Source organism: Acidovorax sp. LjRoot38 (assembly GCF_964252975.1).
GTDB classification, from domain to species: Bacteria; Pseudomonadota; Gammaproteobacteria; order Burkholderiales; family Burkholderiaceae_C; genus Acidovorax; species Acidovorax facilis.
In genome coordinates this window covers 55885-111688 of the sequence record NZ_CAXUPT020000004.1, presented here as the reverse complement: position 1 = coordinate 111688, position 55804 = coordinate 55885, and the positions used below count along the sequence as shown (strand labels likewise).

At 65.2% G+C, this 55804-nt stretch carries 52 protein-coding genes and 1 tRNA gene (2 of these 53 running past the window's edge); 22 read left to right on the top strand and 31 right to left on the bottom strand.

From position 1 onward, the window contains the following. From ACSQ22_RS08270 to ACSQ22_RS08260, 3 genes are all read right to left on the bottom strand, one after another. A protein-coding gene (locus ACSQ22_RS08270; RefSeq protein WP_436130011.1) for a PQQ-dependent sugar dehydrogenase crosses the window boundary here: on the bottom strand, positions 1 to 439 show its 5' portion. Its footprint begins 899 nt before the window's first position; the window shows 439 of its 1338 coding nt (coding positions 1-439); its start codon is at positions 437 to 439; the stop codon falls past the left edge of the window. Between the two features lie 587 nt (positions 440 to 1026). Continuing rightward, positions 1027 to 1395 carry a hypothetical protein gene (locus ACSQ22_RS08265; protein WP_436130010.1) on the bottom strand — a complete coding sequence of 123 codons (369 nt, stop codon included), beginning with the start codon at positions 1393 to 1395 and terminating at the stop codon, positions 1027 to 1029. Between the two features lie 180 nt (positions 1396 to 1575). Beyond that, entirely contained in the window at positions 1576 to 2574 is a 999-nt protein-coding gene (locus ACSQ22_RS08260; RefSeq protein WP_436130009.1) for a DMT family transporter, read from the bottom strand. 132 nt (positions 2575 to 2706) lie between these two features. On the opposite strand from ACSQ22_RS08260, the gene ACSQ22_RS08255 reads away from it, so the two are divergent. Beyond that, a complete protein-coding gene (locus ACSQ22_RS08255) occupies positions 2707 to 3597 on the top strand; it encodes a LysR family transcriptional regulator (protein ID WP_228894824.1) in 891 nt (296 codons plus the stop codon). Between the two features lie 305 nt (positions 3598 to 3902). On the opposite strand, the gene ACSQ22_RS08250 is transcribed toward ACSQ22_RS08255, so the two are convergent. Genes ACSQ22_RS08250 through ACSQ22_RS08240 form a run of 3 tightly spaced genes read right to left on the bottom strand, consistent with a single transcriptional unit; the run spans position 3903 to position 5739 of the window. Next, positions 3903 to 4547, bottom strand: coding sequence for a DsbA family protein (locus ACSQ22_RS08250; protein ID WP_228894823.1), 645 nt, complete (start codon positions 4545 to 4547; stop codon positions 3903 to 3905). 3 nt (positions 4548 to 4550) lie between these two features. Then, a complete protein-coding gene (locus tag ACSQ22_RS08245; RefSeq protein WP_233559301.1) occupies positions 4551 to 4823 on the bottom strand; it encodes a hypothetical protein in 273 nt (90 codons plus the stop codon). Positions 4824 to 4872: 49 nt separating this feature from the next. Further along, positions 4873 to 5739: an MBL fold metallo-hydrolase gene (locus ACSQ22_RS08240; protein ID WP_436130008.1), complete on the bottom strand. Its 867-nt coding sequence runs from the start codon at positions 5737 to 5739 to the stop codon at positions 4873 to 4875. A gap of 123 nt (positions 5740 to 5862) precedes the next feature. Between ACSQ22_RS08240 and ACSQ22_RS08235 the strand changes: the two genes are divergently transcribed. Continuing rightward, a complete protein-coding gene (locus ACSQ22_RS08235) occupies positions 5863 to 6756 on the top strand; it encodes a LysR family transcriptional regulator (protein ID WP_436130007.1) in 894 nt (297 codons plus the stop codon). A gap of 240 nt (positions 6757 to 6996) precedes the next feature. Here the strand turns inward: ACSQ22_RS08235 and ACSQ22_RS08230 are convergent, their stop codons facing one another. The 4 genes from ACSQ22_RS08230 to ACSQ22_RS08215 form a co-directional block, all read right to left on the bottom strand. After that, positions 6997 to 9117, bottom strand: a complete 2121-nt coding sequence (locus tag ACSQ22_RS08230; protein WP_436130006.1) for an alpha/beta hydrolase domain-containing protein — start codon at positions 9115 to 9117, stop codon at positions 6997 to 6999. 164 nt (positions 9118 to 9281) lie between these two features. Beyond that, positions 9282 to 10274: a Bug family tripartite tricarboxylate transporter substrate binding protein gene (locus ACSQ22_RS08225; RefSeq protein ID WP_436130005.1), complete on the bottom strand. Its 993-nt coding sequence runs from the start codon at positions 10272 to 10274 to the stop codon at positions 9282 to 9284. Between the two features lie 45 nt (positions 10275 to 10319). After that, positions 10320 to 10682 (bottom strand): AtuA-related protein, encoded by a 363-nt coding sequence (locus ACSQ22_RS08220; protein WP_228894813.1) that lies wholly within the window; start codon positions 10680 to 10682, stop codon positions 10320 to 10322. Positions 10683 to 10858: 176 nt separating this feature from the next. After that, entirely contained in the window at positions 10859 to 12223 is a 1365-nt protein-coding gene (locus ACSQ22_RS08215) for an acyclic terpene utilization AtuA family protein (RefSeq protein WP_436130004.1), read from the bottom strand. A gap of 106 nt (positions 12224 to 12329) precedes the next feature. On the opposite strand from ACSQ22_RS08215, the gene ACSQ22_RS08210 reads away from it, so the two are divergent. Next, the gene (locus tag ACSQ22_RS08210) at positions 12330 to 13223 is read left to right on the top strand and encodes a LysR family transcriptional regulator (protein WP_436130003.1); all 894 of its coding nucleotides are present in this window, start codon (positions 12330 to 12332) and stop codon (positions 13221 to 13223) included. Positions 13224 to 13305: 82 nt separating this feature from the next. Here the strand turns inward: ACSQ22_RS08210 and ACSQ22_RS08205 are convergent, their stop codons facing one another. Further along, positions 13306 to 13839 carry a 2'-5' RNA ligase family protein gene (locus tag ACSQ22_RS08205; RefSeq protein WP_436130002.1) on the bottom strand — a complete coding sequence of 178 codons (534 nt, stop codon included), beginning with the start codon at positions 13837 to 13839 and terminating at the stop codon, positions 13306 to 13308. A 197-nt stretch (positions 13840 to 14036) separates the two neighbouring features. Here ACSQ22_RS08205 and ACSQ22_RS08200 point away from each other — a divergent pair, with 197 nt between their 5' ends. Further along, a complete protein-coding gene (locus ACSQ22_RS08200) occupies positions 14037 to 15029 on the top strand; it encodes an NAD(P)-dependent alcohol dehydrogenase (RefSeq protein WP_436130001.1) in 993 nt (330 codons plus the stop codon). An 80-nt stretch (positions 15030 to 15109) separates the two neighbouring features. Here ACSQ22_RS08200 and ACSQ22_RS08195 read toward each other — a convergent pair whose 3' ends face one another. From ACSQ22_RS08195 to ACSQ22_RS08180, 4 genes are all read right to left on the bottom strand, one after another. Continuing rightward, positions 15110 to 17326, bottom strand: coding sequence for an ATP-binding protein (locus ACSQ22_RS08195; RefSeq protein ID WP_436130000.1), 2217 nt, complete (start codon positions 17324 to 17326; stop codon positions 15110 to 15112). Next, complete coding sequence (locus ACSQ22_RS08190) at positions 17311 to 18582, bottom strand: hypothetical protein (protein ID WP_436129999.1); 1272 nt, start codon at positions 18580 to 18582, stop codon at positions 17311 to 17313. Before ACSQ22_RS08190 ends, ACSQ22_RS08195 begins: the two co-directional genes overlap by 16 nt. Before the next feature lie 126 nt (positions 18583 to 18708). Next, a complete protein-coding gene (locus tag ACSQ22_RS08185) occupies positions 18709 to 19170 on the bottom strand; it encodes a hypothetical protein (RefSeq protein WP_436129998.1) in 462 nt (153 codons plus the stop codon). 23 nt (positions 19171 to 19193) lie between these two features. Then, a complete protein-coding gene (locus ACSQ22_RS08180) occupies positions 19194 to 20066 on the bottom strand; it encodes a hypothetical protein (protein ID WP_436129997.1) in 873 nt (290 codons plus the stop codon). A 221-nt stretch (positions 20067 to 20287) separates the two neighbouring features. Between ACSQ22_RS08180 and ACSQ22_RS08175 the strand changes: the two genes are divergently transcribed. Then, positions 20288 to 21271 carry a PhnD/SsuA/transferrin family substrate-binding protein gene (locus tag ACSQ22_RS08175; RefSeq protein WP_255577578.1) on the top strand — a complete coding sequence of 328 codons (984 nt, stop codon included), beginning with the start codon at positions 20288 to 20290 and terminating at the stop codon, positions 21269 to 21271. Between the two features lie 590 nt (positions 21272 to 21861). Beyond that, positions 21862 to 22458: a lipocalin family protein gene (locus tag ACSQ22_RS08170; RefSeq protein WP_436129996.1), complete on the top strand. Its 597-nt coding sequence runs from the start codon at positions 21862 to 21864 to the stop codon at positions 22456 to 22458. A gap of 257 nt (positions 22459 to 22715) precedes the next feature. Here the strand turns inward: ACSQ22_RS08170 and ACSQ22_RS08165 are convergent, their stop codons facing one another. Genes ACSQ22_RS08165 through ACSQ22_RS08145 form a run of 5 tightly spaced genes read right to left on the bottom strand, consistent with a single transcriptional unit; the run spans position 22716 to position 29168 of the window. Beyond that, complete coding sequence (locus ACSQ22_RS08165; RefSeq protein WP_121419725.1) at positions 22716 to 24335, bottom strand: ABC transporter ATP-binding protein; 1620 nt, start codon at positions 24333 to 24335, stop codon at positions 22716 to 22718. 11 nt (positions 24336 to 24346) lie between these two features. After that, complete coding sequence (locus tag ACSQ22_RS08160; protein WP_436129995.1) at positions 24347 to 25417, bottom strand: ABC transporter permease; 1071 nt, start codon at positions 25415 to 25417, stop codon at positions 24347 to 24349. Continuing rightward, entirely contained in the window at positions 25414 to 26268 is an 855-nt protein-coding gene (locus ACSQ22_RS08155; RefSeq protein WP_436129994.1) for a hypothetical protein, read from the bottom strand. The genes ACSQ22_RS08160 and ACSQ22_RS08155 overlap by 4 nt, the downstream gene beginning before the upstream one ends. Positions 26269 to 26291: 23 nt before the next feature. Continuing rightward, a complete protein-coding gene (locus ACSQ22_RS08150) occupies positions 26292 to 27323 on the bottom strand; it encodes a microcin C ABC transporter permease YejB (RefSeq protein ID WP_055401810.1) in 1032 nt (343 codons plus the stop codon). An 18-nt stretch (positions 27324 to 27341) separates the two neighbouring features. Then, complete coding sequence (locus tag ACSQ22_RS08145; protein WP_431152673.1) at positions 27342 to 29168, bottom strand: extracellular solute-binding protein; 1827 nt, start codon at positions 29166 to 29168, stop codon at positions 27342 to 27344. A 104-nt stretch (positions 29169 to 29272) separates the two neighbouring features. Here ACSQ22_RS08145 and fabI point away from each other — a divergent pair, with 104 nt between their 5' ends. Then, a complete protein-coding gene (gene fabI, locus ACSQ22_RS08140) occupies positions 29273 to 30073 on the top strand; it encodes an enoyl-ACP reductase FabI (protein WP_055401808.1) in 801 nt (266 codons plus the stop codon). Between the two features lie 77 nt (positions 30074 to 30150). Next, entirely contained in the window at positions 30151 to 30996 is an 846-nt protein-coding gene (locus tag ACSQ22_RS08135) for a DNA ligase (protein WP_436129993.1), read from the top strand. Positions 30997 to 31085: 89 nt separating this feature from the next. On the opposite strand, the gene ACSQ22_RS08130 is transcribed toward ACSQ22_RS08135, so the two are convergent. Then, complete coding sequence (locus tag ACSQ22_RS08130) at positions 31086 to 31646, bottom strand: fasciclin domain-containing protein (RefSeq protein ID WP_436129992.1); 561 nt, start codon at positions 31644 to 31646, stop codon at positions 31086 to 31088. A gap of 180 nt (positions 31647 to 31826) precedes the next feature. After that, positions 31827 to 34196 (bottom strand): arginine/lysine/ornithine decarboxylase, encoded by a 2370-nt coding sequence (locus ACSQ22_RS08125; protein ID WP_176885630.1) that lies wholly within the window; start codon positions 34194 to 34196, stop codon positions 31827 to 31829. A 158-nt stretch (positions 34197 to 34354) separates the two neighbouring features. Between ACSQ22_RS08125 and ACSQ22_RS08120 the strand changes: the two genes are divergently transcribed. The 6 genes from ACSQ22_RS08120 to ACSQ22_RS08095 all read left to right on the top strand — a co-directional run bounded on the left by ACSQ22_RS08120 (position 34355) and on the right by ACSQ22_RS08095 (position 37347). Then, entirely contained in the window at positions 34355 to 34780 is a 426-nt protein-coding gene (locus tag ACSQ22_RS08120) for an NfeD family protein (RefSeq protein WP_306555466.1), read from the top strand. Positions 34781 to 34832: 52 nt separating this feature from the next. Next, positions 34833 to 35750: an SPFH domain-containing protein gene (locus ACSQ22_RS08115; RefSeq protein WP_055401799.1), complete on the top strand. Its 918-nt coding sequence runs from the start codon at positions 34833 to 34835 to the stop codon at positions 35748 to 35750. An 80-nt stretch (positions 35751 to 35830) separates the two neighbouring features. After that, a tRNA-Ser gene (locus tag ACSQ22_RS08110) sits at positions 35831 to 35920 on the top strand. 203 nt (positions 35921 to 36123) lie between these two features. Further along, a complete protein-coding gene (locus ACSQ22_RS08105) occupies positions 36124 to 36450 on the top strand; it encodes a hypothetical protein (RefSeq protein WP_218299496.1) in 327 nt (108 codons plus the stop codon). A 210-nt stretch (positions 36451 to 36660) separates the two neighbouring features. Continuing rightward, the gene (locus ACSQ22_RS08100) at positions 36661 to 36843 is read left to right on the top strand and encodes a hypothetical protein (protein WP_055393434.1); all 183 of its coding nucleotides are present in this window, start codon (positions 36661 to 36663) and stop codon (positions 36841 to 36843) included. Positions 36844 to 36969: 126 nt separating this feature from the next. Beyond that, the gene (locus tag ACSQ22_RS08095) at positions 36970 to 37347 is read left to right on the top strand and encodes a hypothetical protein (RefSeq protein ID WP_228894763.1); all 378 of its coding nucleotides are present in this window, start codon (positions 36970 to 36972) and stop codon (positions 37345 to 37347) included. A gap of 11 nt (positions 37348 to 37358) precedes the next feature. Here the strand turns inward: ACSQ22_RS08095 and ACSQ22_RS08090 are convergent, their stop codons facing one another. From ACSQ22_RS08090 to ACSQ22_RS08075, 4 genes are all read right to left on the bottom strand, one after another. Next, positions 37359 to 38039: a hypothetical protein gene (locus ACSQ22_RS08090; protein WP_436129991.1), complete on the bottom strand. Its 681-nt coding sequence runs from the start codon at positions 38037 to 38039 to the stop codon at positions 37359 to 37361. Positions 38040 to 38074: 35 nt separating this feature from the next. Next, on the bottom strand, positions 38075 to 39112 hold the full coding sequence (locus ACSQ22_RS08085) for an MlaD family protein (protein WP_436129990.1): 1038 nt from the start codon (positions 39110 to 39112) through the stop codon (positions 38075 to 38077). Between the two features lie 59 nt (positions 39113 to 39171). After that, positions 39172 to 39972 carry an MlaE family ABC transporter permease gene (locus ACSQ22_RS08080; RefSeq protein WP_121506797.1) on the bottom strand — a complete coding sequence of 267 codons (801 nt, stop codon included), beginning with the start codon at positions 39970 to 39972 and terminating at the stop codon, positions 39172 to 39174. A gap of 195 nt (positions 39973 to 40167) precedes the next feature. Further along, positions 40168 to 40629, bottom strand: a complete 462-nt coding sequence (locus ACSQ22_RS08075; RefSeq protein ID WP_055393445.1) for a Cd(II)/Pb(II)-responsive transcriptional regulator — start codon at positions 40627 to 40629, stop codon at positions 40168 to 40170. Positions 40630 to 40699: 70 nt separating this feature from the next. On the opposite strand from ACSQ22_RS08075, the gene ACSQ22_RS08070 reads away from it, so the two are divergent. Continuing rightward, positions 40700 to 41347, top strand: a complete 648-nt coding sequence (locus ACSQ22_RS08070; RefSeq protein ID WP_121419714.1) for a cation transporter — start codon at positions 40700 to 40702, stop codon at positions 41345 to 41347. Between the two features lie 3 nt (positions 41348 to 41350). After that, complete coding sequence (locus ACSQ22_RS08065) at positions 41351 to 42226, top strand: DUF3703 domain-containing protein (protein WP_436129989.1); 876 nt, start codon at positions 41351 to 41353, stop codon at positions 42224 to 42226. A gap of 39 nt (positions 42227 to 42265) precedes the next feature. On the opposite strand, the gene ACSQ22_RS08060 is transcribed toward ACSQ22_RS08065, so the two are convergent. The 4 genes from ACSQ22_RS08060 to ACSQ22_RS08045 are packed head-to-tail and all read right to left on the bottom strand — an operon-like array spanning position 42266 to position 47013. Then, positions 42266 to 42859: a DUF2894 domain-containing protein gene (locus ACSQ22_RS08060; RefSeq protein WP_121419713.1), complete on the bottom strand. Its 594-nt coding sequence runs from the start codon at positions 42857 to 42859 to the stop codon at positions 42266 to 42268. Next, complete coding sequence (locus tag ACSQ22_RS08055; protein WP_055393450.1) at positions 42852 to 43511, bottom strand: OmpA family protein; 660 nt, start codon at positions 43509 to 43511, stop codon at positions 42852 to 42854. Before ACSQ22_RS08055 ends, ACSQ22_RS08060 begins: the two co-directional genes overlap by 8 nt. Continuing rightward, complete coding sequence (locus ACSQ22_RS08050) at positions 43508 to 46186, bottom strand: DUF802 domain-containing protein (protein ID WP_436129988.1); 2679 nt, start codon at positions 46184 to 46186, stop codon at positions 43508 to 43510. The genes ACSQ22_RS08055 and ACSQ22_RS08050 overlap by 4 nt, the downstream gene beginning before the upstream one ends. Next, a complete protein-coding gene (locus ACSQ22_RS08045) occupies positions 46183 to 47013 on the bottom strand; it encodes a DUF3348 family protein (RefSeq protein ID WP_436129987.1) in 831 nt (276 codons plus the stop codon). Before ACSQ22_RS08045 ends, ACSQ22_RS08050 begins: the two co-directional genes overlap by 4 nt. 323 nt (positions 47014 to 47336) lie before the next feature. Here ACSQ22_RS08045 and ACSQ22_RS08040 point away from each other — a divergent pair, with 323 nt between their 5' ends. Beyond that, positions 47337 to 47996 carry a YitT family protein gene (locus ACSQ22_RS08040; protein WP_121419710.1) on the top strand — a complete coding sequence of 220 codons (660 nt, stop codon included), beginning with the start codon at positions 47337 to 47339 and terminating at the stop codon, positions 47994 to 47996. A 27-nt stretch (positions 47997 to 48023) separates the two neighbouring features. On the opposite strand, the gene ACSQ22_RS08035 is transcribed toward ACSQ22_RS08040, so the two are convergent. Further along, positions 48024 to 51572, bottom strand: coding sequence for an EAL domain-containing protein (locus ACSQ22_RS08035; protein ID WP_436129986.1), 3549 nt, complete (start codon positions 51570 to 51572; stop codon positions 48024 to 48026). 198 nt (positions 51573 to 51770) lie between these two features. Here ACSQ22_RS08035 and ACSQ22_RS08030 point away from each other — a divergent pair, with 198 nt between their 5' ends. The 5 genes from ACSQ22_RS08030 to ACSQ22_RS08010 form a co-directional block, all read left to right on the top strand. Next, the gene (locus ACSQ22_RS08030) at positions 51771 to 52253 is read left to right on the top strand and encodes a hypothetical protein (protein ID WP_228894749.1); all 483 of its coding nucleotides are present in this window, start codon (positions 51771 to 51773) and stop codon (positions 52251 to 52253) included. Positions 52254 to 52356: 103 nt separating this feature from the next. Beyond that, a complete protein-coding gene (locus ACSQ22_RS08025; protein WP_436129985.1) occupies positions 52357 to 52815 on the top strand; it encodes a hypothetical protein in 459 nt (152 codons plus the stop codon). Positions 52816 to 52829: 14 nt separating this feature from the next. Next, a complete protein-coding gene (locus ACSQ22_RS08020) occupies positions 52830 to 54281 on the top strand; it encodes a TolC family protein (protein WP_436130210.1) in 1452 nt (483 codons plus the stop codon). 1 nt (position 54282) lies between these two features. Continuing rightward, positions 54283 to 55665, top strand: coding sequence for a multicopper oxidase family protein (locus ACSQ22_RS08015; protein WP_436129984.1), 1383 nt, complete (start codon positions 54283 to 54285; stop codon positions 55663 to 55665). A gap of 21 nt (positions 55666 to 55686) precedes the next feature. Then, positions 55687 to 55804, top strand: partial view of a cupredoxin domain-containing protein gene (locus ACSQ22_RS08010; RefSeq protein WP_436129983.1) — the 5' portion only. The gene runs 380 nt beyond the window's last position; only the first 118 of its 498 coding nucleotides appear in the window; the start codon lies at positions 55687 to 55689; the stop codon falls past the right edge of the window.

Below are 55804 nucleotides of genomic sequence, written 5' to 3'. Positions count from 1 at the left end.
CCGTATCGCGCAGCAGCGTGATGCGGTTGGCGCTGGGCGTACCGGCACCAGCGCGTTTCATCACCAGGCCCATGGCCAGGCCACGCAGGCCGTCGGAGTGCACGTTTTTGGCGCCCTCTGCAGGCGGCGGCTTGTTGCTTTCAGCGACCAGCACATCGCCATTGGGGAGGGTGTAGACCCAGCGCGGATGGTCCAGCCCACGCGCCAGCGCTGTGACCTTGAACCCCGCAGGGGCCTGCGGCTGGGTGCCCTGCGGCCAACCCTGTGCAGGTGCGATGTTGAAGGTGGGCACCAGGCCACTCTTTTCCGGTGCGGGCAATTGCGGGTTCGGACCCAGGCCGGGGCCAGGGGTGGCCGGCTGGGCCAGGGCCAGAGCCATGGACCCTGCAAGGGCCAACGCCAGCGACCCCTGGGTGAAGCGGTGGGAGCAGAGGTGCATTTTCATCAACGCAGTATGGGCGGCCCGATTTGCGGGCAGCTGTAGGCCAGTGCCGTCAGTTCCGCATGTGATGGGGGCGTGAGATGGCGGCGTGCGCACCGTGCACCCACATAGAGGCAGCGGGCACACAATGCCGCGTCGATTTTTGTCTTTGTAGCCTTGGATGCCCCCTGCGCCGCGCCAAGGGCATGGTGGCCAACTGGCCTAGCGCGCGGGGAAGGTTGTCGGTGCTGCCGCTGGGCCCTGTGCTGGCTTCAATGGGCTGGCGGGAGGTGCGTTTTGACCTCGGGCCGGACTTGGGTTCGGATCATCGGTCGGTGGTGGTGCAACTGACGGAATCGCCGTAGCGCACACGACCCGAATACTACTGATTTGATAGCTTGAAGCGCTTATCCATCAAGCGCTGGATACCTTTTTCGGCATAATTTCTGCGGAGGCGTTCCTCTACGGCCTGCGAGCACAACGGGCCGTTCACGCTGAGCCTTCCCAATCACCTGGTGGGCCATTGACAGGCGCAGCCCGAACGGATTTGCGCCATCTACCCCCATCCAGCACGATGTTCCCGGCGGGGGTAAGTTGTGGCGCCCTCAACAGCCGTTCGCGTGCACGGCAGTGCCTGGGTTGAGCTTCTGGCACGCTTTGACCTGGTTGGATTTGACCCGGTTATCCACCCAAATAGTGATGTGCGGATCCGTGGCCTGATGGCAGCCTTTTTCGACCTCGACCACACCACACGAGTCCAGAATCTGGCTGGCCAGGGGTGCGCCGGAACGGCGATTCTTCGCATTGTTGAGGAACGCCTCAATCTGAGTCTGGGTGTAGGGCTGCCCGGTGGCGCCGTTGTTCACATCGTTGTTGTTGGGTTGATTCCACTGAGGCTGGAATACATAGGCCGGCCTCGCAAAGGCTGTGCCGCACAGCAGCAACATGCAGACCGCAGTCATGATTTTTTTCATTGCCAAGTTCCCCTTCATGCCTACTCTGTGACGATTTTCGGCGCCCTCGGCTTCATCACGTGTTGATGAAGTGAGCGCATGGTGGCGCCACCAAAGCGGTTTGGCGATTACAGGAAATTACAGCGAAGCTACTCCCAACGTTTGGCGCATTTCACACATTGAGCGTGGGGGCGGGCCTGATCAGCGGCTTGCGGTGGTGGGGCCCGGAGTACCCACCCCCATCGAACGGGGCCGCCGAATCGTCCACAACGCCACAGCCATCAGCCCCACGCCGCCCAGTTGGATGGGGCTGAGCGTGCGGCCATACACCACCCAGTCCACCAGCACCGCCGTGAGCGGGTACACAAACTGCAGCACCGCAATGCGCCCCAACCCCAGGCGCGACATGCCGGCAAACAGCACCACATACGCCAGGCCGGTGTGCAGCACGCCCAGGCCCAGCAGCCAGCCCCACGCGGCGCCCTGCTGCGGCCAGCCCAGCACAAAGGGCGCCCACACCAGCGCCACCGCGCCCACCAGGCACTGCCACAGCGCCATGGCAAAGGGGCTGATGGTTTTCTGCGTGTTGGCGAGCAGCGTCACGCCCGCATAGCAGAGTGAGCCGCCCAGGCACATCAGTACGCCAGCCACATAGCTGCCGCCGCCGGTGCTGCTGGCCGCTGCTACACCTGCGGTGCCGTCGAGCAAGCCCGTGGTCAGCACCAGCCCGCCCAGCGCGGCCAGTGTGGCCAGCCACTGCGTGGGCGACACGGCCTCGCGCAAGAACAACGCGCCAAAAACGATGACCCAGATGGGCTGGATGTGAAAGATCACGGTGGCCACGGCAATCGATGTGCGTGGGATGGCTGCAAAGAACAGCGCCCAGTTGAGCACCATGAGTACGCCCGTAGCGCAGGCCACCCAGCGGGCGCGGCCGTGCAGAAAAAGTTGCTGTCCCCGCCCCGTGGCCAGGCACCAGGCCAGCAGCGCCAGTGCACCGAATGCGCAGCGGAACCACACCGTGACCAGAGGGTGCTGGCCCGCCTCTTCCACAAACACGCCGATGGTGCCCAGCAGCACGCCACCGGCGATGAGCAGCCACTGGCCGTCGCGCTCGCGGGTGATGGCATTGGCATTGACGGGCAGCGGTGTGGTGGCCAGGGAAGGCGATGCGACGGTGCTGGCTTTGGAGTGGTTCATGCCGCCGATGCTCACGCTTTACAGGCATCCTGTAAAACGGATAAATCGAACAGCTACCATTCGATAATCGAATTTACCAACCCACCGATAGCCCCACCACTGTCGTCACTGGTCCGACCGATAAAGGCCCCCATGAACTACCCAGACTTTCAAATCGACTGGCTGCGTGCCTTTGTGGCCGTGGTGGATGCAGGCTCGCTCTCGGGCGCGGCGCCGCTGGTGCACCGCTCACAGTCGGCCGTGAGCATGCAGATCAAGAAGCTGGAGGCCGCGCTGGGCCGCCCGGTGCTGCTGCGCGGGCCGCGCCACCTGGAGGTGACGCCAGCGGGCGCCGAACTGCTGTCGTATGCGCGCCGCGTGCTCGATTTGCAGGCTGAGGCACATGCCGCATTGTTTGGCCCCAAGCTGGCGGGCCGGGTGCGGCTAGGGGTGCCCGACGACTATGCGTCGGCCTACCTCACGCCAGTGCTGCGCAGCTTTTCGCACCGCTACCAGGGGGTGGAGATTGAGCTGACGTGCGAGCAGTCCACGTCGCTGATCCCGCGTGTGGTGAAGGGCGAACTGGACCTGGCGCTGGTCTCGCAAGACAAGCCGCAACGCGGGCGCTTCTTGTTCGACGAGCCGCTGGTGTGGGTGGGGGCCGCCCAGTTCGAGGCCTGGCGGCGCGACCCGCTGCCGATTGCGGTGTATGAATCGGCCAGCATGGCCCGGCAGGCCACCCTGGCCGCGCTGGGCACGCGGCGGCGGACCTACCGCATCGTGTACCACAGCTCCAGCCTGGCGGGCCAGCTGGCTGCTGTGGAGAGCGGTTTGGCGGTGGCGGTGCTCACGCGGTGCAGCGCCCCGGCCCATTTGCAAATCCTGCAGAACCTGCCGGCGGAGTTTGACCTGCCGCCGCTGGCTTCGATGAACGTGGCGGTGCTGCGCAGCAAGGTGTCGCTGCGCTCACCGGCCGTGGATGCGATGTATGAGCAGATGGTGCGGACCTTGGGCCGACGGGGCGAACTCCTGCCCAAGGCCTGAGAACCTGTTCAAAATCTTTTCGGGGATTGCATTGGAGTGCAATCGGGAGGAGTGGATGCTTCGGATGCACCGCATGGGCTCATGCCCATGCAAGCAGCCTGGGCGCCAAAGCACAGAATTCATCGGCCCGATTTCACTCCAACCCATCGGGCAAGTGCCTTGCCGGGCGGTCTGCGGCGTTGCAGCGCTTGTGGATAGCCGGGCTATCCACTGCGCACCGCGCCTTGCATCCCATCCCGGCAAGGACCTTGTGCGACCCCGAAAAGCTCTTGAACAGGTTCTGAGCCCTCCTTGCGTTCAGGGCCTCAGGCCGCCAGGATGTGCTCTACCAGTTTCTCGCGCGGCCCCAGCAGCGCATCGCCTCCGATCAACCGCAGCGCCCCCCCCTGCCCCGCCACCACCAATTGCGGCACACCCCGGGCACCCACGGCACGCAGCATGGCCTGGGCGCGGGCTACGCGCTCGGCCACCACGCTGTGCAGTGCGGCGTCGGGTGCCAGCGTCAATGCGGCGGCATCGGCCAGGCCTAAAGCCCGCAACAGGTCTGCCAGCACCTCGGGTTCTGCGGTGTCGCGGCCTTCCACATAGCGTGCGTGCTGCAGCGCGTGCAAGGCTTCCAGTTCATGCGCAGGCGCGGTCTGCGCCACGGCAGTCAGCGCGAGGGTGGCAGGGCCTGAATCAAAGCGACCGGATACAGCACCCAGAATTTGATCGCGGTAGGCCTGCGTGAAGGGCTGGCCTGTGAGCTGCTGGATGCGCTGGTCGTTGGACCAGGCATAGGCGGCAAACTGCGCGTCCATGGGCCGCGCGCCTGCGCCCGCAAACAGGCCGGAGGGGGCCAGCACCACCTCGACACCCTTCTGCGCTTGCAGGAACTTGAGCGCGGGCGCGGCGGCATAGCACCAGCCGCACAAGGGGTCAAACAAGTAGGTCACGGTGACGTTGGGCATGGGTTAGGTTCTTTCTTGAGGGTCTGATGTTTCGGACGCAATCAGTGCGGCTTCAAAAGCCGCAATCTCTTCGGCCAGCGTGCCCCGGCTGCGGAAATGGCGGGCGGCGCGGTCGTACCAGTTTTCGGCGTCTTCCAGGTCGCCCTCTTGCAGGTGCAGGATGCCGTGCAGCCACGCGCCGAGCATGGAGCCGTCGTGTTGCACCAGATCGTGCGCCGCATTCCAGCGCCCGGCGTGCAGGTGCTGCAGGACTTGTTGGAGCGGGTGCGTAGTCACGATCTGGTTCCTTTCAACAACTTGCTTTGACAGCTTTCAGCACGTCATCTCACCACTTCATCTCGCCCTTGTTGACCTTGGCGCCGATGTCCAGCGACAGGCCCATGGGCGCTGCGGGGTAGGCCTTTTTCATCGCGTCGATGAGTTCGGCACTCGTCTTGGTGGAGGCGGCGTTCTTTTCAAACGCTTGCAGGTAGCCCTTGGTGTAGCTGATGTTGGCAGCGTCCAGCGTGCCACCCGCGGGCATGTGGCCGGGCACCACCACGGTGGGCTGCAGGGCGGCCATTTCGTCGAGCTGGGCCACCCAGGCGCTGCGCTCGGCCACCGTTTGCGTGTCGGCCGTCCACACATGGGTGTTGGTGCCAAACACGCCGATGGTGCCCACCACGGCCTTGATGGATGGAATCCACGCATACGGGCGGTGCGCCAACAGGCCGGTGGTGCCACGGATCTCGACCGCCTGGCCGTCCACGCTCAGCGTGTTGCCAGCAATCGCCTTGGGCAGCACGGGCGTGCGCGGTGCGTTGGCGCCCATCTTGGGGCCCCAGAAGGCGAGCTTGCCAGCCAGCTTGGCGTTGATCTTCTCCAGCACGGCGGGCGTCGTCACCACGTCGGCCTTGGGGAAGATTTCTTTCAGCGTCTCGACGCCAAAGTAGTAGTCGGGGTCGGCCTGGCTCACGTAGATGGTCTTCAGCTCTTTGCCCGTGTCGAGCACGTTGGCAGCAATGCGCAGCGCGTCGGCACGGGTAAAGCCTGCGTCGATGACCATGACCTCTTTCTCGCCATAGACCAGCGTGGAGTTGACGTTGAAGCTGTTGCCGTCGGCGTTGTAGACCTTGACCTGCAGCGGCTGGGCGGCCTGGGCGCCGGTGAAGGCAATGGCGAGGGTGGCGGCAATGAGGGTGGTGCGGAACATGGTGGTTTCTCCAGGGTTTTGAGAGGTTTGCAGATGACGGAATGAAGTTTATTTGCGTCAATCGATCCAATAAACCCGATAATTCGCGCATATTTGTTTCACCAATCGATCAAATAACCCCTTATGGACCGCCTGACCGCCATGCATGTGTTTGCCGAAGTCGCCACCAGCGGCAGCTTCAGCGCCACGGCCGACAAACTGGAGATGTCGCGGGCCATGGTCACGCGCTACGTGGGCGAGATGGAGCATTGGCTGCAGGCGCGGCTGCTGCAGCGCACCACCCGCAGCGTGACGCTGACCGACGCGGGCGAACACGCGCTGCGCCGCTGCCAGCAGATGCTGGCGCTGTCGCAAGACCTGGAAGAAGAAACCGCCACCACCACCGAGGGCGCATTGCGCGGCCAGCTGCGGCTGACCTGCAGCGTGTCGTTTGCGTTTGCGCAGATGGGTGCGGCGATTGCGGACTTTCTGGCGCAACACCCGCAGCTCAAGATCGACCTGGACGCGAGCGAAGGATCACTGAACCTGGTGGAAAAGCGCATCGACCTGGCCATCCGCATCAGCGCCGAGCCCGACTCGCTGCTCATCGGCCGGCCGCTGGCGCGGTGCGATTCGGCCCTGGTGGCATCCCCCGCCTACTTGGCCGCCCACGGCGTGCCGCAGCAACCTGCCGACCTGGCGCAGCACCGGTGCCTGAGCTACGCCAACTTTGGCAAAAGCGTGTGGCAGCTGACGCGCGGCGAGGCGGTGGAGCGTGTGGGCGTGAGCGGCCATTTCAGCGCCAACGAGGCCACGACGCTGATGCGCGCAGCGCTGGCGGGCGGCGGCATTGCGATGCAGCCGACATATCTAGTCAACCCGTATTTGCCCAGCGGCGCGCTGCAGGCCGTGCTGCCAGGGTGGGACTTGCCGGTGATGACGATTTATGCGCTGTACCCGTCACGCAGGCACTTGTCGCCTGCAGTGCGGGCGCTGCTGGATTTTTTGGTGGAGCGGTTTGCGGGGGTGCCGTGGTGAGGGGCGGTCGCCTCAGCTGAAGGACTACTAATTTGATAGCTACTAGCGCTTATCCATCAGGCGGTGGAGGTCAATTTGTCTTGATTTTTCACAGGCCTTTAAAGCGCTGGCACGCCCTCTCCCCCGGTGGGAGAGGGTTGGGGAGAGGGGGGAGGATGGAGCGCGGCGCCCCGAAGAAGTGCCCCCTCTCCCCCGCCCTCTCCCGCGGGGGGGAGGGAGTGGAAACGAGCCCCCCGCCGCTCAGGGCAACACCGCAGCGGCTTTGGCGCGCGCAATCTGCAGGTCCGCATCGCGCGGCAGCAGCAGGCGCTGTGCCACCAGGTCATTGGCGGCCTGCGTCACCGCAGCGACGTAGCCCTCCTGCGTGCCATACAGTTCCTCCAGCGACGGCCGTGCATCGCCCGCCGCCAGCCGCGCGGCGCGCGTCTTCTGGAAGGGGATGAAGCTGCCCGTGAGGTTGGCCAGGTCGGTGATGCCGGGTGTGGCCACGTAGTTGAACTCGATGCTGGTGCCCAGCGGCGCGCGCGCCTCCACGCTGCGAATGCCGGCGCGGGTGAGGCCCGTGGATGCATCGACCTGCGGGACGAGGATGGCGTAGTCGCGGCCCAGGTTGCGCGGAGGCAGCACGGTGGCAATGCCGGCCTCGTCCTGCGGGATGTACTGCGGGCCAAAGTCGAACAGCGGGAAGTTGTTGTACAGGCCCCGGTAGCTGAAGTCCGGGATCGCCGTCTGCACGCCGCCCACCGCCCAGGTCAGCCCCTTCATGGCCGGGAAGGCCAATGCCTCGGGCCGCACCAGCGTGCCGTCGGCCAGCTTGGGCACCTGGCTGGCGGGCGGTTGCGTGCCGCGCACCACCCAGTCTTCGAGGTTGAGGAACAGCGCGCGGAAGGTGTCGTTGAACTGCACCACCGTGCCCGTGGGGTACGTGGCGCGCGTGGGTGCATAGGCAATGCTGGCCGTGCCCCCTGCCCCGCCGTGCTGGGTGCTGGAGTAGTAGTAGATGCGGGCGTTGTCGGGCTGCGCCAGGTCTTTGGTGCCATGGGCGTCGGTCAGCACGGGCGAGCCCTGCAGCTGCCAGAACTCGGTGCCCGACAGGCCCAGGAAGAACTTGGGACAGGTGCTGGTGGCAGCGCAGCGCTTCATCACGCCACCCTGGCGGCCGCTGATGTCGTCCTGGTAGTCCTTGTCCAGCCCGCGCGGTGCCGTCTGGCCGAAGGCGGTGTGGTCGGTACGCAGGCCACCGCCGCCACCGGGCACGGCAAAGCGGGTGTTGATGTTGGTCTGGCGCGCCGCCACGTGGGCGTACATGCCGTCGAACACCTTGCCACCGTCCAGCGCCTGGTTGAAGCCCAGATGCAGAAAGGTCTTCATGGCGTTGCCCGACTGCGAGGTGCCCTGCCCCAGCGTGTGTGTGATGCGGCCTGCGAGCGGGTTGGGGGTGCCGGTGGAATCGGCCGCCTTGCTGCGGAAGAAGCTCACGGTGTCGCGCAGCGCAGCCAGGCCCACGCCCATGATCTTGGGGTCTTTGGCGACATAGACCAGCTCGTACAGATAGGCCGGGTCAAACCCGCCCTTCAGGCACACGCTGGTGGGGCTGGGCGTGCCCGGGAAGGCGTTGGTGCCCGTGTCGCAGGTGGCGAACTTCCAGTCACTTGCGGGCACAGGCACGCGCGCATCCGTCTCGTTGGCACGGCGGGTGAGCGAGTAGCCGGGCTGGGTATTGTCCAGGCTGGCGGGTTCGTACGGAATCATGGTGCCGTTGAACACGCCGCCGGGCAATGTCATCGCGGGGCTGGCGGCCGTGGGCACCAGCTCGGCGCGGTAGGGGCCGGTGATGCTGCTGCCGTCCTTGTTCTTGGCCACAGGCACCCTCACCGTCAGGCGCGCGGCGGTGCTCTTGGGCACATCGCCCTGCCAGGCCGAATACAGCATCACATAGCCGCGCTCCAGGTACACCGCATCGCTGGGCGTGGCCGTGGGGTTGAGCATCGTGAGGATGTTGCCTCGGTTGGGTGCGTCGTAGCGCAGCACGCCGCTGGCCTTGGCCATGTTCTTGGGCTTGAGCATGACGAAGTCGGCACGGTACTCGACCATGCCGTTGGCGTTGGTGGGCGCCAGGGCCAGATCCTGGATGACGGCGTTCTTGGGGTCCTTGGGGTCGACCTCGCCGCTGATGGTGCCGGTCACGCGCTCGTATTCACCCACGTCGCCATAGGTGCCCGGAAAGGCCTCGGTGGCGGTGATGGCCAGCTTGAGGGATGGACCCTTGGGCGCGTCGCTGCTGCTGCCCCCGCAGGCAGCGATGACTGCAGCGGCGGCAGCTGTCAGCGCGAGTTTTCCGAATGCATGAATGGGTCTCATGTTGTCTCCTTGGGGGGTTGAAATGACCGCTTGAGCGGCTCTGAGAAAAAAGCGGCAGCGTCTGTTGCGCTGCGCGCGGGCAAGGCTTCGCCCAGACCTGCGAGCAAAGGCAGGCTGAGAGAAGGAAAAAAGGAATGAAACGGCCCGGTGGGTGGGCCGGTGGCTTATTCGGCCTCGATACCTGCCGCCTTGATCACCTTGCCCCACTTCTGCGTCTCTGCAGCCTGGAACTTGGCCAGTTCATCGGGCGTGGTGGTCCAGGCTTCGGAGCCCGCATTGTCAAAGAAGCTCTTGGCCGCTGCGCTCTTGGTGGCGGCGATCAGCAGCTCGTTGAGGCGCGCCACCACCGGCGCGGGCGTGCCTGCGGGCACGTAGGCCGCAAACCAGTAACCCATGTCGTAGCCCTTCACGCCCGCTTCGTCCAGCGTGGGCACATCGGGCAATTGCGCGCTGCGCTTTTGCGTGGAATAGCCCAGCGCACGCAGCTTGCCCGCCTTGACCTGCGGCACGCCGGTGGAGGTGTCGGTAATCATCAAATCGATCTGCCCGCCCAGCAGGTCGGTGATGGCCAGCGGGTTGCTCTTGTAAGGCACGTGGAGGATGTCCACGCTGGCCAGTTGCTTGAGCATCTCGCCCGCCATGCGGCTCGATGAGCTGCCGCTGCCGAAGCTGAGCTTGCCGGGGTTCTTCTTGGCAAAGGCCAGCAGCTCGCCCACGTTCTTGTAAGGCGCGCTGGCGTTGACCACCAGCACCTGCCCCCCCTTGCCCAGGCCAGTGACGGGGGCGAAGTCCTTCACCGGGTCGTAGGAGAGCTTTTTGTACAGGTGCTCGTTGGCGGCGTGTGTGGTGTTGGTGGTGATGAGCACGCTGTAACCATCGGCCGCCGACTTGGCCACGGCCGACGCGGCGATCATGCCGCTGGCGCCCGCCTTGTTGTCGATGACCATGGGCTGCTTGGTGTCGTTGGTGATGGACTGGCCCAGCGCGCGTGCCAGTTGGTCGGTGGCGCTGCCTGCGGCAAAGGGCACGACAAAGGTGATGGCCTTGGCGGGGTAGGCACCAGCAGCCTGGGCCAAAGCTGCTGGGGCATGCAGTGTTCCGAGCGCCAGTACGGCAGCAGTGGCGAGCAGAGCGCGGCGGGGGGATGAATGGGTCATGTTGTCTCCTGGTGTTGGTATGGATGAAAAAGCGAAACTGGAGGTCTAGGCCGTGGGACCGCCAAAGTGCTGCGCCAGGTGCGCGGGCACGGTGACGGGCATATCGAGCAGCAGATAGCTCAGTGCCTTGCCGTGGCTGTCGAGGTTGAGCGAGTCGTTCACGCCGCCGTCGAGCACGTCGTCCAGCACGATGTTCATGGCCTGCAGTTGCGGCAGCAGGTAGCGCGTGACCTGGCGCGGGCGGCGCTGCGCGAACTGGCGTGCCACGGCGGCCTCGGTGACCTGATCGACCAGCACATCCCACAGCGCGGGGTGCCAGGCGATGACGCTGATGTTGGAGCGGTTGCCTTTGTCGCCTGTGCGGCTGTGGGCCAGGCGGTAGAGGGGAACGGTGAGGGTCGTCGTCATGGTGTGTGTACTCCTCAGAAGCTGTGAATGAATCCGGCGTGGCCGAGCGGGCAGCACAAACGTGCGCCATCAAGGTGCAAAGCACAGCCATAGCTCGGGCTATGGCGAGTATTTGCAACGCCGAGGGCGTGCGTTTTTGCGGCACGAGCGGGCATGAGGGATTCGTTCACAGCTTCTTAGCCCACCATCTCAAAACGCACGGCCACTGCATCGCGCGGCACCAGGCACGACACCGTGCCCAGGCGCGGGCGCATGGCGGTGCGCACGCCGCCTCCGCCTGCAGGCCCGCAGGTGTAGAGCGCGGTTACCTCGCGCACCAGGCGCTGGGCGCTGGCGTGGTCGCGGTGCTGCAGGGCCACGCGCAGGCGCACATCGCGGGCTTCGTCGTTGCTGTGGGCGGATGCATCCAGCCAGCGGCTGGTGTCGTCGCCAAAGATGCTGGTCACGCCAATCAGGTCGATGCGCAGCGGGCCCAGGCCGCTCAATCGCTCGCGCAGCACCTCGCCCGCCAGCCGGGCACGAGCCTCGGCGCGCGGGCCGGCGTAGGAGATTTCGCCCTCGGCAAACCAGCCCGATTCAAAGCACACGTTGACCTTGAGCGTGTCGGGCCGCGCGTGGCCCTGCACGCCTTCCAGCCGCACCGCGTCGGCGCCCACCGTGGTCACGCGGGCGGCGGTGATGTCGGCCACCACATCAGGCGTCAGGTACGCCGCCGGGTCGTGCAGCTCGTACAGCAGTTGTTCTTTCACCGTGCGTTCGGTGATGCAGCCGCCCGTGCCCGGGGGCTTGGTGATGACGCAGTGGCCGTCGGCGTCGATCTCGGCAATCGGGTAGCCCAGCTGGGCGAGGCCCGCCACATCCTTATAGCCAGGGTCTGCAAAGTAGCCGCCTGTGACCTGTGCGCCGCATTCCAGCAGATGCCCGGCCATGGTGGCGCGCGCCAGGCGGTCCCAGTCGTCCAGCGCCCAGCCGTAGTGCGCGAGCGCCGGGCCCAGCACCAGCGATGGATCGGCCACGCGGCCGCAGACCACGATGTCAGCGCCTGCGCGCAGCGCATCGGCAACGGCCTGCGCGCCGATGTAGGCGTTGGCGCTGACGATGGGCTCGGTAGGCATCGCGCCGCCCAGCGCGCCCTGCAGCAGCGCACGGTGGTCGGGGCCGCTCAGGTCGTCGCCCTGCAGCACGGCAATGCGCGGGCGGGCCAAGCCCAGCTCGGCCGCCAGCGCGTGGATGCGGCGCGCCGCGCCGTGCGGGTTGGCCGCGCCGAAGTTGCTGACGATGCGCACACCGTGCGCCAGGCACTGCGCCAGCACGGGGCGCAGCAGGTCCACCAGCAGGGGTTCATAACCCGCATCGGGGTCGGTACGGCGTGCCAGCTGGGCCAGCGCCAGCGTGCGCTCGGCCAGCGTCTCGAAGATGAGCACCGCAGGCTGGCCGCTGGCGATGAGCGCCTGCACCACGGGCAGCGCCGCGTCGGTGCGGTCGCCCGAGAAGCCGGCGGCGCAGCCCACCAGCAGGTTGGTTTTTTGGTCGTTCGGCATCAATCCGTTGTCTCCTGACCGTGAATGTAGGAACATGGCTGTATTCTGTGAAATCGATTGTTACGATGAATCCATCTGAAAACCAGATGAATCACACCAGCCCCGCATGAGCGCCCCCCACCTCTCCAGCCGCCAGCTCGACGCCTTCCTCGCGCTGGCCGAGCAGCGCAGCTTCACGCGCGCCGCCACGTTGTGCCATTTGTCGCAGCCCGCGTTCAGCGCGCTCATCCGCGCGCTGGAGGACGACCTGGGTCTGCGGCTGTTCGACCGCAGCACGCGCCATGTGGACCTCACGCCCGAGGGGCATAACTTTCTGGAGTCGGCCCGCCGCATCCGCGCCGAAATCACCAGCGCCCTGGCCGCCGTGCGCAGTGCCGCCACACTGCAGCGCGGGCGTGTGGCGGTGGCGCTGCTGCCGTCACTGGCGGCAGGCTGGCTGCCGGTTGTGCTAGCGCAGTACCGCACGGCGCACCCGGGCATCGAGATCGACATTGCCGACGTGCTGTCCGAGCCTTGCATCGACCGCGTGGCCAGCGGCCATGCCGACTTTGCACTGGCCGCCATCCGCGCCGACACGCCCGCGCTGCAGGCCGAGCCGTTTTGCTGCGACGACTTCTACCTGGTGTGCCCGGCCGACCACCCGCTGGCCCGCCGCCGCAAGGCCATCACCGCGCAGGACCTGGCGGCCTGGCCCTTCATTCACCTGGCGCGCACCAGCAGCGTGCGGCAGTACCTGGAGGCCGCCCTGCACCCACAGGCCATGCACACGCTGATGGAGGTGGAGCAGCTCGCCACCGTGATGGGCATGGTGCGCGCGGGCCTGGGCATCAGCGTGGTGCCGGCGCTCACTCTGTTCCACTTCGAGCAGCCGGGCCTGGTCACACGGCCGTTGTCGCTGCCGGGGCTCACGCGGCAGATCTACCTGGTGCGGCGGCGGGACGAGAGCCTGTCGGTAGCGGCGCAGGCGCTGTATGCGCTGGTGATGGCGCAGCGGCCTTGAGGGGCGTAGCGATAAAACTACATATTTGATAGCTTAAAGCGCTCAATAGACGCGCGGTGAAGGCCGTTTTTGCTTCAAAAAACTATCCCATCAGATCGAACTGCCCCCGGTGTTCGAACCGCCCGTCCACCACTTGCCCCACCCACAGCGCAGCCACCTGGCCCGGCACCGACACGCCCGCCTGGTTGCGCGCGGCACACCACTGACGAGCTCGTGATGCCGAATCGAACGAGCCCACGGTGATGTGTGGGGTGTAGGGCAAATCCAGCCGCAACGCATCGGCCAGCGACCCGGTGTAGAGCGCGTCGTGCAGCAGTGACAACGCCGCATGGCCTTCGTCCGGCACCAGATAGGCATGGGCGCGCGGGCTGTGGGCGTCGGCACCCAGCATGGCATAGCGGCAGTGAAACGCGATGGGCGCGGTGCGTGCCGCCACCGCCGCCACATGGGCCAGGTAGGTGGCTTCGTCCACAGCGTTGCTGGCAAACACCAGCGTGAAGTGCGGGCGCACCAGCGCATGGCCGGTGGGGTCGTTGGCGGCGCGCCAGGTGTCGATGGCCAACATGTCCTCGGCGGCGCAGACGGGGTAGGCAACGGTGTAGAGCGTGGGGTGCACGGTGGGCCTTTGCAGCAATCAATCGGTCAATCCAGCAGGACCACAAGGGTAACGTGCAGCTGGGGCATGGCCACCACCGGCCGCCCTCCCAAGGTCGGGTTGTGTGCGCCCCACCCGGCCACCTAAGCTGCCTGCTGGCACTACCGTGCCGCTCACGCCCCTTCGATTGCGCCACCGGGCGCGCTGCCCTCCCGCCCATGCACACACTCACCCTGCCCACGTCCACCACCATGCTCGCCTGGGTCTGCACCCGCTATGGCGGCACCGATGTGCTGCGGCTGCGCACCCTGCCCCGCCCGGTGCCTGGCCCGCGCGATGTGCTGGTGCGGGTGCTGGCGGCCAGCGTGTCGTCGGCCGACATGCGCGTGCGCACCCAGAAGCTGCCGCGCGGGTTTGGCCTGCTGGGGCGGCTGGCGTTTGGCATCACGCGGCCGCGCCAGCCGGTGCTGGGCACCGATGTAGCAGGCGTGGTGGAGGCCGTGGGCCGTGCGGTGACCGGTTTTGCACCCGGCGATGCCGTGGTGGGTGTGGCGGGTGTGGCCATGGGCGGCCATGCCGAATACTGCCTGTTGCCCGGCACCCGGCCCCTGGTGCACAAGCCCGAGCGCCTGTCGTTTGTGGACGCGGCCTGCCTGCCGTTTGGTGGCTTGGCGGCACTGCACTTCTTGAACAAGGCAAACCTGCGCGCGGGCGAATCGCTGCTGGTGATTGGCGCAGCGGGCGCGGTAGGCAGCGCCATGGTGCAGTTGGCGCGGCACCGGGGCGCGCATGTCACGGCGGTGTGCAGCGGCGGCAATGTGGCGCTGGCCCGGGCGCTGGGCGCACAGGCCGTGATCGACTACACCGAAGAGGACTTCACCCAGGACCCGCAGCAGTGGGACGTGGTGGCCGACACCGTGGGGGCCAGCAGCTTTGCCGCCTGCCTGCCGCGCCTGCAGGAGCATGGTCGCTACCTGGCGGTGGCGGGCAGCCTGGCACAGGTGCTGGCCCGGCCGCGCGGCACGCGCCGCAGCATTGGCGGCCCGGCGGCCGAGCGGCCCGAAGACCTGCAGACCCTGATGGACCTGGCCCAGGCGGGCGCGCTGCGGCCGGTGCTGGACTGCGCCTACCCGTTTGCCGACCTGCCTGCGGCGCATGCGTATGTGGAGACAGGGCGCAAGCGCGGTGCGGTGGTGGTGGCGCTGCCGTGAACCCCAACGCCCAATGCCCTCCCACTATCAAATAGATAGCTAAAAGCGCTTATCCATAGCGCGGAGACGGCCTTTTTGGCTCATACCTTTGCATCGCTGCGCGCCAGCACGGCCAGCTCCTGGTGCAGCAGCAGTTCCACTTCCGCTGGTTCAAACTGGTCCTGCAGCAGCGGGATGGCAAAGCGGTATTCACCGCCTTCGTGCTTGCGCAGCACATAGGCCAGTTGCAGGCGTGCCAGCGACTGGCGCAGCGCCTGCGCGTCGCCCGCGATGCCGTGGCCTTGCAGCAGCTGGGCCAGGGCGACCAGGCTGGCCTGCCCGGCCTGGGCGGTGTAGTAGACCACGATGCGGTCGAGGCGGCAGGCCGCTTCGTCGTGGCTCAGGCGGCCCCAGCCCGCCAAGGCATCCTGCACGGCCTGCGAGGCCAGGGCTTGCGTGAGGTGGCGGGATTCGATCACGCGTTCGCCGGGCGCCAGCGCTTCCAGGCACTCCTGGCACAGGATGGCGACCAGGTTGGCGCGCTGGCCGCTGGCGTCCACCAGGCGGTCCACCAGGCGCTCGGTGTCAAAGCCCAGGCGCAGTTTGCGCAGCGGCTCGGTGGCCAGTTCGTGGCAGGCGCTGCGCTCCAGACCGCCAATAGCCAACACCTCGCCAAAGTTGCGCAGCGGGCTTTGGTAGTCCAGCACGGCCGTGGCATACAGGTCCCAGAAGCCCGCGAGCATGAACCAGCAGCGGCCCTCTTCGCTGAGCGCGCGCAGGGTGGAGAGCTGCACGTAGCCGTTGGCCGATTCGTCACGGAAGAACAGGTCGGCCTCGTCGATGAGCAGCACCAGGCGCTTGCCCTCGTACTGCGCCTGCAGGTGGTCCACGATGGCTTCGAGCGGGGTATCGGCCGCCAGGCCAAACTGCAGCGCCATGCGCGGTGCCAGGCGGTGGTCGCGCAGCGAGACGTAGTGGCACACGGTGTGCGGGTGGCCCGCCATGCGACGCTGCACGGCCTTGAGCAGGCTGCTTTTGCCCAACTGGCGCCCGCCCACCACCAGGTAGTTGGCGGGCTCGCGGTTGATGACACGGGCGAGCAGCTGGGCGCGGCCAAAAAAGCCACCCTCGCGCGTCACACCGCCGCGTGTCTGGTAGGGCGAGATGCGCGTGATGCGCAGTTGCGCGGCCAGCTGGCGCAGCAGCACCTGCAGGGCCTCGCCACCAATCAGCCACTCGGTCTGGTGGGCGCTGTCCAGCATCACATGCAGGTTGGCGCGGTCGTCGGCATGGGCGCGCAGCAGGGGCCAGGGCGTGTCCACGCTATGCTCGCACAGGATCAGCAGCACGTCGCTGCCGGTCTGCACGGCGCGCAGCTGGCGCAGTACGGTGGCTTCGTCGATGCCGGGCGTGGGCACAAACACCAGGCAGCGGTCCAGCGACACGGGCAGGTCGGGCGGGAACTGCCACTCAAACACTGCGCCGGGCAGCGCCCAGTCGGTGCTGGGCTGGCAGCGGGCCGACACGCGCTCGGCCAGCGCGCGGGCCAGGGCCGGGGCGCGCTCGCCGCCCGTGGCCTGGGCGCAGGCCACGGCGCGGCGCCAGTCCACCGTGCGGATGTCAGCGGCGAGCAGGGTGGCGTCCAGCCGCCGCAGCCAGCGCAGCAGGCGGTCGATCTGCGGCAGGCGCGCCAGCGGCGTGCGGCGCAGGCGTGCGGGGCGCAGCTGGCCCGCACCGATGAGCGGATGGCGCACCACCCACAGCACGGCGCCCACGGCAAAAATCACCGCGCACCATGCGATCAGCGAGCGCATCCAGCCAAACGGGTCGGCATCAGGCACTTGCGTGGGGCGCTCGAAATCGTCGGTGCTGCCCTCCAGGCAATTGATGGGCAGGTAGCCCAGGGGGATGGGCGGCTTGCCGGGGCGGCAGGACCAGGTGGTGGTGCCGGGTTTCAGCTCCACCACCACCTGCGTGCCAGCCAGCTTGCCCAGCTCGGGGTGGTGGGCGATGTCGGCCTGCAGCACATAGGGGCGCGGGGAGGTGACGCGCAACTGCGGCTGGGCCACCGGGGGCGCGTAGGCGTAAATGTCTTTGGGCCAGTGGCCAAGCTCGTTGTGCGCCTGCATCATCGCCACGCGCCACTGCACCAGCTCGCCCCACACCGGGCCCACGTTCATGGCCGCCATGAACCTGCCGCGTGTGGCCGGGTTGTGCTGGGGCGTGAACACCGCGCTGGCCACAAACAAAGTGACCAGCGCGATGACCACGGCGCGCACCACGGGTCTGGACAGCAGGGGCTTCAGTCCGCCGAGCATGAATCCAGCACCATGAAGCCCGCATCGCGGATGGTGGCGCAGCGCCAGTGCAGGCGCGCCGCATCACCTGTGCCGCGCACATGGATGAGGTTGCCCCAGAACAGGCTGCGCAGTTCATCGTCTTGCAGATAGGGCCGGGCGCGGCCCAGGTCGTCGGCCTTCAGCAGTTGCAGCAGCCGCGCGCGGGTGGCGGGCGCCTGGGCCAGGGGCAAAAAGGTTTGCCACAGGCGTGGGCTGCTGGCCAGATGGGTGTGCAGGGCGCTGGGTGGTGCATCGCCCTTGCCCACCCTCTGGTCCATTCCCTGGTCCACCAGCCACTGCAACCCCTCTTCAAACAACGCGGGGTGGCCGCCGCTGAGCGCTTGCAGATCGGCCACCACGGGCTCCGTCCAGGTGTGCTCGGGCCAGCGGTGCCGGGCCAGCTGCAGGAGGTCGTGCAGCGACGGGTCGGGCCAGTGGTTGACCTGCGCGATGTTGAGCAGCGAGAGGTCGCCACTGCGGTATTTGAGGTCGGCCAGCGCCTCGCCGCCACACAGCAGCAGGTGCAGGCGGCCGCTGTGCATCTCGCTCAGGCTGCGCAAAATGCCCGCCAGGGTCTCGCGCAGCGCGGGTGTGCCCTGCTCAAAGCGGCTGACCAGGCAGAAGATGCGTTCGCCTGCCAGCAGGCGGCGCTCCAGCGCAGATTCAAACTCGTAGTCTGACGCCACATCGCCCAGGCCACATTGGCGGCCGATGGCGGCGAAGTATTCGGCGGGCACGGTGCTCACGCTGTAGGGCGGCTGGATGTGCAGCACCGAGCCCTCGCCATACTGCGCGCGGGCGCGCTGCAGCAGCTCGTGCCGGAACGGCGGCTGCCCCCAGTGCGCGGGCGACAGCAGCAGCGAGATAGGGTATGGCACGGCCTGCGCAAGCTGGGCAAACAGCCGGTCCTGAAACGCCGCAAAGGGCTGCGCCGCACCTGGGGCCACGCCCGTGGCCCTGGCCTCGGCCCGCAGCGGGGCCTCGGCCTGCAGCGGAAACTCGGGCGCGAAACCTGCGGCGCTGAGCAGGCGGTTGGTCTCGCTCTCGGTCAGGCGCAGGTAGCGGGTGCAGGCCACCAGCTTGTCGCGCGAGCGCGGGTTGGGCACCGAAATGCCGTTGCGCCAGTTGTTCACCGCCTCGCGGCTTAGGCCGATTTCGGTGGCCACGCCGGAGGCGCTGGCGCGGATGCGCCGCATGTAGACCGACAGAAGATCGGCAAAGGAATCGGGGGACATGGAGTTGTGGACTAACGAAGGCTGGTACACCAAGCCAAAACCAAGGGCAGCGAAAAACATGGGGATGGTGGGCTGGCATTGTCAGCCTTGCCAGACCACCGCCATCCCACTGCGCAGTGCGGAGCACTACGCCAGGCGCTGCACCATGGGCCAGGCCTTGTAGCTGGCGAGGCCACAGGCCGTGAGCACCGGGCTGTACAGCACGATGGCGCCGACCACCGACATCAACCAGCCGGGCTCCTCATACTCTTCAGCCTCGGCTATCGCGCCCTCCTTCAAGGGCTCCTTACTGCGTCCCTTTTCTTTGCCCTCGCCCGAGTCGCCAGTCATCTCCTGCACCAGCATCACGGCCACCACCAGGAGCGAGACGGCCAGCAGCGCCAGGTAGCCGTATTGCAGCGCGGGCTGCGTGAGTGGATAGAAGTAGCCCGCCAGCAGCGCGGCCGGGGCCAGAAAGAACACGTGCATCATCAGCCGGTACCAGGGAAAACCGTCCGCCGGCCTTTCCAGCGCCCCCATGACCATGCGGTAGGTCAGAGCCCCCAGCACAAAGATCACCCCGCCCCACCATTCGATTTGCGTCAGCATGTTGTTGTTCTCCTGAGATTCTTTTACTGGGGGGCCATCACCGTGGCGGGGCCGTCGTCACCAGGCGGGTCGGCGTCATCGTCTCCGTCGTCCCCGCGCAGCTCCTTGTGTTCGGTGGCCATGTAGTACAGCGGCAGCGCCACGGCCAGCGCCAGCCCCAGGCCCATCCACAGCCAGAAGCCCTTGAACAGCAGCACGGTGACCACCGTGAACACTACTGCATGCACCAGCCCCTTGAGCCCGGCGCGCAACAGCAGCACGGCGATCAGCCCCTGCACGGGCGACTTGCCGCTTTTGCCCATGGCCCGCGCCATTTCGACAAACGCCTCGGCCGCCTCCTGGGCCTCGCGCTTGCGTTTTTCTTCCTGCTGGCGCAGCTTGGCAACGGCAAGGGGCTTGGTCGGGTCTTTGGAGCAGGCATAGGGGTCATCGGCCTCACCACCCTCCTCGCCGCCGTTGCCCTGGCCTTCGCCACCATGCAGCGCAGGCTCTACCACTGCGCGCCACTGCGGGTTGGCGTCCATGAATGCCTTGCGCGACACCCACTGGCCCCGGTCGAAGTGCATGCGCTCGGTTTCCCCCACCTGGTCGTAGAAGATCTCCAGCACTGCAGCCCGCAGGCCCTGGTCAAACAGGGCTTCGAGCTGGCGCAGCGGTGGTGGGTCGCTCGTACCCGTGTCGAACTGGAGCAGAAGGTGCGTGGAAGCGGCAGATGCCGACGCATTGAACCATTGCGCATCCCACAGGGACTCCAGACTGGAGGCCCCCAGCTTGTCCGCCCAGCGTTGGGCCTGTTCCGTGTTGTCTGAGCACAGGTATTGGTACGTGAGCTGTGCGAGCTTCAGCTTGATCGGGTCTTCGAAAAACAGTTGCAAGGTCAGGGTGTTTTGCGACATGGGAAACGCTGTTCACAGCGGTAGGCATTGCGATGGATTGGGATTGTGTGGACCAGGCCCGCGCATGTCCCCTGCGGGCTTGTCCATGCCGGGGCGGCGCGAGGTTGACAAAACGTCCACCCGCACGGGTCGCCAAGGCGCTGATTGTCACAAAACGTTCATGCATACTGGCCGACCCGCGCGCGGAGCGCGCTTTCACCACAATCGGAGGGAAAACAACGATGCGATTCGATACCCGCTTTTTTGCACTGCTGTCTGGCACCGCGCTGATGCTGGGCCCGGTAGCTGCGCAGACCGACCGGGCCGCGCCTGCCCGCGCCGCCGCAGCCACCCCGGCCGCCACGAGCTTCGCAGGCAGCCCACGCGAGAAACTGGTGGTGGCCATGCCCAAGACCTATGCCAAAAGCGAAACCATGCTGCTGTGGGGGGACTACTTCAACCACCTTGCGCGCTGCGGCAACATTGATCTGCAGAATCTGCAAGGCGAATCGCTGGAGAAGAGCACCAACATCGATGTGCTGGGCGAAAAGGAACTGATCGACAGCCTCCTCAGCGGCAAGGCACAGCTGGCGCAGGTCAACCCCGGCCTGGTGCCCCAGTTGGTGGGCGCTGGCCAGCCTGCCCCGTTTGGTGTGCCCGGCAACAAGGCCAGCGGCAAACGCAATTCCTACACGCTGATCCTGATCTCGCGCGTGGACAGCCCTTTCACCAAGCCGCAGGATCTGGTGGGCAAGAAGATTGCCCACTCCACACCCACCTCCAACTCAGGCAACCTGGCGCCGCGCGCGTTGTTCCCGGCGATCGGGCTGGTGCCGGACCAGAACTACGAGGTGGTGTTCTCCAACGGCCACGAGCGCTCGGTCACAGGGGTGATGCACGGCTTCTACCCCGCCGCAGCCGTGGCCAGCGATTTGTACCAACGCATGGTGGTCAAGGGCGATGTGAAGGGCTCCAGCATCCGCACGCTGTGGGAGAGCCCACCCTTCATGACCGAGACCTGGACGCTGGGCAAGGACGTATCGCCCGAGCTGCAGGCCCGCGTGAAGAAGTGCTCGTACAGCTACAGCTTTTCGCCCAAGCTGCGCCAGTTGCTGCCAGGCAATGACACTTTTTTACCCATCAATTTCGAACGCGACTTCGCGACGGTGATGGAGGTCTACACCAAGACGCAGAAGGCGCAGGCTGCCAAGGCTGCCGCCAAATAAGTCCCGGTGTCAAAAGCGTCTATCGCCGCGCCCGCAAGCCGGACTCTGGTTTGCGGGCTCAGATGGTGCAGCAACAGATTGCCGCCATAACACGACAGAGCCAGGAAGAACAGGCCGCCCGGCACCAGCAGACCCTGGCAAGCAGGGATGCAAACACGAAAGCAGCGCCGGTACCGGAAGGCCGTCGTATCCCTGGCCTGATGGAAGCCATCAACACTCTTGTCTGAATGCGGCCACTCAGGGGGACGCATTGCGAGAAGTGCGCCGCGGCAAATGCCATCAACTCCATCTCCGACAGCGCTCCAGAATGGTGGCCTGGATAGGTACGGAACCACGGCAGCGCCACCACACCGATGCACATCCTTGCCAGAATGGTGGCCTGGATAGGTACGGAACCACGGCAGCGCCACCACACCGATGCACATCCTTGCCGACAGCCGCTGCCAGCGCGCGCCTACACACCGGCCCCCTTGCAGTGCCTACAGTGGATCGCACGAACAGCCGCTGCGCAGTGCACATTCCGTCAGGTGCCATAAGGTGACGTCAGGTGCAACGGCAGCCCCGGCAGCAACCCCAGCAGGAGCAAGCCCATGCGCATTCACACCCCACCCCGTGCCCATTCGCCCTCGCCGCTGGTCATCGGCGCTGCCGCAATGATGGCGTTGCTGGCGCTCACGGCCTGCTCCACGCCCCGCGCGCCCGAGGGCATTCAGCCCGTTACGGGGTTTGACGTAGACCGCTACGCAGGCCACTGGCACGAGGTGGCACGCATCGACCACGCCTTTGAGCGCGGCCTGACCCAGACCAGCGCCACCTACAGCCGCAACGCCGACGACACGATCAAGGTGGTCAACCGAGGCTACGACCCAGTGCGCAAGGAGTGGAAGCAGGCCGAAGGCACGGCGCGCTTTGTGGATGAGCCCACGCGCGCTGCGCTCAAGGTGTCGTTTTTTGGACCGTTTTACGGCGGCTACAACGTGGTGGCGCTCGATGAAAACTACCAGTGGGCCATGGTGGTGGGCTCCAGCACCGATTACCTGTGGATCTTGTCACGCACGCCCACCCTGCCCTGGCATGTGCGCGAGCACCTCATGGAGCGGGCACAGACGATGGGTGTGGATGTGCGCAAGATTCTGTGGATGCCCGCCGCCAGCGAGCAACACGCCAAGCGGGCCGTGATGACCTGAAAAGCTCCAACGCCGGCAAGCGCAAATAGCTATATATTTGATAGCCATTTACGCTTACCTAATAAGCGCCAGGGATCCTCTGCACGAATCGAGCGGCAAGTGTGCGCTGCGGATCGGGATGGGCTGCAAGGCGCAAACCGCAGCAATAGCCGCAGCTATTGCGAGTATTTGCAACGCGGCAGACCGCCCGAGACCGCAGATGCACGCGGCGCGGTGATTCGTGCAGAGGGTCCCTTGATGCCATTTCTATTCAAATATCAGCCGATACCCGGCACGGTGGCCGCCGCCACCAGGCGCTGGGTGTAAGGGTGTTGTGGTGCATCCAGCACGTCGTTCACGCTGCCACCTTCCAACACCGCGCCATCCTTCATCACCACCACGTCGTGTGCCATGGCGCGGATCACATCCACGTCATGGGTGATGAGCAGGTAGCTCAGGCCCTTTTCTTTTTGCAGCCGCTGCAACAAGCCCAACACCTGCTGCTGGATGGTCACGTCCAGGGCGCTGGTGGGCTCGTCCAGCACCAGCACCTGCGGCTGCACGATGAGGGCCCGGGCGATGGCCAGGCGCTGGCGCTGGCCGCCTGAAAATTCATGCGGATAACGCTCCAGCAGGCGGGGGTACTGTGCTTCGGCCAGTCCCACCTCTTCCAGCGCGGCCTCGACGCGCATGCGGCGCTGGGCCACGGTCAGTGTGGGCTCGTGCACCTTCAGGCCCTCGCCCACGATCTCTTCGACCGTGAGGCGCGGGGACAGCGACGAAAACGGGTCTTGAAATACCACCTGCACGCGGCGGCGCAGCTGCTGGTTGGCGGGGGTATTGCGCATTGCTGGTTGCTGCCACGCCTGACCCCCGACCTGCAACTGGCCGGCGTAAGGCAAAAGCCCCAGGATGGCCTGCGCCAGCGTGGACTTGCCCGAGCCGGACTCGCCCACCACCCCCAGCGTCTGGCCGGGCAGCAATTGCAGCGTGGCGCCCTGCACAGCCACAAACTCGCCCTTTTTGAACCAGCCCTTGATGCCGGGCAGCGGCGTGGGGTAGACCACGCGCAGATCCTGCGTCTTCACCACCGGGGCAGTGCCTGCAGGGGGATCGGACTCGACCACATCGCGGCGGGGCTGGCTGGCAATCAGGCGGCGCGTGTAGGCGTGCTGGGGTGCACCAAAAACCTCGGCAACGGGGCCCTGCTCTACCAGCACGCCCTGCTCCATCACGGCCACGCGGTCGGCAAAGCGGCGCACCAGGTTGAGGTCGTGCGTGATGAGCAGCACGGCCATGCCCGTCTGGCGCTGCAGATCACTCAGCAAGTCCAGGATCTGGCCACGCAAGGTCACATCCAGCGCGGTAGTGGGCTCGTCGGCCAGCAGCAGCTTCGGGCTGCTGGCCAGGGCCATGGCGATCATCGCGCGCTGGCGCTGGCCGCCTGAGAGTTGGTGCGGGAAGCTGTTGGCACGGCGCGCGGGCTCGGGGATGCCGGTCTGGGCCAGCAGCTCGATGGCGGCCTGCGCGCACTGGGCGCCAGTCAGGCCTTTTTTGAGCTGCAGGATTTCGGCGATCTGCAGGCCGATGGTCATCAGCGGGTTGAGCGCGGTCATGGGCTCCTGGAACACCATGGCGATGTCGCCACCACGCACGCCGCGCATCTCGCGCTCTGTCAGCGCCAGCAGGTCGCCCCGCCCTTGCAGCGTTGCCTGCCCGGTGATGGCGGCATTGCCCGCCAGGCGCAGCAGGCTTAAAGCGGTGATGGTCTTGCCGGAACCGGACTCGCCCACCAGCGCAAGCTTTTCGCCTGCGGCAATGCTGAAGTTGACGCCCCGCACCACTTCTTTGGGGCCAAAGCGAACGTGAAGGTCCTGAACCTGCAACAAAGGGGTCATGGCCGTAGGGGTCACTGGTCGGCCTTTCTGGGGTCCAGGGCATCGCGCAGCGCATCGCCCATGAAGGTCAGCAGCAACAGGGTGGTGACCAGCACCGCAAAGGTAGACAGCGAAATCCACCACGCGTCAATGCTGTTCTTGCCCTGGTTCAGCAGTTCACCGAGCGACGGCGTGCCGGGCGGCACCCCCAGGCCCAGGAAGTCGAGGGAGGTCAGCGCCAGGATGGCGCCACTCATGCGGAAGGGCAAAAAGGTGACCACGGGCGTCAGGCTGTTGGGCAGGATGTGGCGCCAGATGATCTGGCTGTTGCTCACCCCCAAGGCCCGGGCAGCCTTCACATAGTCGAGCTGGCGATTGCGCAGGAACTCGGCACGCACATAGTCGGACAAACCCATCCAGCCAAACAGCGACAGCAGGATGAGCAGCAGCGCAATGCTGGGCGCGAACACGGCGCTGAAGATGATGAGCAGATACAGCTCGGGCATGGAGCCCCAGATCTCGATGAAGCGCTGAAACGCCAAGTCGGTCTTGCCGCCAAAGAACCCCTGGATGGCCCCGGTAAGCATGCCCAGTAGTACGCCAGTGATGGTGAGTGCCAGGCCAAACAGCACACTCACACGAAATCCGTACAGCAGCTGCGCCAGCAGGTCGCGCCCCCGGTCATCCGTGCCCAGCCAGTTGTCGGCCGTGGGGGCTGACGGGTTGGGCGCCTTGGCAAAGTAGTTCAGCGTGTTGGGGCCGTAGGGGTTCAAGGTGTACAGCGCCCAGTTGCTGCCTGCGGTGATGCGCTCCTTGATGAAGGGATCAAGGTAATCGGTGGGGGTTTCGAAGTCTCCCCCGAAGGTCTTCTCGGAGTAGTCCTTGAGCATGGGAAAGTAGGTCTGCCCCTCATAGCGCACGATGAGCGGCTTGTCGTTGCTGACCAGCTCGGCACACAGGCTCACCAGCACCAGGGCGCAGAAGATAAGCAGGCTCCAATACCCCAGGCGGTTGCGCTTGAAGCGCAGCCAGGCGCGGCGGGAGGGGGAGAGCGAAACGGAACCGGCGTTCCTGTCTGGATGCCCATTAGTTGATGCAGTCATGCGGACACCAATTGCCATTTACCAGCAGTGGTGAGCACAACATTGCTACGCCCCTGTCTTCTGAACGTCATGATTTCAACCTCTCCGGTGCTGCCCATGGCTGCTGAATAAACCCAACGCTTCTCGCCGTGGGGGTCGATCATGATGGAACCATGGCGCACACAGCCCAGTTGTGGAACCACTGCGTGTTGGGCACGTGTTGAGCAGGAAGGCATTTGCAACGGCAATCCCTCTACATCGCGCATGGATTGCTCAAGCCTGTGCAGCAGCGCGGTAGTTCTTTCAGGGGTACATCCAATTGTTAGTTGTTGCAACCATTCATCGGGCCCGAACTCAATCAACGGGCCACCAGGTGGAGTGAAGAAGTCAGTGACTAACAAGCTCAGGTAGTCGTCGTCTGAGAGCAGTCGATCAAACAGCGAAACATCGCCCGTTCTCTGATACGACGCTGCCCAAAGGACGCCAAGCACCATCTCGGACAACCCAATCCACACACTCACATCCGGTTGGCATTCCGTTGCCAAATTCCATTGGCCGCTGCGAACAGCGTCATAAAACTTCTGCCCCCTGAGAGTAACGGCGCAGCGCAGGTTAAGAAACTCCAGATCGTTGCTACACAATCCTTCCTGCATGACGAATTTGGCGAACTCTGGGTGCTTCAATTGACTTAATACAACCACCCAGCGTGCAATGGCGGCAGCAAATACCTGCTCATCCAAGGCCACAAGCTGCGGGGCCAGCTTCTTGCATTTAGCGCGAAATTTCTGACTGGAGTCGCACAACGGAAAAACCTTCCACAGAACGTCCTCTTGCAGTGGTGAATGGTTGATGCAATCGTCTCGCATGTTCAAATCTTCACGCCTCAAAATCGCAGTCAATCGAATTTGACGCGCGGGTCCACCCACACGTAGCACAGGTCGCTCACCAGCTTGGTCACCAGCCCGATCAGCGTGAACAGATACAGCGTGCCCAGCACCACAGGGTAATCGCGGCGGATCACACTCTCATAGCTGAGCAAGCCCAGCCCATCCAGCGAGAACAGGGTTTCGATGAGCAGCGAGCCCGCAAAAAAAGCACCGATGAACGCAGCCGGAAAGCCGGTGACGATGGGAATAAGCGCATTGCGGAACACATGCTTCCACAGCACCTGCCGCTCGCTCAAGCCCTTGGCGCGGGCGGTGAGCACATACTGCTTGCGGATTTCTTCGAGGAACGCGTTCTTGGTCAGCATGGCCGTCACAGCAAAACTGCCCAGCACCATGGCCGTGACGGGCAGCGTGATGTGCCACAGATAGTCCACGATGCGCGCGCCCCAGGTCATTTCATCCCAGTTGGCCGACGTGAGCCCGCGCAATGGAAACCACTGCAACTGCCCACCAAAAATGACCAGCAGCGCCACGCCCAGCACAAAGCCGGGAATGGCATAGCCCACCAGAATGAGCAGCGTGGTTACCAGATCAAAGCGTGACCCGGCGCGCACCGCCTTGGCCACGCCCAATGGCACGGCCACGAGGTAGCTGATGAAAAAAGTCCACAGGCCCAGGCTGATGGAAACCGGCAGTTTCTCCTTCACCAGTTGCCACACATCCTTGTTCTGGAAAAAGCTCTTGCCCAGATCAAACCTCGCAAACTGTCCCAGCATCTGCAGGAAGCGCTCATGGGCAGGTTTGTCAAAGCCGTACAGCGCCTTGATCTGCTCCAGCCGTTTGGGGTCAACGCCCTGCGCGCCCCGGTAGCTCAGGCCGCCCCCCTCGGCGCCGCCACCGCCCACACCGGCCTTGGCCTCGGCCATGTACTGCTCCACCGGGCCGCCCGGCACGAACTGGATCACCACAAAGGTCAGCAAGAGCACGCCCAGCAGCGTGGGCAGCATGAGCAAGACACGTTTGAGAATATAGGCAAACATGGGTGGGCGGTCTTATGGCTATTTCTTGTCCGGCGCGGTCTGGGGAGGAATACGCGCCCACCACGTGTCGATGACCCACCCTTCGCCGCTGGCGTAAGGCGGCACCGTGGCCGGCCGTGCCAGCCGCCAGGCGTTGTAGGCCATGCGGTGTGTACCCGCCGTCCACTGCGGAATGAGGTAGTGGCTGTGCGCAATGATGCGCTCCAGGGCGTGGCAGGCGGGAAGCAGTTGCGCCTCGGTCTTGGCGGAGGTCATGGCCTTGATCATCGCGTCCACCGCCGGGTTCTTGACGCCTGCAAAGTTGCCGGAATCCTCCACGTCGGCCGCCTGGCTGCCAAACATGTCGGCAAACTCCTGGCCCGGGTTGTTGGTGCCCTGGTAGGCAATCGAGGTAATGTCGAAGTCGAACTTCTGCAGACGCTGCTGGTACAGCGCAAAGTCCACTGACCGAAACCGCAAGGTGACACCAATCTTTTCGAGATTGCGCATCCAGGGGGTGATGGTGCGCACGCCGCCTTCATTGCTGTCCATGTATTCGAGCACCATGGCCTCGCCCTTGGCGTTGCGCAGGGCACCGTCGCGCACCTCCCAGCCGGCTTCCTTGAGCAAAGCCTGCGCCCGCCGCAGGTTGGCCCGCAGTGAGGAATCGCCATCCGTGCGCGGGGGCACCGTCATCGGGCCGAACGCGGCAGCCGGAATGTCCTTGCGGTAGGGCTCCATCAGCGCAAGCTCCTCGGGCGAGGGACTGCCCTTGGTTTCGCACGCCGTGTTGCCAAACAGGCCGTTCACCCGCTGGTAAGCGCCATAGAACATCTGGCGGTTCATCCACTCGTAGTCCATGGCCAGGCCCAGGGCCTCGCGCACGCGCGCATCCTGCAGCAAAGGCCGGCGGGTGTTGAGCACATAGCTCTGAAAACCCGAGGGGAGCTTGTGCACAAACTCGCCCTTGACGAGTTCACCCGTATCGAACTTCTTGCCCGTAACACGTCGGGCCCAGTCGCCCGCGCTGAAAAACCGCATGAGGTCAAACTCGCCAGCCTTGAGGGCCTCCAACCGCGCAGTGTTGTCCTTGTAGATCTTGACAAGGATGTTGTCGAAATTGGCCGTGCCCTTGCGCACGTTCAGGTCGCGCGCCCAGTACTGCGGGTCGCGCACATAGGTGATGTCCTTGCCAAAACGCACCGGGCCGATTTTGTAGGGGCCACTGCCGATGGGAATATCCATCACCACCTGGTCAAACGGCTTGGCCTTGCCGTTCTCGACGCCCCAGTCGCGGCTGAACACCGGCAGGCCACCCACGGTGAGGGGCAGCTCGCGATTGGGCAGCTTGAAGCGGTAACGCACGGTGCGGTCGTTGATCACATCCACGCCCGCCACCTCGATCAGCAGCGTCTTGTAGGCAGGGGATGTGAAGGGGCCCACCAGCGTGTCGTAGCTGTGCTTCACATCCTGCGCCAGCACGGGCTTGCCGTTGTGAAAACGCGCCTCCGGCCGCAGGCGGAAGGTGGCGGACAAACCATCGGGGGCAACTTCCACATCTTCGGCCAGCAGACCATAACCGGTGGCGGTTTCGTCCATCGAACCGGCGAGCAGCGAATCGAACATCAGCGACGACAAATATGCTGGCGCGTTGCCCTTGATGGTGAACGGGTTGTATTTGTCGAAGGTGGAAACCCGCAGGTTGCTGACCAGCCGCAGCTCGCCGCCTTTCGGCGCATCTGGGTTCACATACGCAAAATGCGTAAACCCGGCGGGATAACGCGGCTCGCCCCACAGGGCATACCCATGTGCAGCCCATGCAGGAACCGCACACCCCATCAGCAAAAAAGTCAGCCAAAACCGCATGCGACAATTCTGCACTACGTTCGCCGGGCCCCGCTGCAGATCGCGCATACCCACATGCGCCAGGCCGCCCGCCGACATTTCGCCATTCCAAAAGGAGATTGAACATGGGTTTTCTGACCGGCAAGAAGCTGCTCATCACGGGTGTTTTGTCCAACCGCTCCATCGCCTACGGCATTGCCAAGGCCTGCCACGCACAGGGCGCCGAACTGGCGTTCAGCTACGTGGGCGAGCGCTTCAAGGACCGCATCACCGACTTTGCAGCCGAGTTCGACTCCAAGCTGATCTTTGACTGTGACGTGGGCAGCGACGAGCAGATCGAGCGCATGTTTGCTGAGCTGTCGCAGACCTGGCCCCAATTCGACGGCTTTGTGCACAGCATCGGATTCGCCCCCCGCGAGGCGATTGCCGGCAATTTCCTCGAAGGCCTTTCGCGCGAGGGTTTCCGCATCGCCCACGACATCAGCGCCTACAGCTTTCCCGCCATGGCCAAGGCCGCCCTTCCCTACCTGAACGACAAGTCGTCGCTGCTGACGCTGAGCTACCTGGGCGCGCTGCGCTCCATCCCCAACTACAACACCATGGGCCTGGCCAAGGCCAGTCTGGAAGCCAGCGTGCGCTACCTGGCCGAGGCCGTTGGCCGCACCGAAGACGGCCGCAGCATCCGCGCCAACGGCATCAGCGCCGGCCCCATCAAGACCCTGGCCGCCAGTGGCATCAAGGACTTTGGCAAGCTGCTCAGCCGCGTGGCCGATGCATCGCCCCTGCGCCGCAACGTGACGATCGAAGACGTGGGCAATGTGGCAGCCTTCCTGCTGTCGGACCTGGCCTCGGGCATGACGGCCGAGATCACCTACGTGGACGGCGGCTTCAGCCAGACGGCGGGCCTGAGCGCAGACCAAGTCTGATTGTCATCGAAAATTTAGATCAAAACAGGGCCTAGCGCTTATTGAAAAAGCGCTGGTAGCTATACATTTAATAGCAAATGCTCCGCAGGCACTGGCTGGCGTGGCTGAGTTTCACTGCGCTGCCCACGCACGCAGCAGACGCCCCTGCCCTGTTGCTGGCCAATGTGTACCGGCCCGGCATGCCGCTGGCCGACTATTGGGTCAGCGAAAAATACGACGGTGTGCGGGGCTACTGGGACGGCCACACGCTGCGCACGCGGGGCGGCGAAACGGTGATGGCCCCCGCCTGGTTCACCGCCGGGTGGCCCACCACTCCCATGGACGGAGAGCTGTGGGCCGGACGCGGGCGCTTTGCGCACGCCCAATCCACCACGCGCCAACAGCAGCCTCATGAGGCGGCCTGGCGCCAGATGCGCTTCATGGTGTTTGACCTGCCCCGGCACGGCGGCATGTTTGACGAACGGCTGCGGTCGCTCAATGCCTTGGTGATGCAGATCAACCAGCCTTGGGTCCAGGCGGTGCCCCAAAAGCGCATCGAAAACGATGCTGCCCTGCAGGCCCTGTTGCAACGCACGGTGCGGGCGGGCGGCGAAGGCCTGATGCTGCACCGGGACAGCTCGCTCTACCAGTCTGGCCGCAGCGACGACCTGGTCAAGGTCAAGACCCACGAAGACACGGAAGCGCGCGTGGTCGCCCACCTGCCTGGCAAGGGCCGCCACGCCGGTCACATGGGAGCCCTGCTGGTGGAAATGCCTTCGGGCCAGCGTTTCCGGCTGGGGGCGGGTTTCAGCGATGCGCAGCGGGCTGACCCGCCACCTGTGGGTAGCTGGGTGACGTACCGGTTTCGCGGTACCCATGACGGGGGCCTGCCGCGCTTCGCGAGTTTTGTGCGTGTGCGGGACGATATGCCGCCGGTCCGCTGACGGGGCCACAGCAACCCCTGGCCGATCCCGGCCCTGCGATGCGGCGGCCATGCACAGCGGACGTGCAGCCCCTCCCATCCGTTGCTCAATCAGTTGGGCAACAGGACCTTGTCCACCACGTGGATCACGCCGTTGGACTGGTACACGTCGGCAATCGTCACCGTCGCCGTACCGCCCTTTTCGTCCGTCACCATGACAGCATTGCCGCTGGCCTTGGCGGTGAGCGTACCGCCCGCCACCGTCTTGAGGCTGGCCATGCCTTTGCCGTCTGCAATCATCTTGGACAACGCAGCAGCGTCGTACTTGCCCGCGACCACGTGGTAGGTGAGCACCTTGGTCAGGGTGGGCTTGCTCTCGGGCTTGAGCAGCGTGTCCACCGTGCCGGCGGGCAATGCGGCAAATGCCGCATTGATGGGCGCAAACACGGTGAAGGGACCGGGGCCCTTGAGCGTTTCGACCAGGCCCGCAGCCTTCACAGCGGCCACCAGCGTGGTGTGGTCCTTGGAGTTCACGGCGTTGTCGATGATGTCCTTGCTGGCCAGCATGGGCGCACCGCCCACCATGACCTGCGCCATGGCAGGCATTGCGGCAGCGGCCATGGCTGCGGTGAAGGCGATGGTGGCGAGGCGGGCGTTGAATCGAAGGGTCATGAGAATCTCCTGAGAGGTGTGTGAAGACAGTCGTCACCGCATGAAAACCACGCGGCTGACAGTCAATACGGCAGCACCACAACAGCGGATTCAAATGCACAAAAAAATCGCTCCGCCAGCCATGCCGGGGGAGCGATTTTTGAGACGCTGGTGCACCCACACACCAGCGCGAAGACGTGCTTACACGTTGCGTCCGTACGGGCCGTCGTCGCCCACCTGCACCAGGTTCTGGGCGGTCGCCAGCGGCTTGGGGTTCTTGCCGGTCTTGCCTTGCTCTGCCACGCAGTCGGCGTAGTAGCGCACCTGGCCGTTCTCGTCTTCCACTTCCACCAGGCCGTGGATGTCGGTCTCGAAGCCCGGGCACAGCTTGGCGAATTCGCGCGCGAACTTGAGGTAGTCCACGATCTTCTTGTTGAATACCTCGCCAGGAATCAAGAGCGGAATGCCCGGTGGGTAGGGCGTGACCAGGCCCACGGTGATGCGGCCTTCCAGGTGGTCGATCTCCACGCGCTCGGTCTGGCGGTGGGCGATGTGCGCGTAGGCGTCCGAGGGCTTCATGGCGGGCGTCAGGTCTGACAGGTACATCTCGGTCGTCAGGCGCGCGATGTCGTACTTGGCGTACATCTCATGCACGTGCTGGCACAGGTCCTTCAGGCCCATGCGCTCGTAACGTTTGTGCTGCTGGCAGAACTCGGGAAGGATGCGCCACATGGGCTGGTTCTTCTCGTAGTCGTCCTTGAACTGCTGCAGCGCCGTCAGCAGCGTGTTCCAGCGGCCCTTGGTGATGCCGATGGTGAACATGATGAAGAAGCTGTACAGGCCGGTCTTCTCGACCACCACGCCGTGCTCGGCCAGGTACTTGGTAACGATGGACGCGGGAATGCCGGTCTTGTCGAACTTGCCGTCCAGGTTCAGGCCCGGTGTGACGATGGTGGACTTGATCGGGTCCAGCATGTTGAAGCCGTCGGCCAGCTGGCCGAAGCCGTGCCACTTGCTGGCGTTCTTCTTGCCCTTGCCATCGCTGCGGATGATCCAGTCCTCGGCGCGGCCCAGGCCTTCGTCCACGAGCTTTTCAGGGCCCCAAACCTTGAACCACCAGTCGTTCTTGCCAAAGTCGTGCTCCACCTGGCGCATGGCACGGCGAAAGTCCAGCGCTTCGAGCAGGCTTTCTTCCACCAGGGCCGTACCGCCGGGAGGCTCCATCATGGCGGCGGCCACGTCGCAGCTGGCGATGATGCTGTATTGCGGGCTGGTGCTGGTGTGCATCAGGTAGGCCTCGTTGAAGAGGTGGCGATCCAGCTTGGTGGTCTGCGAATCTTGCACCAGCACGTGGCTGGCCTGGCTGATGCCGGCCAGCAGCTTGTGGATGGACTGCGTCGCGTACGTCACGGAATGCTTGGGGCGCGTGCGCTTCTTGCCCATGGCGTGGTAGCTGCCATAAAACGGGTGGAAGGCCGCGTGTGGCAGCCAGGCCTCGTCAAAGTGCAGGTTGTCCACGTAGCCGTCGAGCATGCCCTTGATGGTCTCGGTGTTGTAGAGCACGCCGTCGTAGGTGGACTGTGTGAGCGTGAGCACGCGCGGCTTGACCTTCTTGGCGTCCACGCCCTTGAGCAGCGGGTTGGCCTTGATCTTGGCCTGAATGGCCGCTGGCTCGAACTCGCTTTGCGGAATGGGGCCAATGATGCCGAAATGGTTGCGCGTGGGCTTCATGAACACGGGGATCGCCCCGGTCATGATGATGCTGTGCAGGATGGACTTGTGGCAATTGCGGTCCACCACCACCACGTCGCCCGGCGCCACCGTGTGGTGCCACACCATCTTGTTCGATGTGGACGTGCCGTTGGTCACGAAGAAGCAGTGGTCGGCGTTGAAAATACGCGCGGCGTTGCGCTCCGATTCACCAATGGCACCGTTGTGGTCCAGCAGCTGGCCCAGCTCTTCCACCGCATTGCACACGTCGGCACGCAGCATGTTCTCACCGTAGAACTGGTGGTACATCTGGCCCACAGGGCTCTTCAGGAACGCCACGCCGCCGGAGTGGCCGGGGCAGTGCCAGCTGTATGAGCCGTCTTCAGCGTAGTCGAGCAGTGCCTTGAAGAATGGAGGCTGCACGCTTTCGAGATAGCTCTTGGCCTCGCGGATGATGTGGCGCGCCACAAATTCGGGGGTGTCCTCGAACATGTGAATGAAGCCATGCAGCTCGCGCAGGATGTCGTTGGGCAGGTGGCGGCTGGTCTTGGTCTCGCCGTGCACATAGATGGGCACTTCGGTGTTCTTGCGCCGCACTTCACCGATGAAGTTGCGCAGGCTCAGCACGATGGGGTCCAGCCCCTCACCCACCGTAAATTCCTCATCGTCGATGGACAAGATGAATGCGCTGGCGCGGCTTTGCTGCTGGGCAAACTGCGACAGGTCACCATAGCTGGTGACGCCAACCACCTCGAAACCCTCAGACTCGATAGCCTGCGCCAGCGCGCGGATACCGAGGCCCGAGGTGTTCTCGGAACGATAGTCTTCATCGATGATGATGATGGGAAAGCGAAACTTCATGCGCAGCCTCCGTGCAACCGTGCCCTGCCCGGCCAAAAAACGAAATAGGCGCGAAGTGTAAGGAATAACCTTGACGCGCCTTTGAACTGCAACCCTTTTGTCCCAGAATGTGGTGCACTAAACACAACCACAACCACAACCACAACAAGGAGTTGGCTATGGAGGAATCCACCATCTGGTGGCTCGCAGCGGGGGCTGTGGTCGTTGCAGAGCTGCTCACCGGTACGTTCTATCTGCTCATGGTGGCCATTGGTCTGGTGGCAGCGGCCCTGGCGGCCCATCTGGGGTTGCCAACTACCGCGCAGATCGTGGCAGCGGCTGTTGTGGGCGGCGGCGCAGTGGTGGGCTGGTACTACCTCAAGAAAAAGCGGCCCGGAGACCCCTCGGCCCGTGCGGATCGCAGTGTGAACATGGACGTGGGTGAAACCATTCTCATCGAGGGCTGGAACGCTGATGGCACCTCCACCGTGAAGTACCGGGGTGCCACCTGGACAGCCATCCACCGTCCCGGAGTCACCCCCTCCACGGGCATGCACCGGGTTGCTGAACTCGTGGGCAATCGCCTGCTGGTAGACCCTCTCTAAAAATCCCGCTGTCGCTCACCTTCACAGATCAACAACGAAAAAGAGGCTCCTCATGGAAATTGCCATCGTCATTCTCATCATTGCCGTCATTTTCATCGCGCGGTCCGTCAAGGTCGTGCCCCAGCAAAATGCCTGGGTCAAAGAGCGCCTGGGCAAGTACGCGGGCACGCTCACACCGGGACTGAACTTCCTGGTACCTTTTGTCGACAAGGTCGCCTACAAACACAGCCTCAAGGAAATCCCGCTCGACGTGCCCAGCCAGGTTTGCATCACGCGCGACAACACCCAGCTTCAAGTGGACGGCATCCTGTACTTTCAGGTGACCGACCCCATGCGCGCCAGCTACGGCTCCAGCAACTACATCATGGCCGTGACGCAGCTGGCGCAGACCTCGCTGCGCTCGGTCATCGGCAAGCTGGAGCTGGACAAAACCTTTGAAGAGCGCGACATCATCAACGCCCAGGTCGTACAGGCCATCGACGAAGCTGCCCTCAACTGGGGCGTGAAAGTGCTGCGCTATGAAATCAAGGACCTGACACCACCCAAGGAAATCCTGCACGCCATGCAGGCCCAGATCACTGCAGAACGCGAAAAACGCGCGTTGATCGCCGCATCTGAAGGCCGCCGCCAGGAACAGATCAACATCGCCACCGGCGAACGCGAGGCCTTCATCGCCCGATCCGAGGGCGAAAAGCAGGCCGTCATCAACAAGGCCCAAGGCGAGGCAGAATCGATCAAGGCCGTGGCCGAAGCCAACGCCCAGGCCATCGAGCGTGTGGCCTCAGCCATCCGCCAACCCGGTGGCGAACAGGCTGTACAGCTCAAGGTGGCCGAGAAGGCCGTGGAAGCCTACAGCCAGGTGGCAGCAGACTCCAACACCACACTTATCGTGCCGAGCAACATGACGGAGGTGTCTGCGCTGATCGGGTCGGCGATGAAGATGGTGCAAGCTTCACAGAAAGCGGCCTGAGCGCAGGCAAAGCTTTTTTCGAGGCAACGGCTACCGTCAGCCCAGATATCCCTTTTCCTATGGCTATAATCGAGGGCTTCGGAGAGGTGGATGAGCGGTTTAAGTCGCACGCCTGGAAAGCGTGTGTGGGCTAATCCCCACCGCGGGTTCGAATCCCGCCCTCTCCGCCAAAAATCAAAAAGCGTCCTTCGGGGCGCTTTTTTCGTTTCGGCCTCTCAAGTGACACGGAGCGCTTTCAGCGCCTCCTTCTCGCCTCGCGAAATGCCGGGAGCGGTGGGACCAAACCCGCCGATTTGTTGCAAAACGTGTGATTGGTTGTCACGCCGCGGCGCACTATTCACAATAAATGACTCCACCCAAAAGGAGTGCACCTATGCCCATGGAGCTACTGTTCGTCCTTGCACAGAGCAAGCTGCCCATGATGATCGAGAAGCCCTGCGACGTTGACAAGCTTCGGGTGCTGGCGGCTGCTCAGCTCGTAGAGGTGCAGCTTCCCGATGTGCGTGCCAAGGAGCAAAAAGCAGAGGTTCTTGCCATTTCGCCGCAGGGGCGGGCAGCGCTGGCAACAACCTACCCCCGTCACCCATTCAAGTTCGCGCCCATGCGCTCTGCGCCAGCGCCGGCTTCGGCCGATTGGCTTCCGTCTTTGGACTCCTGCCAGGTGCAGCGCGGTGGGACAAGGACCACGCTGGACTCCTAGTGTCATGCGCATGCTCGCTCTACGGAACATCTGAGCACAACCAAGCTTCTGAATGACTTGCAACCAAAGGCAACAAACCGGGGTCATCTGCGGATATCGCACTTGTCTGACAGACGCTGACCGCGCGTTTTGCTGAAATCCTCTCCATCAGCCATTGAGGCTGACCCGGGAGCTCATTGGGACTCCCACCTTTTTGACAAAGGATCCGCCATGAAGCGCCACCCCTTGACACCCGGAACCCGCGCCCTCGCTGCGTTTGCCGGCACGGTTGTGCTTGCGGTACTGGCGGCGGCATCGTTGTTGATGCCCGATGTGACCGTGCAGTCGGTGGATTCGATGCCGCTTTTGCCCAGTGGGCTGGACCAGATCTTTCCCTCCAGTCTGTTTGAGTGACCTTGTGCATGAGGTGGAGTGGTTTAGTACGCCTACTCGCCATGGGTAGCAAAAAGCATAGCATCGGAGTACCATCTGGCGCTGCGCACCGGGATTTTCGGTGGCAATCCAGAATGGAGGACGATCGTGACCACACGTTTTCGAATCTCTGCAAGTCTTTTTTCTGCTCGCTTCTTCGCGCGGCCTGTGGCGGCGACAGCGCTGCTGGTGGCGATGGGGGGATGCACCAGCCCGAGGGATGGCTCACTTGAAGAATTCGCGCGCTGGCATGACGGTGCGCGCGCCCAGGCCCAGGCCGGGGCGCTGAGCTGGAGCGAACTCTACAAACAGAGTTTTGACCGCCTGACCGCCCTGCCGCCCTCGTTGCAACAAGACACGCGCCTGGAAAACACGGTGCTGTTGTTATCCACCGCCCGAAAATACGAAGCCAATGAGATCACCGCCCAGCAGTTTGCGCTGGAGCGGGAACACATCGAAACGCAATTGCAGGCACGCCTGCGCTAGCCGTTCGCGCCTCAGCGCTGCGGCGCACCCTGCTCCACGATGGCAATGCGCCGACGCAGCGCAGCAGTGGCTTGCTGGTCGCCCGCAGCTTCAGTGCGTTGCGCCTGCACACTGAGCCAAGCCATCAAAGGTCTGCGCCAGCCCTGGGCAGAGGCTGTGTCAGCAGCGATAGCGATCACCGCCGGGCTGGCGCGCCCCGACTGAAACAGCACCCCAGCTGCCACGAGGCGCGACAGCGGGTCTTCCAAAGCGGGCAACGCAGATGCATCGCCCGATGCAGCCACCTTGCGCTGCGCTTCGGGCAGCAAGCCCACGTCCTGAGGCTGTACTCGCCCCCCCAGATAGTCGGCATAAGCGCGCTCGGGCGCGGCGGCGTCGGCGCGCAGCGGTTCAAAGCGCTCGCAGGGGCCAGGTACCAAGCTGGCGACCTGCGCAGCGCAGCGCATCAGTTCCAGACGGGCCAGCAGGTCTGGGCGCCCCGTGCGGGCCACTTCAGCCCGGGCGCGGTCCCATTCGAGCTGCTCGACGCGGGGGTTGCCCGACAGATAGGCTTCGAGGGCCTTCTGGGCTGAGCCTTGAGCGTTCATCTGCCAGTCGGGCACGGGAAGTTTGCTGGAGCATGCGGACAACAAGGCCGCCGCAACCACCACAGCTCCCAGCAATGACACCCACAGTGGCCTGGCCAGGTGCATGGGCTTCGAAGGGAATGCAGAAACTGAAAAGGGCTTCATGGCAGCTTGAGTTCCGTATCCCGCGCAAAAGGCCATTTGCGGTTGATTTCGTTGACCAGGCTTTCCACCTTGCGCAGATTGCTTTCCACCTCGGCGCGCAAGGCCCCCAGGTCAGTGGTGGCTTCGCGGGCATTGGCGCCAATGGCCTGGGCTTCCACCAGCACCGCATCCACCTTTTTCAGGCTGGTGCGGGTGTCGGCCAACAAGTCATTGAGCTGGGCCACGGTGGCGCGCACCTCAGGTACCAGCGCTTCCTTGCTGCCTTCGGCGCCAAATACCTGTTTGTCAGCCCGCGCCGCCATGCCATCCAGGCGCGCCAGCAGGGCATTGGTGCGGTCGAGCGTGGCAACAATTTTCTTCCCATCGGCCTCGTTGCCCATCAGCACTCCCAGCATGCCGCCGGGGCCATTGAGGCGTTCGGTGAGCGCCTGCACATTGGTCAGGCTGCTGCCCAGGGCAGCGTCCTGCGCCGTGAGCGCATTGAGGTTAGACAGCAGTTCGCGCGCCGAGGCCATGAGCTGCGGGATTTCGGCGGTGGCGTCGCCACGCAGCACGGGGCGCACGGCACCATCGGGCAGGAGCTTGTCGTTCAGCATGCCGGTGTAGGCGCGGATGTTGGTGCCACCCACAATGCCCCGCACCAGTGTGAACACGCTGGATTCACGCAGCCAGTGCGCGTCCTTGCGGGGCACGTCCACGATGATGCGGGCGTTGCCGGTTTCGGCCAGTTCGATGCGGCGCACGCGGCCAATGGGGAAACCCGAGAACGTCATGTCCATGCCCACCACCACGCCTTCAGAGTCGTCGGCCGTCAACACCAGGGTCTGCGTGGGCTCGAACGCACCACGCGCATACAGCAGGTACAGGCCCGACCCGACGATGAGGGCCAACGTGAACAGCAGCAACGCCGCCGCCTTGATCTCCAGGTAAGCCACCGGGCGCAGGGTTTCCACGGGCGCCACGTCGGTGGCAGGAGAAGCCGGGGCTGGCCCTGGGGGCGGCGTTTGGCGGGCGTTGTGGTTCTCGTCGTTCATGGTGCCGGAAGGTGGGTCGCCGTAAAGGGATGGTGTAGTCGGGTGTCAGCAGACATCGGTCAGTAGTAGTTGCCCATGAGCGAGGCCACCTCGATCATCAGCAGCACGGCAAACATGCGGGCCAGGCCGCCCAGCTCTGAATCGGGCTGGGTGCGATCGCCCGTGTCGTACAGGCCTGCCGCCATGGGGATCAGCGCTACGGCCAGGCTGAAGAACACGGTCTTGAGCGCGAACACCATCGTCACGCTGGGCGTGAACACCTGGCCAAACATGCGGGTGTAGCTGGGCAACCCCGCCAAGTTGAAACCATACACCCCCAGGTACGCCAGCACCAGGGCCACCACACAGCTGAGCGCGGCGAGCGTGATGCAGGCGAACACTCCAGCGATCACGCGCGGCAGAAGCTCGATGCGCACCGGGTCCGAGCCATGGGCGCGCAGCGCATCGAACCGTCCGGTTTGCCGCAGGCGCGTGATCTGCGAGCCATTGGGGATGGTGCAGCGCATGGCCACGAACAGCGCCGCCGTGAGCGGGATCAGCTCCAGCACCAGCACGCGGATCACCATCTCCAGTGCATAGCGCGACAGGCCATAGCTGAGCGCCGTGACCACCACGATGCGCGTGAGCACCAGGCTGATCAGGGCAGCCAGCACTGTAAAGCCGAGCAGCACCGGGGCGGTGTCGAGATACAGGTGGCGCGCCAGCGCCTTGCGCGTGCCCTTGCCATAGCTGGACGGCGACAACACCAGCACCAGCACCACCGCCCCCAGATACAAGATGCGCCACCAGGCGACCGCCCAGCGCCGCGCGGTGTTCCACACACGTTCGGGCAGGGAGAGGCCGGGCAAGCGCGAAATCATGGTCGGATCATAGCGGGGCACTCACAGAGAGCGTTGACGGTGGACTGCCATAGAAATTTTTCGATGTTTTTGGCATCTAGCGCTTGATAGACAAGCGCAAACAGCTATTATTTTTATAGCATTTTCAAACGCAGAAGAAACAGCTACTCACATCCTTGTGAAAGCTGGTGCTTGCAAGCGCCCACGGCAGCCGGGCTACACATGCCGCTTTGCCGCAGCGGTGGCGAACGGCACAGCGGGCTGCGCATCCGCACGCGCGTGCAGGGCTTCGATGATGTGACAGTGGGCATCTGTCCCATCGCAGCGGTTGCGCAGCGCGAGCAGGTCGGCCTCCAGGGTCTGCAGCTCTGCCAGGCGGGCACGCACATGCTGCAGATGGTCATCCAGTGTGTCGCGTGCGGCGTCGCAGTCTTCTTTGCGGCTCCAGTCCAGTGCCAACAGGGTTCGCACTTCATGCAGCGACATGTCCATGGCACGGCAAAGTCGGATGAAGCGCAGCTGGTGCACGTCCGCGCCGCTGTACAGGCGGTAGCTGTTGTCGCCCCGCACGCCGGGGGGCAACAGCCCCTCCTTCTCGTAGTAGCGGATGTTGGCGGCAGACACCCCGGACTGCAGGGCGGCCTCGCCAATGCGAAACTGCACAGCGTTCTGATCCATGGCTTGACCTTCAAGTGACTTCAAGGTTTCCAATCATGCCATCGCTTTCAAAACTGCACGGAGAACCCCCATGTCTGCCCACTGCCACGACGACCATTGCGCCACTGGCCCTGCCGCCGCCGACCCGCGCTACCGCCGCATCTTGTGGATAGCGCTTGTCGTCAACGCTGCCATGTTTGTGGTGGAGCTGGGGGCGGGTACCCAGTCGGGTTCGGCATCGCTGCTGGCCGATGCCATCGATTTTCTGGGGGATGCCGCCAACTACGGCCTGTCGCTGTGGGTGCTGGCCATGGCCCTCACTTGGCGCGCCCGCGCCGCCCTGGTCAAGGGGGCCAGCATGCTGGCGTTTGGCGTGTTCGTGATTGGGCGCGTGGCCTGGGGTGCGTGGCAAGGCACACCGCCCGAGCCCTTCACCATGGGCAGCGTGGGCCTGCTGGCGCTGGCGGCCAACCTGGGCGTGGCCGCCCTGCTCTATGCCTACCGGGAGGGCGACGCCAACATGCGCGGCGTGTGGCTGTGCACCCGCAACGATGCGCTGGGCAACCTGGCGGTGATGGGCGCGGCCCTGGGCGTGTTGGGCACCGGCACCGCCTGGCCCGATCTGGCGGTGGCGGCCATCATGGCAGGCCTGGCCATCAGCGGCGGCTGGAGCGTGATACGCCACGCGCGGCAAGAGCTGGCCAGCACCACCGCACAGCCACAACCGCAAGGGCACTGATCCATGCGCGTGCACCTATCGACTCCGTTGAGCGCCCCGCCTGAATGGGTGGCTGCGCAGCTGCAAAGCACCGCTGTGTTCCGCCACATCACCGCGCCGCTCATCCAGTTTCACCCCGCACGGGGCACGGAATGGCCCACGCACTGGGCTCCCGGCGAGCTGGCGCTGCACATGCGGTTGCTGGGCGTTTTGCCCATGGGCCCGCAAACCGTGCGCATCTCCATCGAGCCGGCTGCACAAAGGGGCGGCTGGCCCACGCTGCGCGACAACGGAGAAGGCGTGCTCATGCGCCGCTGGGACCACCGCATCACCCTGCAGCCCCTGTCCGATGGCCGCACGCTGTACACCGATGACATCGAGGTGATTGCGCGCCACCTGCCCTGGCTGATGACACCGCTGAGCGCCCTGTTTGCCCAGGTGTTCTACCGGCACCGCCAAAGGCGCTGGCGCCAACTGGCCGCGCAGCATGTCGCCGGGGGCTCCGCCCCCACCGCGCTACACAGGCGCGCCGCGTTCAACCACCTGCTGGCCAGCTTTGCACGCCAGCCTGACGCGCCCCCCGCCCAGCGCTGGCGTTGGCTGGAGGCCGCCCACGTGCTGGGACAGACCTCATTGCCCCTGCACTGGCGGTCACACACCGCCATGCTGCGCTACGCCCTCGCACTGGGAGACGCGCGCGAGGCCACCGGCCAGCTGCTGCGGCTGGCCCTGGTGCCCCTGGGGCACCTGCTGGCGCGGCTGCCGCTGGGCAACATCGGGCGCTCCCACGTGAGTGCTTTCCGGCCCATGGTGCCAGCGGCAGAAGTCACTGTGCTGATGGACCAGGCGCTGGAAGAAACGGCGATCCGCCCCGTGCAGCCGGGCGACCACGGCGTCTGAAAACTGCGCACCCGGCTTCCCCAGTCGCAGCCTGCGCACTCAGTGCTTGGAGGAGCGAGCCACACGACCTGGCTTGAGGGGTGCCCTGGCTGGCTTTGCAGCGGCCTGCTCCAGCCACAGCAGGCTGTCCATCTGCGATAAAAAATGCCGCAGGTAGTCCGGCGATAGCGACCGCATCAAGGCCAGGGAGCGCAGCATGAGGCGGTGCGCATTCAACGGTCCGGCGTTTTCCGGCCCACGCGTGAAGGCCTGGGCCACCTGTTGTTCCGCAGCAATCTTGGACCAGACTTCGCTGAAGCGGCGCACGCTCTTCATGTCCGACACACTGGCGCCACCGCCCACCAGCACGCTGTCTGCGTCGGCCTGGGCGCGGGTACTGAGATCGCGGTTCAGTTGCGCCAGTGCAGATGGTGCACCGGCTGGCGCTGTGGCGGCCAGTGGCTGGCGGGGAGGTGTCCGGGTGCGCCTAGCGTAGTCCACCAAGGCGGCCTGCAGCCTGCGGGCCAGCACCTGCTGTACGGCGGGGGGCTGCGCAGGCAGGCGCGCGGCCAGCACCTCCAGATACCGAAAGCGCACCGGGTCGTGGTGCTGCGCGCCTTCGGCCCGCAGGGACTCCAGGGTGGGCTCACTCATTGCGGGCGGGCTTGGCCTGGGCAGCGCGGGGTACGGGGGCCATCTCCACGCGGCGGTTCTGTGCCCGCCCCTTTTCGTCGGCGTTGTCTGCCACCGGCTGCTCGGCGCCAAAGGCCGCAGCAAACACCTGGGACGAGGGCATGTCCTCTTCGATCAGGGCGCGGGTCACGGTCAACGCGCGCTGGGCCGACAGCTCCAGGTTGTCGGCAAAACGCTGGTGGCGCCCTTGCAGCAGCGTGGTGTTGTCGGTGAACCCGCTCACCATCAGCATCTCGTCACGTTCGCGCAGGTACACCTGCAGCGGCTGCACCAGGCTCTGGAGCAGTTGCCGGCCTTCAGGGCGCAACTCGGCAGAGCCTGCCGCAAACAGCACGCTGCCGCTGATGCCGATACGGCCTTCATTGACCGTAACGCGGCCGCTGGCCAGCGGAATCGCCAGTGCTTTTTCCAGCGCCATGCGGCGCTTTTCTTCCATCTGCCGCTTTTCCACTTCCTGCTTGAGGCTGGCCACCAAGTCGATCTGTACCACCAGCACGCCCACCAGAATCAGCACAAACGCACCCAGCAAGCCCGCCATGAGGTCGCCAAATACGGCCCACACCGGGGCCGTCTGTTCGGTGGCATCGTCCAGCGTGTCGTCCAGGCCGGTCACGCGGCGACTCCCTGCACCGCTGCGGCCATCTGCCCGTTGAGGCGGCGCAGGTCTTCCACGATGCCCTGCTGCGATGAAATGCTCAGGTCGATCACCTCGCGGGCCTGTGCCACGTAGTAGGCAAGCTGCTCATCGCTGCGGCTCATGGACTGGCCAATGGCGCCTTCGATGCGCTGCAGGCTGTCCATCAGCTTTTCGTTGCTGGCCGTGAACAGCTCCACGCCATGGCCAAAGGACTCACCCAGGCTCGACAGCTCCACCGCGCTGGCGGCCACGTGTGCCGACACTTCATCGACCTTGCCCGCCTGCGCGCCGAGCGCCTGGGCAAACTCCTGCCCCGCCTGCTCCAGCACCGAGGCCGCAGACCCCACCAGCGATTCAATGGCCGCGCGCTGCTGCCCGGCGGCTTCGTTCACCGATTGGAGCAACACACCCAGCTGCTCCATCATGGCCGTGCGCTCTGCCAGTGCCGCGTTGTCGCGTTCGCTCAGGTGGGTCATCTCCTGGCGCAGCTGGGTGATCACCTCGGCCGCGGCCTGCGGCACATCCGACGCCGTCTGCAGCAATCGCGTGAGCGGGGCTTCCAGCGCAGACCCCAGCGTGGCCAGGTGCCCGGCCACGGCGGCCTGCAGCGCATCGAGCCGCTCCACTGCGGCCTGGCCGCGTGCCGCCTCGGCATCCCGCAGCGCCACCAATTCCGTGCGCCACACGCCCGCGAGCGCATCCATGCGCTGGGCCTGGGTGTCGGCCCATCGGGCTTCGGCCTCTATGCGGGTGTGCAACAGTGCGTCCGACTGGTCCATCAACTGGGCGGCACCGACCAGGGCATGGTGGACCTGCTCGGTCATGCGCTCGGTGAGCTGCGCCGCAGCGCCCTCCAGCGCCTGGCACACGCCGCGCTGATGCTGCGCCGTTTGTTCGCCCACCTGCTGCCATTGCTCCGCCAGTCGGCTGGCCATGCCCTCCATGGACTGGCTCCAGCCCGCAAGGCGCTGCTGATCCGCCGCTGCCTGGTCGGCCAGCGTTTTCTCCACCGTCTGTTCCAGCGAGGCCAGCAGCGCCGTGGTGCGCTGCTCGAAGGCCTGCGATGCCGTCTGCAGCGACTGGTCGAGCTGGGTGGCAGCGCCTTCCAGCGCCAGGCACACGCCCTGCTGGTGCTGTGCGGTTTGCTCGCCCACCTGTTGCCATCGCTCCGCCAGTGTGCTGGCCATGCCCTCCATGGACCGGCTCCAGCCTGCAAGGCGCTGCTGGTCGGCCGCCAACTGGGCCGCCTGTGATTGGGCCACAGTCTCTTGCAATGAGGCCAGCAGCGCCGTGGTGCGCTGCTCAAAGGCATGCGATGCCGTCTGCAGTGACTGGTCGAGCTGGGTGGCAGCGCCTTCGAGCGCCTTGCAGACGCCGCGCTGCTGCTGCGCCGTTTGTTCACCCGCAAGCTGCCATTGCTCCGCCAGTCGGCTGGCCATGCCCTCCATGGACTGGCTCCAGCCAGCAAGGCGCTCCTGGTCGGCCGCCAGTTGGGCCGCCTGTGATTGGGCCACAGTCTCTTGCAACGTGGCTAGCAGCTTCGTGGTGCGCTGCTCCAGCGTCTGCGTGATGGACTGCAGCGCGCTGCCCAACTGCACCGCCTGCTGGTCCTGCGTCTGCGTGTGGCGGTCCAAGGCCTCAGTCCAGGTGTCCGCCACCTGGCGGGCCGTGCCCTCCCATTGGGCCGTGAGCGTGCGCACCTGCACGTCAGTGGCCTCGCGCAACCGCTGGTGCGAGCGCTCGGCCTCTTGCGCCAGCGTTGCCATGGCCTGCTCCACCACCGGGCGGATCGTCTCACCCGCCATGCGGGCGCTGGCGCCCAGGCTGTCGTGCAGGGATGCCCCCACGGTGGTGGCCAGCTGGGTGTAGGCCGCTGCCGCCTCGCGGTGAAACACCTGCTGTCGGTCTTGCAATTGGCCGTTCAACTGCTCGTGGCGGCGCTCCAGCCCTTCCATCAGGCCTTGCAGGCGCTCTGCAATCAGCGGCATGGCCTGCGCCTGGGCCTGCAGGGCCTCGAACATTTCCTGGCGCCGGTGGGCCGCCGAGAAGGGGCGCAGCTCACTGGCGATGCGGGCATCCAGCATGCGCAACGCTGCCAGCCGTTCGCGGCGGCACAGGGCGGACATCAGCCCCAGCATGGCCGACGCTGCCACCCCGGCCACCGAGGTGCCAAACGACAGACCCAGCCCCTTGATGGGCGCGGCCAGCGCCGCCCGGATCGACTCCAGGCTGGACGAGGCCTCCAGTGCGAAAACCGCGCCATTGAAGGTGACCACCATGCCCAGAAAGGTGCCCAGCATGCCCAGCATGACCAGGAGCCCCACCAGGTACGGCGCCAGCGCAAGCCCCGGCAGGGGCACACGCTCCCCGTCGATCCGCTGGCGAACCGGGTTGCGCAAAGACGAATGCAGGCGCTCCAGCCAGCCACCCAGGTCCTCCAGGGGCTGCTGCCCCAGCCCGGCCAGCGCAATGGACAGCGACGAAGTCGCGGCCCGGAACTGCATCAGCTCATAGGCTCCCACCACGTAGACGGCAGCAATCACCACCGTCATGGCCAGCGCCAGAGGGCTCGACCCGACAAACCCCCATCCCACCCAGCCCACCACCGCCAGGCCCACCGCAAAGATGGCGGCCATCACACTCTTGTTCATTCGATCATTCCTGTTACCGGTTCCGAGGTCTTCGTGGTTGTGGGGGGACGGTGGGTGGTGCGGGGACGGGAGTCATGGCTCTGCGCCGCTTCCAGCAAACCAGCAAGGGGCTCCAGCCGCACCTGCAGCTCGGCCAGCAGCAGCGCCCGCAGGTCCTGCTCGAAGGCAAACAGCCAGCCGCCCGGCAGCGCCCAACGCTGCGGCTCATCGTCTCGCCCTGCAGCCTCCAGCTGCTGCTGGTGGGCTGCGCGCAGATGGGACAGGCGCCGCTCCAGATGGCCGGGCAGCGACGCCCACAGCCTTTGCTCACGCGCACCCAGCATCTGGTCCATCACCGCATCCAGCAGGGCCAGCCGACGCAGGCCCTCGGGGCCCATCGACAAGCTCTGCCGAATCAGTGCGCGCAAGGCAGCCAGTCTGGCGTCCATCTGCTTTTGTAGCGCCAGATAACGCGCCGCGTGGACTGCAAAATCTGCCCCGGCCTCGGGGTCCGGGCCGTCGACAGGGGTGTTGTCGGCACGCTCGCGCACGGGCTTGGCGGGCGCGGCCTTGGCCGTGACCAAGTCCGTCAACTCGGCCCGGGTGGACTGAAGGCTGGCCTGCAATGCGCGCACATCCACCGTCCCCCGCCCCAGCGTAGTGACAGCCGGGGTTTGCCTGGACTCCAGAGCATGCAGCGCCCGGCTGAGCTTGACCGCATCCACGGTACTGAGCCACTGGCTGAGTTGCTCCGCCACATCCTGGCGCGCCGATCCACCTTGTGGCTGCGTCCATTGCTGGAGCAAAAGCACAAGTCTGGAGCTGTTGAGTCGGTGGGGCTGGTACATCAATCTGAGGCGTCCATGGCACCGGCCCCCCCGAAGGGTGGCGGGCGTCAGGGAGCAGGTCCCCGCAATGGGCAAAGCCCGCTATTTTCGCAGGAACGCTGCCGCCCCAGCCCCACATCGCTGTGCGTTGCAGGTGTTACATCTAAAGCAGATTGCAAGAATCGGCCAAAAAACAGCCAAGGAGCGACCAGTTTTCCAGGACCGAAGCCCCCACAGACACGCCGCTTCTTGACGGCGGACAAGTCCGGCACAGGGCTTGCATGGTCCAATCTGCGACTCTTTCCCCTGACCGGCACCCGCCGCCCTGCCCGCCTGCGCTCACCATGTCCAACCCGCCTGCACCCCACGCCCCTTCCCTGCCAAACCCTGCGCAAGTGGCCGCTCCTGTGGTGGTGCCGCACACGCTCACGGAAGATGCTGTGGCCATCTTCACCGGCGTGCTGCTCATTTCCGTAGGGGTTGCTTTTTTCACCAGCGCAGGCCTGCTGACCGGGGGAACCGCAGGCCTTGCGTTCCTGTTGCACTACGCCACGGGTATCGGCTTTGGCAAGATTTTCTTTGTGCTGAACCTGCCCTTTTACTGGCTGGCCCTGCGCAAGCTGGGGCGCGCATTCACGGTCAAGACGTTTATTGCCGTGCTGCTGTTGTCGCTGCTGACCGAACTGCAGACTCAATTTCTGGAGTTTGCGCAGTTGCAGCCGCTGTATGCGGCCGTGGCAGGTGGGTTGATCACGGGCACGGGGTTTCTGGTGCTGTTTCGCCACCGTTGCAGCCTGGGGGGCGTGGGCATTGCCGCGCTGTACCTGCAGGACCGGTACGGATGGCGCGCCGGCAAGATCCAGATGGCGGTGGACTGCTGCATCGTGCTGCTGGCGCTGTGGACGGTGGAACCCCTGCGCGTTGCCTGGTCCATTGCCGGGGCCGTAGCGCTCAACCTGGTCCTGGCGATGAACCATCGGCCCGGGCGCTACATGGCGGTGTAAGCCGGGCCAGAACACACGGGCCAGAACTCAAACAGAGGCTGCCCGTGCCTGCAGGTACTGTTCCAGCACCCCGATAGGCACCGGGCGGCTGAACAGGTAACCCTGAAAGAGCGTGCAGCCGTGCTTTTCCAGAAACGCCCGCTGCGCGTCCGTCTCCACGCCTTCGGCGATCACGTCGATTCCCAGGCTCTGCGCCATGCCGATGATGGTCTGCACGATCAGCGCATCGGTGTGCTGAATGCCAATGTTGCGCACAAAGCTCTGGTCGATCTTGAGCTGGTCCAGCGGCAGACGCGTGAGGTAGGACAGCGATGACTGCCCCGTGCCAAAGTCGTCCAGAGAAAACCGCAGACCCAGGGCGCGCAATGCGTTCATCTTCGCGATGGTGTCGTCCACGTTGTCCAGCGCCAGGCTTTCCGTCAGTTCCAGCTTCAAACGGTCGGGCCGCGCACCGGTTTGCAGCAACACGGTGCGAATCTGCTCCATGAAATCGGGCTGCCGGAACTGCCGCGCGCTCACGTTCACGGACAACTGCAGCTGTTCCGTGGTGGGGTTGCCCTGCCAGCGGCGCAACTGAGCACACGCGGTCTGCAATACCCAAAGGCCTATGGGCAGTATGAGCCCCGTTTCTTCGGCCAAAGGGATGAACTCATAAGGGGGGACCGTGCCGCGCTCCGGGTGTTGCCAGCGGATCAGCGCCTCGGCCCCGACAGGGCGTACGCCGCAGCCCACCTGGATCTGGTAGTGCAGCAAAAACTGCCCGGCAGCCAACGCAGTGCGCAGGTCGTTTTCCAGTGCAGCGCGGGCAGAGACCGCCGCCTGCATCATCGGATCAAAGAACCGGATCGCGTTGCGCCCCGCTGTTTTTGCGGCGTACATGGCCAGGTCGGCGTGTTTGACGACGTCTTCCACCGTTTGGCTTTGGCCGCTGAACAGCACGGTTCCCACACTGGTCGTGCTGTGCACATGGTGCAAGGCAAGCTGGTAAGGCTGGTTCAGGGCGGCAAGTATTTTCTCGGACACATTCTGGGCCTGCTCAGCCGCGTCGGTGCCAAGCGCATCCAGGTCTTCCAGCAGCACCAGAAACTCATCACCGCCCAGGCGGGCCACGGTGTCACCTTCACGCACGCATCCCGACAGGCGCTGCGCAACCTGCTGCAGCAAGACATCGCCCATGTCATGGCCCAGTGTGTCGTTCAGGGTCTTGAAGTGGTCCAGATCGAGGCACAACAGCGCGCCATGCAGGCCGGTGCGCGCACTGGTGGCAAACGCCTGCTGCAGACGGTCCAGCATGAGGCGGCGGTTGGGCAGGTGTGTCAGCGGGTCATAAAAGGCCAGATGCTCGATCTCGCGCGCGGCCTGGGCACGCTGGGTGATATCGCTGAGCGTGCCGACATAGTGGGTGACTTCGCCCCCATCGTCCGTGACGGCTGTGATGCCCATGAAGTGGAGGTTGACCGCCCCGCTTTTGCAGCGGTTCCAGATTTCGCCTTTCCATTCACCGGTGTCCGAGAGGCTGCCCCACATGGCGTCGAAAAAGGCCTTGTCATGGTGGCCCGAAGCGAGAAGGCTGGAACGCTTGCCCACTGCATCTTCCGCGCTGTAGCCCGTAATTTTGGTGAAGGCCCTGTTCGTGCGCAGGATGACGGTCTCTCGGTCGGTGACGATCATGCCCTCCTGCGACTCAAACGCAATGGCCGCAATGCGCAGTTCGTTTTCATCGCGCTTGCGCGCCGTGATGTCCTTGCCCACGCCCCGGTAGCCGCAAAATGTTCCGTTCACGTCAAAAATGGGTGTGCCGCTCACCGAAAGCCAGTGCAGCTGGCCCGAACGGTCTTTGCGCTGGAACTCGAAATCGCGGAACTCCTGATGGCGTTCCAGCAGCTCGCGGTGCTCCTGCCAGCGGGCTTCGCTCACCCCAGGGCCTGCCAACTCCCAGCGCGTCTTGCCCATGTACGCGGCCGCCTCCTGCAGCAGACGGTCTTTGTCGCTTCCGTCCACATGGGTCAGGCGGAACTGGGCGTCCTGTTCCCAGTACCAGTCAGACGACAAGATGGTCAGGGTGCGAAAGCGCGCTTCGTTGTCTTCCAGTTGCTTGCGCACGCGGTAGGCCTCGGTCACGTCGCTGAACACCAGCACGACACCGACAATCTGCCCCTGCGCATTGCGAATGGGCGCCGCGCTGTCCGCAATCTGATATTCGGCACCGTCCCGCGCGAGCAAGGTCGTGTGGTTGCTCAGCCCCACCACCTCGCCCTTGGCCACCACCATCCGCACCGGATCGACCACCGGCTCCCGCGTGCTGGCATTGACGATGCGAAACACGTCCGTCAGCGGCTTGCCCAGTGCCTCGGGCAACGGCCAGCCTGTCAGGCGTTCGGCCACTGCATTCATGCGTGTGATATGGCCCTGCGCATCCGTGGCCACCACCCCATCACCAATGGAATGCAGCGTGATGGACAGGTTTTCCTCACTCTGGCGCAACTGGGCCTCGGCGCTCTGGCGCGTAAGCGCCATGCGGTCAAAACGCTGACCCAACTCGGTCAACTCTGCCAGGCCGGTGGCGAGGGGCTGGGGGGCATAACGGCCCAGAGCCAGTTCGTCGGTGGCGTCCAACAGGCGCCGCAATGGTTTCATCACGCCCCGCCGCACGCCCTGCTGGGCCAGCAGGAAAGACAGCGCAAGGCCAGCCAGCAAGAAGGCCACCTCGGTCCACATGTTGCGGTTGGCCGTGGCGTAGAGCTGGTCCAGTGGCACAGCCAGACTCATGGTGGCAACCGTTTTCCCACCCGACTCTATGAGCGGCTGAAACACCATCAACTGGTGTGATCCGGCCGCATTGCTGCGCTGAAGCACCCCTTCGGCAGAGCGCTGCAGCGCCGCGCTGAAATCTGCATCGGCCAACTGTGTTCCGAGTTCGGCACCATCGGGCGGGAAACGCGCCACCACGCGCCCATCGGCGTCGGTCACACGCGCCACAGCCCCGGGTGGCAGGCCCAGGTCGGCAAGCCGCAGGCTCCACCATTCCAGCGACACCACGGCCACTGCAGCGCCCACCACCTCCTGGCTGCCCGGCGGGACCACAGGCACCGCAAAATTGACGCTCGCCACCTGGGCAGCCCGGTCGATCTGAAAAGCCCCCACCGAGAACTCCCGGGCGGTGATGGCGTGCTGGAAATAGGGCCGATTCGCCACGTTCACGGGCGCCTTCAACGGGCGGGCATTGCACAGCAGGTCGCCACTGGCCTGTGGCACACCAATGTTGACGTAAGTGGCGTTAAGCGACAGCACCTCGGCCAGGTACCTTCCACACTCGGGTTCCGCCGGCCGGTGCACCGAGGGCATGGCCGCAAGCTTCTGCAGAAAATCGCGGGTGTTCTGAATCAGGCGCTGCTGGCTGGCTGCCACGGCCCGCAGCGTGCCCAAAGCCTGGTTCTCTGCGGCGGCGATGGCGTCCATGCGGTGCGACCGTGCCTGGTAAACCGCCAGCAGCACGGCGGGCAGGGTCGCCACCAGAACCAGCCAGCGGATTCGCGCAGACAACGTACTCCAGGTTCCCACCAGCCAGGAAGGCATACCGACCTTTCGTCTTGCACAGTCATTCCAGGCACCGCAGGACCAGGAGATGCACCGAACGCATTGTTACATCGTAAGCCGAACCGCCCTACATCTGCACCCCCATTTGCCCGCAGTGCCTGGTGGCCGCCCCAAGGGCCGGGGGCCGGAGATGTAACCTTTTGGGAACCTTGGGGCGTGCCGCCGTATCATTGGGACATGCGTCGCGGCCTCTATTTCGTGTTGATGGTGGTGCTGGTCCTGCGGGGACTTACCGGCACCGCCATGGCCGCCGGGGTCTTGCCGCCCCTGCTTCCTGCTAGCGCGCCGCATGCGCAGGAGCACAGCCACGTGGTGGCAGCCGAAGCGGCATACCCTACCTCACAAGAGCACAGGACTGACCAGGCCACAGAGGCCGTGGCTGCAGAAATGCAGGAAGGCAGTCACACCATCGCCCATCACGATGACCATGCCGTGCATGCTGCTGCGGCATCCGCGTGTGATGGTGAACTGGTGGGGTGTGCTGCACACGATCACCACTCTGCCGCATGTTCCGCCTGCGAAATCTGCCATTCGGCAATGCTCGACGCCGCCCCGGCAGCGTCGTGCGCTCTCCGCCGCCCGGGCACCGCGCTGCCCACGGCGTCTGCACGGTTTGACAGTGCGCCTCCCGCACTGACCATCAAACCACCCATCGCCTGATCTCCAACGCCCGAAGTGCGTCTGCCACAGCCTGAGCCCCCCTGAAACAGGGTGGCCCGGGCGGTAGCGCAACACCTTTTTCGTCCGTTGTCTGGAGATCGCCATGCGCGCGCCTGCTTCATTTCCGTATCCCGCTTCATCGCCCCCGCGAACCGTCTGCCTTGTGCTGCTGGCACCGCTGCTTTCGCTGGCCCAGGGCCTTGCTCCCACACCCAGCCATCGTCTGGCACCGGCTGCCGACGCTGCCCATGTTGGTGCCTCGACGGCTCCACTGGCCCACCCCGCCCTCGTCCCACAACCCCCATTGCCCGGCGCGCCCCCATCGCCCCGGTCATGGCGCGAGGCGCACGAGGCGGTGGCTGCCTTTCCCAGGGGGCATGCCGACATCGTCGCCTGGGAGGCTCGGCAGAGCGCCCAACCCGCCACACCCCCGTCCACCGTCGAAGAGCAAAAAAGCCCCCACCGTCATCACAACGGACACCACGGCAGCAGCAACAACGGCCAGTCCGCTTCACCCACGCCGATGCACCAACGCCACCACGCACCGGGAGGCAAGCCATGAACCTCCCCGCCCAAATGCCGCACATTTCTCCACACCTTTCCCCACGCCTGTCTCCGCGCCTTTGCCTGCTGGCCGCTGCAGCCGTACTGGCCGGTTGCGCCAGTGTCTCGCCCGATGGCCTGCGCGGTGACGTCGCCACTCTCGCTGCGGGCCGCACCGGGGGCGTGCAAGCGAGCCTGCCTGCAGCGGACCCTGCCGCCCGCGCCTCTGCAGAAAAATCCGTCGAAGGCTGGCTGGCACAGCCCTTGACACAAGACGCTGCCGTGCGCATTGCCCTGCTCAACAACCCCGGCCTGCAAGCCCGCCTGGCCGCACTGGGCGTGGCCGACGCTGAGCGCGTGCAGGCCATCACCCTGCCCAACCCGCACCTTGCACTGGGGAGATTCACCAACAGCCACGAGCGCGAAATCGAGCGCACCCTGGCCTTCAGCCTGATTGACCTCATCACCCTGCCCTGGCGCACCGCGCGCCAGGCCGAGCGCCTGCAGATCGCGACGCTGCAAGCCGCGCAGGACGTGGTGACGCTTGCTGCCGACACCCGCCGCGCCTGGCTGCGTGCCGTGGCCGCGGAGCAAATAGCCGCCACCCACGACCGCATGGTCGAGGCGGCCGACGCCGGTGCCGAGCTGGCCCGCCGCATGGTGCAGGTGGGCAACTGGAGCCGCCTGCAGCAGGCCCGCGAGCAGGCCGTGCTGCAAGAGGCCACCCGCCAGCGCGCCCGCGCCCGCCTTGCCGCAGCCACCGAACGCGAGCAGCTCAACCGCCGCATGGGCGTGTGGGGGCTGCAGACGCAGTACCAGCTGGCCAACCAGCTGCCGCCCCTGCCCGCCAGTGCCTTGCCCGCGGAGGGCATCGAAGCCACCGCGCTGCGCGAACGGCTTGATGTGCAGGCGGCCCGCCGCCAACTCGACACCCAGGCCACCCGGCAGGGCTGGAGCCGCGCGGGCGCGGTGTTTGGCGACATCGGCCTGGCGTACAGCCGCAACACCGCCACCGAGCGCGAAAGTGGCCACCGCGACACCACACGCGGCTGGGAGATCGAGCTGCCCCTGCCCCTGTTCGACTGGGGCGGCGCAGCACGCACCCGCGCCCAAGCCGAGGTAGAGCAAAGTGCCGCCCAGCTGCAGGACACCGCCGTGCGCGCCCGCAGCGAGGTGCGCGCCGCCTGGCTCACCTACCGCACCGCGCTCGACCTGGCACGCCAGCAGCAGGCTGAGGTGGTACCCCTGCGCCAGCTCATCAGCGACGAGACCACCCTGCGCTACAACGGCATGCTGGCCAGTGTGTGGGACATGCTGGCCGAAGCGCGCAACAGCACCCAGGCCGTGGCCAACGCCATCGAAGCACAGCGCGACTTCTGGCTGGCCGAGACCGATCTGCAGCTCGCACTCACCGGCACATCGCCAGGCGCCCTGCAGGGCCTCGCATCGGGCCCCGCAGCCTCCACCACCCCACGAGGCCACTGACATGAACCGCCGCAATTTCTTCTCCGGCGCCGCCACGGCAGTGGCCGCAGCCTCCGTCAGCCGCGTGGCCCTGGCCGCGCTGCCCGAGCCCGCCATGCAGTCCAGCGCCGACACCGCGCCGCCGCAGCACCCGCCCACGGGCCGCCCCTACAACCCGGTGGTCACTTTGAATGGCTGGACCGCCCCCTGGCGCATGAACGCAGGCGTCAAGGAGTTCCACCTGGTGGCCGAACCCGTGGTGCGCGAGGTGGCGCCCGGCTTCATGGTCAACATGTGGGGCTACAACGGCCAGAGCCCCGGCCCCACCATCGAGGTGGTTGAAGGCGACCGCGTGCGCATCTTCGTCACCAACCGCCTGCCCGAGCACACCACCATCCACTGGCACGGCCAGCGCCTGCCCAACGGCATGGACGGCGTGGGCGGACTCACCCAGCCCGCCATACAGCCCGGCAAGACCTTTGTGTACGAGTTTGTGGCGCGCCGCCCCGGCACCTTCATGTACCACCCGCATGCCGACGAAATGGTGCAAATGGCCATGGGCATGATGGGCCTGTGGATCACCCACCCGAAGGCCGCGCACCCGCACATCGCCAAGGTGCAGCGCGACTACGCCTTCTTGCTCAACGCTTTTGACGTGGAGCCCGGCAGCATGACCCCCAAGGTCAACACCATGCTGGACCACAACATCTGGTGCTGGAACAGCCGCGTGTTCCCCGCCATCAGCCCGCTGGTGGCGCGGCAGGGTGAGCGCGTGCGCATGCGCATAGGCAACCTCACCATGACGAACCACCCGATTCACATCCACGGCCACGAATTCGAAGTGACCGGCACCGACGGCGGCCCCGTACCCAAAAGTGCGCGCTGGCCCGAGGTGACCACCGACGTAGCCGTGGGCCAGATGCGGCAGGTCGAGTTCATTGCCGACGAACTGGGCGACTGGGCCCTGCACTGCCACAAGAGCCACCACACCATGGGCGCCATGGGGCACGACGTGCCGACCATGATCGGCGTGGACCACCGGGGCCTGGTGGGCAAGATCCAGAAGATCGTGCCCGACTACATGGTGATGGGCGAGCGCGGCATGGCCGACATGGGTGCCATGGAAATGCCGCTTCCGGACAACACCTTTCCGATGATGACCGGCACCGGCCCCTTCGGCCCGTTGGAGATGGGCGGTATGTTCACCACCCTCAAGGTGCGCGCCGACCAGCCTGCGGGCGATTACCGCGACCCTGGAGACTTCAAGCAACCTGCGGGCACGGTGGCCTACGAATGGCAGGGTGCCCCCGCCAGCACACCACGCCCCGCCCGCGCAGACACCCCAGGCACCGCGCCCGGCGCAGCGAGCGCACGCAAGCCCGCTGCCAGCGGCCACCAGCACTGAACCTCCCCATCAGCACACACCATGAACACTATTAAATTGATAGCTGCTTGCGCTTTATGGATAAGCGCTAGCACCTCTTTTGGCCATGAAAACGCTCATCACACCGCATCGAACAGCCCGGTGGTCAAGGAGCAAAAGG

What these genes read in the sequence shown, in the direction of transcription:
- ACSQ22_RS08075 (WP_055393445.1), bottom strand. Translation starts at nt 40,629, where the DNA reads ATGGATCAGAACGCTGTGCAGTTTCGCATTGGCGAGGCCGCCCTGCAG.
- ACSQ22_RS08020 (WP_436130210.1), top strand. Translation starts at nt 52,830, where the DNA reads ATGCCGCACATTTCTCCACACCTTTCCCCACGCCTGTCTCCGCGCCTT.
- ACSQ22_RS08125 (WP_176885630.1), bottom strand. Translation starts at nt 34,196, where the DNA reads ATGAAGTTTCGCTTTCCCATCATCATCATCGATGAAGACTATCGTTCC.
- ACSQ22_RS08115 (WP_055401799.1), top strand. Translation starts at nt 34,833, where the DNA reads ATGGAAATTGCCATCGTCATTCTCATCATTGCCGTCATTTTCATCGCG.
- ACSQ22_RS08070 (WP_121419714.1), top strand. Translation starts at nt 40,700, where the DNA reads ATGTCTGCCCACTGCCACGACGACCATTGCGCCACTGGCCCTGCCGCC.
- ACSQ22_RS08255 (WP_228894824.1), top strand. Translation starts at nt 2,707, where the DNA reads ATGAACTACCCAGACTTTCAAATCGACTGGCTGCGTGCCTTTGTGGCC.
- ACSQ22_RS08220 (WP_228894813.1), bottom strand. Translation starts at nt 10,682, where the DNA reads ATGACGACGACCCTCACCGTTCCCCTCTACCGCCTGGCCCACAGCCGC.
- ACSQ22_RS08240 (WP_436130008.1), bottom strand. Translation starts at nt 5,739, where the DNA reads ATGTTCCGCACCACCCTCATTGCCGCCACCCTCGCCATTGCCTTCACC.
- ACSQ22_RS08260 (WP_436130009.1), bottom strand. Translation starts at nt 2,574, where the DNA reads ATGAACCACTCCAAAGCCAGCACCGTCGCATCGCCTTCCCTGGCCACC.
- ACSQ22_RS08175 (WP_255577578.1), top strand. Translation starts at nt 20,288, where the DNA reads ATGCGATTCGATACCCGCTTTTTTGCACTGCTGTCTGGCACCGCGCTG.
- ACSQ22_RS08120 (WP_306555466.1), top strand. Translation starts at nt 34,355, where the DNA reads ATGGAGGAATCCACCATCTGGTGGCTCGCAGCGGGGGCTGTGGTCGTT.
- ACSQ22_RS08210 (WP_436130003.1), top strand. Translation starts at nt 12,330, where the DNA reads ATGAGCGCCCCCCACCTCTCCAGCCGCCAGCTCGACGCCTTCCTCGCG.
- ACSQ22_RS08060 (WP_121419713.1), bottom strand. Translation starts at nt 42,859, where the DNA reads ATGAGTGAGCCCACCCTGGAGTCCCTGCGGGCCGAAGGCGCGCAGCAC.
- ACSQ22_RS08105 (WP_218299496.1), top strand. Translation starts at nt 36,124, where the DNA reads ATGCCCATGGAGCTACTGTTCGTCCTTGCACAGAGCAAGCTGCCCATG.
- ACSQ22_RS08165 (WP_121419725.1), bottom strand. Translation starts at nt 24,335, where the DNA reads ATGACCCCTTTGTTGCAGGTTCAGGACCTTCACGTTCGCTTTGGCCCC.
- ACSQ22_RS08145 (WP_431152673.1), bottom strand. Translation starts at nt 29,168, where the DNA reads ATGCGGTTTTGGCTGACTTTTTTGCTGATGGGGTGTGCGGTTCCTGCA.
- ACSQ22_RS08265 (WP_436130010.1), bottom strand. Translation starts at nt 1,395, where the DNA reads ATGAAAAAAATCATGACTGCGGTCTGCATGTTGCTGCTGTGCGGCACA.
- ACSQ22_RS08040 (WP_121419710.1), top strand. Translation starts at nt 47,337, where the DNA reads ATGTCCAACCCGCCTGCACCCCACGCCCCTTCCCTGCCAAACCCTGCG.
- ACSQ22_RS08190 (WP_436129999.1), bottom strand. Translation starts at nt 18,582, where the DNA reads ATGTCCCCCGATTCCTTTGCCGATCTTCTGTCGGTCTACATGCGGCGC.
- ACSQ22_RS08030 (WP_228894749.1), top strand. Translation starts at nt 51,771, where the DNA reads ATGCGTCGCGGCCTCTATTTCGTGTTGATGGTGGTGCTGGTCCTGCGG.
- ACSQ22_RS08250 (WP_228894823.1), bottom strand. Translation starts at nt 4,547, where the DNA reads ATGCCCAACGTCACCGTGACCTACTTGTTTGACCCCTTGTGCGGCTGG.
- ACSQ22_RS08135 (WP_436129993.1), top strand. Translation starts at nt 30,151, where the DNA reads ATGCTCCGCAGGCACTGGCTGGCGTGGCTGAGTTTCACTGCGCTGCCC.
- ACSQ22_RS08100 (WP_055393434.1), top strand. Translation starts at nt 36,661, where the DNA reads ATGAAGCGCCACCCCTTGACACCCGGAACCCGCGCCCTCGCTGCGTTT.
- ACSQ22_RS08050 (WP_436129988.1), bottom strand. Translation starts at nt 46,186, where the DNA reads ATGAACAAGAGTGTGATGGCCGCCATCTTTGCGGTGGGCCTGGCGGTG.
- ACSQ22_RS08035 (WP_436129986.1), bottom strand. Translation starts at nt 51,572, where the DNA reads ATGCCTTCCTGGCTGGTGGGAACCTGGAGTACGTTGTCTGCGCGAATC.
- ACSQ22_RS08130 (WP_436129992.1), bottom strand. Translation starts at nt 31,646, where the DNA reads ATGACCCTTCGATTCAACGCCCGCCTCGCCACCATCGCCTTCACCGCA.
- ACSQ22_RS08045 (WP_436129987.1), bottom strand. Translation starts at nt 47,013, where the DNA reads ATGTACCAGCCCCACCGACTCAACAGCTCCAGACTTGTGCTTTTGCTC.
- ACSQ22_RS08090 (WP_436129991.1), bottom strand. Translation starts at nt 38,039, where the DNA reads ATGCACCTGGCCAGGCCACTGTGGGTGTCATTGCTGGGAGCTGTGGTG.
- ACSQ22_RS08015 (WP_436129984.1), top strand. Translation starts at nt 54,283, where the DNA reads ATGAACCGCCGCAATTTCTTCTCCGGCGCCGCCACGGCAGTGGCCGCA.
- ACSQ22_RS08180 (WP_436129997.1), bottom strand. Translation starts at nt 20,066, where the DNA reads ATGTCGCAAAACACCCTGACCTTGCAACTGTTTTTCGAAGACCCGATC.
- ACSQ22_RS08225 (WP_436130005.1), bottom strand. Translation starts at nt 10,274, where the DNA reads ATGACCCATTCATCCCCCCGCCGCGCTCTGCTCGCCACTGCTGCCGTA.
- ACSQ22_RS08085 (WP_436129990.1), bottom strand. Translation starts at nt 39,112, where the DNA reads ATGAACGACGAGAACCACAACGCCCGCCAAACGCCGCCCCCAGGGCCA.
- ACSQ22_RS08200 (WP_436130001.1), top strand. Translation starts at nt 14,037, where the DNA reads ATGCACACACTCACCCTGCCCACGTCCACCACCATGCTCGCCTGGGTC.
- ACSQ22_RS08065 (WP_436129989.1), top strand. Translation starts at nt 41,351, where the DNA reads ATGCGCGTGCACCTATCGACTCCGTTGAGCGCCCCGCCTGAATGGGTG.
- ACSQ22_RS08160 (WP_436129995.1), bottom strand. Translation starts at nt 25,417, where the DNA reads ATGACTGCATCAACTAATGGGCATCCAGACAGGAACGCCGGTTCCGTT.
- ACSQ22_RS08195 (WP_436130000.1), bottom strand. Translation starts at nt 17,326, where the DNA reads ATGCTCGGCGGACTGAAGCCCCTGCTGTCCAGACCCGTGGTGCGCGCC.
- ACSQ22_RS08215 (WP_436130004.1), bottom strand. Translation starts at nt 12,223, where the DNA reads ATGCCGAACGACCAAAAAACCAACCTGCTGGTGGGCTGCGCCGCCGGC.
- ACSQ22_RS08150 (WP_055401810.1), bottom strand. Translation starts at nt 27,323, where the DNA reads ATGTTTGCCTATATTCTCAAACGTGTCTTGCTCATGCTGCCCACGCTG.
- ACSQ22_RS08185 (WP_436129998.1), bottom strand. Translation starts at nt 19,170, where the DNA reads ATGCTGACGCAAATCGAATGGTGGGGCGGGGTGATCTTTGTGCTGGGG.
- fabI (WP_055401808.1), top strand. Translation starts at nt 29,273, where the DNA reads ATGGGTTTTCTGACCGGCAAGAAGCTGCTCATCACGGGTGTTTTGTCC.
- ACSQ22_RS08025 (WP_436129985.1), top strand. Translation starts at nt 52,357, where the DNA reads ATGCGCGCGCCTGCTTCATTTCCGTATCCCGCTTCATCGCCCCCGCGA.
- ACSQ22_RS08170 (WP_436129996.1), top strand. Translation starts at nt 21,862, where the DNA reads ATGCGCATTCACACCCCACCCCGTGCCCATTCGCCCTCGCCGCTGGTC.
- ACSQ22_RS08230 (WP_436130006.1), bottom strand. Translation starts at nt 9,117, where the DNA reads ATGAGACCCATTCATGCATTCGGAAAACTCGCGCTGACAGCTGCCGCC.
- ACSQ22_RS08235 (WP_436130007.1), top strand. Translation starts at nt 5,863, where the DNA reads ATGGACCGCCTGACCGCCATGCATGTGTTTGCCGAAGTCGCCACCAGC.
- ACSQ22_RS08080 (WP_121506797.1), bottom strand. Translation starts at nt 39,972, where the DNA reads ATGATTTCGCGCTTGCCCGGCCTCTCCCTGCCCGAACGTGTGTGGAAC.